Source organism: Streptomyces sp. NPDC020801, assembly GCF_044334385.1.
In the GTDB taxonomy this organism is placed as follows: Bacteria; Actinomycetota; Actinomycetes; order Streptomycetales; family Streptomycetaceae; genus Streptomyces.
The window spans coordinates 1-41,209 of record NZ_JBIRST010000040.1 but is presented as its reverse complement, the minus strand read 5'-3'; the positions used below and the strand labels follow the sequence as shown (position 1 = coordinate 41,209).

The window sequence follows — 41,209 nt, the reverse complement described above, 5'->3', positions numbered from 1 at the left end:
TCGGCCGGCTCCTTGGCCCAGGTCAGCCGACGTGCCTGCTCGGCCCAGAAGCCGAGCCTGTCAGCCTTGGCCTGTACGTACGCCTCCGCCGTGACGTTCGCGCCGGCGGCCAGCGCCGCCGGCGGGGCGAACCGCCGTTCCTCCTTCAGCAGGTTGGCCAGGCTCTCATTGCTCATGGTGACTCCCTCGTGCTCGTGGACGTGCTCGTGGACGTGCTCGTGGTCGGGCGGGGGCGGCGGACGGCGGAACGGCGGTGGTGGAGGGGTCAGGCCCCGAACGGCCACGTCGGCAGGGACCTGCCCCTCCACGTGGCGTTGGCCACCCCGGCGAACGAGCCGTACCAGGCGAGCAGCGCGGTGAGCAGGCCCGCCCAGCCGCCCGCGTGCCCCAGTGCCGCCCGCTGTCCCAGCTCTCCGGCCGTGAGCAGCACGAAGGTCAGCAGCAGCGCGGTGAACACGGCGAGGAGGACGCCGTTGATCCGGCAGGCGACGATCGTCATGTAGGCGGTGAACACCGTCCAGGCGAGCAGGAACAGACCGGTCGCCTGGTAGGCATGGGCGGCCGGCAGCTTCGGCGCGACGAACTGGACGTAGGCCGCGAAGGAGAGCCAGAAGGTGCCGTACGAGGTGAACGCCAGCGCGCCGAAGGTGTTGTTCTTGCGGAACTCCCACATCCCGGCAAGGAGTTGGGCGATGCCGCCGTACCACAGGGCGAGCGGCAGCACGACCGCCTCCAGCGACGTGTCCTTGATCAGACCGGCGTTGAAGACGGAGAGCACGAAGGTGGTGAGGGCGAACGCCGCCAGGCCCAGCGGGCCGGGGTCGGCGATCTGCGGGCGCGGGGCGACGGGCCCGGCCGGGGTCTGCTCGTCGGTGGCGCCGGAGGCGTCGGCGGCGGGCCGCTCGTCGGTGGCGGGCGTCTGGATGTCGGTCATGGTGCGATCCTCGGGTGGTGGGGTGCCTGCTCGGCTCGGGTCCTGGGACGGGGAGGAGCGCGGGTGCCACGGACGCGAAAGGCGCGGTCTGCCGGGTGCGGAGTGCGGGCTGCGAGATTCGGTGGCCGGTGGGCCGCGGGCCGGCCCGGGGTCGGGGCCGGATGTCCGCGGATGCCCGCGTACCAGGGTGCGGAAGGTCCGGCTGCCGCTCCCGGTCCGGGAGCGCGGCTGGGCGGCCGGGCTTCGCGCGGTGTTGCGCTCTGGCCGGTTACTGTGCGGCACCCGCGCCCCGGCCGGGAGCCCCCGTACGGAACCCGTCGGTCAGTGGTGCCCGTGGCGCGACGGACGGCCGCCCTCCGGCGACGAACGGTCGCCCTCCACCGCCGAACGGCCGGCCGCCAGCGCCTCCGGCAGGTGCAGCCGGGCCAGCATCACGGAGGCGTCCGCGGGCACCCGGCCGCGCGTGGCCAGGGAGACGCCCACCATGGTCAGGAACGCCGCAGGCACGCTCCAGGCCGCGGGCTCGGCGAGCAAGGCCCCGGCCCAGCCCTGTCCGCCCGCCCCCAGCAGCGTCCCCGCCAGCGCCGTTGCCGACAGCCCGCCGCCGACCAGCATCCCGGCGACGGCTCCGGGCGCGGTGAGCCCCCGCCACCAGATGCCCAGCACCAGCAGCGGGCAGAAGGTGGAGGCGGCCACCGAGAAGATCAGGCCGACCTCGTGCGCCACGGACACCCCGCTGCCCGACAGCAGCAGCGCTATCCAGCAGGGGGCGAGCACGGCGACGGCGGACGCCCGGCGGAAGCCCCGCACGTCCCCACCGAGGAGGTCCTGCGAGAGCACGGCGGCGACCGACAGGGCAAGCCCGGAACAGGTCGACAGGAAGGCGGCGAAGGCACCGGCGACGACGAGCGCCGTGAGCAGCTGCCCCACGGCGCCGGGCACCAGTCGGCCGGGCAGCAGCAGCACCACGGTGTCCACCCGGTTCCCCCGGGTCAGGCCAGGAGCGAAGAGCCGCCCGAGGCCGCCGTAGATCTCGGGCAGCAGGTAGAAGACGCCGAGCAGGCCGAGGACGCCGACCGTCGTCCGACGGGCGGCGCGGCCGTCGGGATTGGTGTAGAAGCGGGCGACGACATGCGGCATGCCCATCGCGCCGAGGAAGGTGGCCACCATCAGCGAGTACAGGCTGTAGAGCCCGCGCCCGCCGCCCTGGGCGCTCGCCGCCCAGGGCGACCCCGCGCCCGCCGCGGGCGCGGAGGCGGCGGGTGAGGCGGAGGCGGCGGCCGGGCTTCCGGAGGGGTGCCAGATCCCGCGCCAGACGAGCAGCAGGACGATCGCCGGAACGGCGAGCGCGGCGAGCTTCAGCCAGAACTGGAAGGCCTGGACGAGGGTGACGCTGCGCATGCCCCCGGCGACCACGCCGACCAGCACCACCGCCGTCACCAGGACGGCACCCGACCAGGCGGGCGCGCCGAGCGCGGCGTGCAGGGCCAGCCCCGCGCCCTGGAGTTGCGGCACCTGGTAGAGCCACCCGATGAGCACCACGAAGACGGTCGCCGTCCGCCGCACCGCCGGGGAGCCGAGGCGCGCCTCGGCGAAGTCGGAGACGGTGTAGGCACCGGACCGGCGCAGCGGCGCGGCCACCAGGACGAGCAGCACCAGGTAGCCCGCCGTGTACCCGATGCCGTACCAGAGCATCGTGCTGCCGTACGCCACCACCAGCCCCGCGATGCCCAGGTAGGAGGCGGCCGAGAGGTATTCGCCGCTGATGGCGGCGGCGTTGCGCAGTGGCGAGACCATACGGGAGGCGACGTAGAAGTCCGGCGTGGAGCGGGACCGCAGGCCGTAGCCGCCGACGGCCACCGTCGCGGCCACGACCAGCAGGACGGCGGTCAGGTTCTCCGGTGCGTTCATGACCGCTGGACGTGCTCGGCGAAGTCGCGTTCGTGACGCTCGGCCCGGCGCACATAGCAGGCTCCGGCCGCCACCAGCAGCAGGTGGACCGGGAGTCCGAGGAGCAGCCACGGCAGCCCGGTCCCCCACAGCCGCGCGTGGTCCAGCGCCGGTACGTACCCGAGCAGCAGCGGCAGGGCGGCGAGCGGCAGGAACACCGCGCCGCAGACCAGCAGTCCCAGCCGGAGCTGGGCGCGCATCAGTGCCTTCACATAGACCTCGCCGAGCGCGGTCTGCTCGTGTACGTCCCGTGCCACGGCGCCCCGCTGACCGGGCCGGGCGGCCCGGGTGCGGGGGTGGGTGACGGTCACGCGCCGCGCCGGCTCACCCATCGGCGGTCCTTCCGCCCCTCGGCGGGCCGGACGGGGGCAGCAGCAGGTCGCGCAGCTTACGGCTGCTGCGGCGGCTGACCGGCACAACGGCGCCGGCCACGCGCACCGACAGCCGTCCGGAGTCGGTCAGCAGCTCCTCGATGTGGTCGGTCGCGACGAGGTGGCGGCGGTGCACGCGCACGAATCCGGCGTCCTGCCACTCGTCCTCCAGGCTGGACAGGGGCACCCGCAGCAGATGGCTGCCCGAGTCCAGGTGCAGACGCACGTAGTCGCCGCACGCCTCCACATGCCGTACCTCGGAGCGCGGGACGAACCGCGTCACGCCGGACAGTTCGACGGCGATCAGCTCGTCGTGTGCGGGCGGCCCGGCGGACGCCGGGGGCTGTGCGGGGGCGGGTTCCCGGTCCGCGGGGGCCGTGTCCGCCCGCCGCTTCGCGATCCGCCGGACGGTTTCGGCGAGCCGCCCGGCGCGTACGGGCTTGAGCAGGTAGTCCACGGCCCGCACCTCGAAGGCGGGCACCGCGAAGTCGTCGTACGCGGTGACGAACACCACCGGTGGGGGCTCGGCGAACCGGGACAGGACCCGGGCCACCTCCAGTCCGTCCAGCCCCGGCATACGGATGTCGAGGAAGACCGCGTCCACGGGCCGGTTCCGGGCCAGTGCGCGATCCAGCGCCAGCAGCGCCGCGGCGCCGTCGGCCGCGGACTCCACGGGGCCGACGCCCGGATCCAGCCCGAGCAGGTAGACGAGCTCCTCCAGGGCGTGCGGCTCGTCGTCGGCCACCAGGATGCTCAGCATGCGCGAATGGGAGCATTCCTCGCACAGCGGGTCAATCCCCCGGAACATGTGGGGTTGGCCACATGCGTGAAGGGGCGGCGCTCAGTTGAGCGTATCGAGCCCGTCGCCCCGGCGGTCTCCGCCACCCGCCTCGGCCGCCACACCCGCACGGTACTTGGGCACCCGGATCCGCACCTTGGTACCCGCCCCCGGAGCGGTCTCGACCACCAGCCCGTACGCGTCCCCGTACACCTGCCGCAGCCTGGCGTCGACGTTTCCCAGGCCCACCCCGCCCGAACCGGCGGCACCCGATGTGCCGGCCCCGCCCGCGGCCAGGATGCGCCGCAGCTCGGCGGGGTCCATCCCCACCCCGTCGTCCTCCACGGTGATGTGCGCCTCGGCGCCCCCGTCCCACGCGAGCACGGTGATCAGCCCCGGCCCGGTCCTGCCCTCGAAGCCGTGCCGCACCGCGTTCTCGACCAGGGGCTGCACGCACAGGAACGGCACCGCCACCGGCAGCACCTCCGGTGCCGCCTGGACGTCGACCCGCAGCCGGTCGCCGAACCGTGCCTGCTCCAGCAGCAGATACTGGCCGATCGAGCGGAACTCCTCCGCCAGCGTGGTGAACTCGCCGTGGCGGCGGAAGGAGTAGCGCGTGAAGTCGGCGAAGTCCAGCAGCAGTTCGCGGGCCCGCTCCGGATCGGTGCGGACGAAGGAGGCGATCGCGGTCAGCGCGTTGCACGAGAAGTGCGGCGAGATCTGCGCGCGCAGCGCCCGCAGCTCCGCCTCCACCAGACGGGTCCGCGACCGGTGCAGCTCCGCGAGCTCGAGCTGGCCGGACATCCAGCGGGCCACCTCGCCGGCCGCCCGGACCAGCCCCGCCGACACACCGGGGGCGTATGCGAGCAGCGCCCCCTCGACCCGGTCCTCCACCACCAACGGCGCCACGACGGCCTCCCTGACCTCGCAGCGCACGTCGCCGCACCACACCCCGTCGGCCCTCAGCACGGCGGTCCTGCCGCCCGCGAGCACCTCCGCCGCGAGGCCCACGGCGTGCCCGCTGTGATGCTTCCCGGCCCCGTCCCAGGTGAGCACGCGTTCCGTGTCGGTGACGGCGAGCGCCGGGGCGCCCAGCAGCCGGCGCAGATGCCGCGCGGCCGCGCCGGCCGACGACTCGGTCAGCCCGCCGCGCAGCGCCGGTGCCGCGAGGGACGCACGGTGCAGCGCCTCGAACGTCGCCTGCCCCGCCCGCCCGTCGAAACCGGCATGCCGGCGCAGCCGTCCGCGCTGCCGGAATATGCCCGCCATGCCGGACACGGTAACCCCTCCCCCGTCCGGGCGCGGGGCGGACCGGTGGTCAACCGTCCGGGGATACGGGCGGGACCGGCGGGACCGGCGGGACGTCGCCCGGCTCGGCGGGACCGGCGGGACGTCGCCCGGCTCGGCGGGCAGCGGCTGCTCGGTCCAGATGGTCTTGCCCCTGTCGGCCTGTGGGGAAGGTCCAGGAGGCGACCTGGTCGTCGCGCAGGGCGCGGGTCCGGGCCAGGACGAGCACCACGTCGTCCTCGGCCCGGCCGGACAGCTGCGAGTAGATCACCGCGTCGCACGTCTCCCGGACGTGCGCGTGCGGCTGGGCCAGGATGCACCGCAGTCGCGCGACGCCTTCCTCCGGGCACCGGCCGACGAGCCCATCGGTGTAGAGGGCGATCAGGCTCCCCTCCGGCAGGTGTGTCTCCCCGGCCTCGAACGGCGGCCCGTCGCCGCCCAGCGGCGGCCCGTCGGGCGCGCCGGCCTGCTCCACGTGCCCGTCGGGGTGGGCGACGAGCGGAGCGGGATGCCCGGCCCGGGCCACGACGAGACGCCGGCTCACCGGGTCGTAGACCGCGCAGGCACAGGTGGCGGTCGTGGGCTGGACGTCCAGCGGGTCGTTGGCGGCGGCCGGCCGGCTCTCCTCGGCGAGCCGGACCATCAGGTCGTCCAGGTGCGCCAGCACCTCGTGGGGGGCCAGGTCCATGGCGGCCAGACTGTGTGTCGCGGCGCGGAGCCGGCCCATGGTGGCCACCGCACGCATGCCGTGGCCGGCCACCTCCCCGACCACCAGCGCGACGCGTGCGCCGGACAGCGGGATGACGTCGTACCAGGGGCCGCCGGCGTGCCCCGGCAGGTAGTGACCCGGAGGTCCGCGCCGCCCGCTCGGCTCCTGATGTCCTCACGGCCGGCCCCGCACCCGGCGGGCCAGTGCACTCACCTTCAGGGTGGCAGGCGGCCGCACCGCCCGCTCGGCGGCCGAGGACTCCACGCCGGGTGGCGGGGCGGCCGCCTGCCGGATGGTGGCGGCCGCCCCCCTACCGGGTCACCTGCTGTCGCTGGTGTCGGTGTCCCCGAGTGCCGCGCGGCCCGCTTCCAGGCGGGCGGCCGGCAGGCGGAAGGGCGAGCAGGAGACGTAGTCGAGGCCCACCCGGTGGAAGAAGTGGATGGAGTCCGGATCGCCGCCGTGTTCGCCGCAGACTCCGGTCTCCAGGCGGGAGTTGACCGCGCGGCCGGCCTCCACCGCCAGTTCGACCAGCCTGCCGACGCCCTCCTGGTCGATCGTCTCGAAGGGGGACACGCTGAAGACGCCCTTCTCCAGGTAGAGCGGGAAGAAGGAGGCCTCGGCGTCGTCCCGGGACAGGCCCCAGGTGGTCTGGGTCAGGTCGTTGGTGCCGAAGGAGAAGAAGTCGGCGACCTCGGCGATGCGTCCGGCGGTGAGCGCGGCGCGCGGGAGCTCGATCATCGTGCCGATCGGGCAGTCCAGGGCCGTGCCGGTCTCGGCGGCGACCTCCGCCAGGACGCGCTCCGCCTCGGTCCGGGCCAGACGCAGTTCCTCGACCGTGCCGACCAGGGGGATCATGATCTCGGCGCGCGGCCGGCCGCCGTCGCGCAGCCGCCGGACGACCGCTTCGGCGATGGCGCGCACCTGCATGGCCATCAGACCGGGCACGGCCAGCCCGAGCCGCACCCCGCGCAGGCCCAGCATCGGGTTCTGCTCGTGCATGCGCTCGACGGCGTCGAGCAGTTCGCGGTCGTGCGGGTCGGGGTGTGCGCTGCTCGCCAGGCGGACGGCCAGTTCGGTGCGGTCGGGCAGGAACTCGTGGAGCGGCGGGTCGATCAGCCGGATGGTCACCGGCAGCGCGTCCATCGCCTCCAGGATGCCGGTGAAGTCGGCGCGCTGCAGCGGCAGCAGGGCCGCCAGGGCGCGCTCGCGCGCGGTGTCGTCGCGGGCCAGGATCATCGCCTCGACCAGTTCGCGGCGTTCGCCGAGGAACATGTGCTCGGTACGGCACAGGCCGATGCCCTGGGCGCCGAGGGCGCGGGCGCGGACGGCGTCCTCGGGGGTGTCGGCGTTGGCGCGGACCTGAAGGCGGCGTACGGCGTCGGCGTGCGCGAGGGTGTCCAGCACGGCCGCGGTCAGCTCGCCGGTGGCCTCGCCGGTCTCCAGGGCGCGGCCCACGTCGGAGGCGGTGAGCGGCAGGGCGCCGAGGTGGACGGTGCCGGCGGTGCCGTCGACGGAGACCGTGTCGCCCTCGCGGACCACGACGCCGGTGTCGGTGGTGAACCGCCGCTCGGCGGGGTCCACGGTGAGGGACTCGGCGCCGCAGACGCAGACCTTGCCCATGCCGCGGGCGACGACGGCCGCGTGGCTGGTCTTGCCGCCGCGGCTGGTCAGCACGGCCTGGGCGGCGATCATGCCGGGCAGGTCGTCGGGGGTGGTCTCACGGCGGACCAGGACCACGTCCTCGCCGTTCGCGGCGCGGCGCTGCGCCGTCTTCGGGTCGAAGACGACGATGCCGACCGCGGCGCCGGGTGAGGCGGGCACGCCGTGGGCGAGCGGGGCGTCGGTGGGGCGGACGTCGAAGCGGGGGAACATCAGCCGGGTGAGCTCGGCGCCGTCCACGCGGGCCAGGGCTTCGTCGGCGGTGATCGCGTGCTCCTCACGCAGGTCGTGGGCGATGCGGAAGGCGGCCTGGGCGGTGCGCTTGCCGACCCGGGTCTGCAGGATCCACAGCCGGGCGCGCTCGACGGTGAACTCCACGTCGCACAGGTCCCGGTAGTGGGCTTCCAGGGTCCGCAGGTGGTCGCCGAGTTCGGCGTAGGAGCGGGGGTCGATCCGCTTCAGCTCGTCCAGCGGTACGGCGTCCCGGACGCCCGCGACGACGTCCTCGCCCTGCGCGTCGGGCAGGTAGTCGCCGTACACGCCGCGGGCGCCGGTGGCCGGGTCGCGGGTGAAGGCCACGCCGGTGCCGGAGTCGGGGCCGAGGTTGCCGAAGACCATGGCCTGGACGTTCACGGCGGTGCCGAGGTCCTCGGGGATGTGCTCGCGGTGGCGGTAGACACGGGCGCGTTCGCCGTTCCAGGAGTCGAAGACGGCGCGGATGGCGCGCTGCAGCTGCTCGGCCGGGTCCTGCGGGAAGTCCTCGCCGGTCTCGCGGCGGATGATCCCCTTGAACTCCTCGGTGAGCAGGGCGAGTTCACCGGCGTCCAGGTCCTGGTCGGTGGTCACGGACCGCTTGGCGCGGTGCGCGGCGATGGCGTCCTGGAACAGGTCGCCGTCGACCCCCATCACCGTGTGACCGAACATCTGCACGAGTCGCCGGTAGGAGTCCCAGGCGAACCGCTCCTGGCCGGAGGCCTTGGCCAGTCCGTGCACCGAGGCGTCGTTGAGGCCGATGTCGAGGATCGTCTCCATCATGCCGGGCATGGAGAACCGGGCACCGGAGCGGACGGAGACCAGCAGCGGGTCGTCGGCGGCGCCCAGGTCCCGGCCCATGGCCCGCTCCAGGTCCGCCAGCGCGCGGGCCGTCTCCACGGCCAGTTCCGGCGGCTCCTCGCGGGCGGCGAGGTACACCTTGCAGGCCTCGGTGGTGACCGTGAACCCGGGCGGGACGGGCAGTCCCAGCCGGGTCATCTCGGCCAGGCCCGCGCCCTTGCCGCCCAGCAGGCCTGCCATGTCCCGGCTTCCCTCGGCGAAGGGGTACACATACGTCGTCGGCGCGTTCATCTGTGCCGGGTCCTCTCACTCGTGGGGGACGACGGCCACGGGGCAGCCGACGTGGTGGATGGCGGCGTGGGTGACGGGACCGGTGCGCGGGCCGGCCGGACGTCCGGCGGGGCGGCGGCCGACGACGAGCAGGCTCGCCTGGGAGGCTGCCCGCACCAGCGCGGTGGTGGGCTTCTCCCGTACGACCGTCTCCACGACCTCGACGTCGGGGTACTTCTCCCGCCACACCTGGAGGACGGCGGACAGGAAGCCCTGCCACTCCTCGGCCCGCCACGGTGCGTCCACCAGCGCGATCTCGCCGGGACCCAGACCCAGCGCGGAGGGCTGCTGCCAGGCGTACACGGCGCGCAGCCGGGCGTGGCGCAGCCGGGCCTCCTCGAAGGCGAACTCGATCACCTCGTCGCACGGGACGGCGACGTCCAGGCCGAGCACCACGTCCCGGTAGCCGGTGCGGGTGGAGGCGGTGCCGTCGGCCGCCGGAAGGTGTTCGTCCGCGGCCTCCTCGCCGGCCCGCACCAGGACGACCGGGCAGTTGGCCCGGGCCACGGTGCCCAGGGCGACGGAGCCCACCAGGAAGCCGGTGAAGCCGCTCAGTCCGCGCGAGCCCAGCACCAGCAGGCCGGCCTGCTCGGCCGCCCTCAGCAGGGCCGTGGTGGCCGGTCCGAGGACCTGCTCCTCCTCCAGGCGCACACCGGGGCAGGCACCGTGGACCCGGTCCTCCGCCTGGCTGAGCACCTGCCGGGCCACGTACCGCTGGGCCGCGTCGGCCTGCGCGCCGTCGCTCGGGCGGGGGTGCCAGTTCCAGGCGTGGAACAGCCGCAGGTTCCGCCCGCGGCGCTCGGCCTCGCGGGCCGCCCACTCGGCGGCGGCCAGACTCTCCTCGGAACCATCGACTGCGGCGACGACGGGCGACAGCATGACGCGCACCTCCTGCGCTCGATCCACTACCGCAAGCGTCCCGCCACGCGGTGTGCACCGGCAGGGGCCGCCCGGGCTCGGTGCCGGGCCGTTCGGCCCCGTCTCCGGTCCGCCACGCGCGGTAGTCGGCCGGTGGACGTCCTCAGCCGACGCGTTCCCAGCCCTGGCGCGGCGACCTGGCGCCCAGCTGGGTGTCGCGGCTGCGGTAGACGATGTAGGGGCGGGTGAGGTAGCCGAGCGGTGCGGTGAGCACGTGGACCAGGCGGGTGAAGGGCCAGAACGCGAACAGCAGCAGTGCGCTGACGGCGTGCAGCTGGTACAGCAGCGGCGCGCCGCTCATCAGGTCCGGGTCCGGTTGCACGTAGAAGATCGAGCGGAACCAGGGGGAGATGGTCTCGCGGTAGTTGTAGCCGGCGCCGACGATGTTGGCGTCGATGGTCGCGGCCAGGCCGAGCACGATGGTCGCGGTGAGCGAGACGTACATGGCCTTGTCGTTGCGGGTGGTGGCGGAGAAGACCGGGCCGACGGTGCGGCGCCGGTAGACGAGGATGGCCAGTCCGCCCAGCGTGCACACGCCCGCGACGGTCCCGAGGCCGACGGCCACCACGTGGTAGGCGCTCTCCCCGATGCCGGCCGCCGCGGTCCAGCTCTCGGGCACGATCAGGCCCATGACGTGGCCGAGCAGCACGATCAGGATGCCGAAGTGGAAGAGCGGGCTGCCGATGCGCAGCAGCCGGTTCTCGTACAGCTCCGAGGAGCGGGTGGTCCAGCCGAACTTGTCGTAGCGGTAGCGCCAGATGTGCCCGAGGACGAAGACGGCCAGGGACAGGTAGGGCAGGACCACCCACAGCAGGATGCCGCCCGTGCCGGCCTGGGCCGCCGTGGTGACGGACTGCGCGGGTGCGGTCATCGCGGGCCTCCTGCGGGGTCGGGCATGTACTGCGGGGGCGTGTACGGGGCGAGCCCGACCTGTTCCTCGGGCGGCCCCTCGGCGGCGAGCCGGGCGACGGCCTGCTGCTCGTCGCCCTTGAGCGGGGGCAGCGTGGCCGAGACGGACCGAAGGACGGAGGCCCACGCCGAGTCCTCCGCACGCAGGGCCATGCGCAGCAGCTCCAGACCCGCGCGGTGCTCGGTGAGCAGGCGGTGCCCGGCGGCCGGGTCGGCGGCCGCGAATTCCAGTACGACGGCGAGGTGGTCGGGCAGTTCGTCGTCGGCCAGGCGCAGGCCGGCGGCGGCGTAGGCCTGCTTGAGGCGGAGCAGGGCGACGCCGCGCCTGCGGGTGTCGCCGTGCGCGTAGTAGGTGAGGTAGGGGCAGCAGCGCTTGCGGTGGTCGAAGGTGGTGACGTAGGCGGCGGCCAGCTCGCCGGCCGGGGTGCGCTCGGCATGGGCGGTGAACGCGAGCAGGGGCTCGCCGACCGGGCCGGGGAATGCGGGGGCGGCGCGGCGGGCCAGGGCCAGCCGCTCGGGGAGCTGCTCGTCCGGGTAGGCCAGCAGCAGGGACTGCAGCTGCCAGGCGTAGGGGTGCCAGGGCTCGGTGCGTGCCGTAGCGGGCCTGAGTTTGCGTCTCATCGTTTGGGCTCGGCCTCCCCGCCACTCTCGGTGCCGTTGTCGTCCTCGGGCGTCCGCGACGGGAACAGGCCGGGCGGTGAGCCCTTGCCGTCCCAGTTGAGGAGGTTGACGCGGGTGTCCTTGCCGACGGGAGCGGCCGGGGTGTCGGAGGTCTGCCGGTCGCGCAGGGCCTGGTAGCTCTCCACGGCGATCGGCGCGGCGCCGCCGGAGGTCTCGCCGAAGGGGCCGGAGCCTCCCATGCCGGGACCGCCCTCGTAGTCCAGGCTGCACTCGGTGGCCAGCTCCTCCAGGTGGTGTGCCTGTTCGGCGTGCGCGGGCGGGATGACGTACCGCTCGTCGTACTTGGCCAGCGCCAGCAGCCGGTACATGTCGTACATCTGCTCCTCGCCCATGCCGACCTGCGCCGGGATGGCGGCGTCCGGCTCACGGCCGAGGTTGATGTCGCGCATGTAGGACCGCATGGCGGCCAGCCGGCGCAGCACGGCGTCCACCGGCCCGGGGTCCCCGGCGGTGAACAGCTGGGCGAGGTAGTCGACGGGGATGCGCAGGGCGTCGACGGCGGCGAAGAGGTTGCGGTGGTCCTCGGCGTCCTCGCCGGTGTCGCGGACGGCGTCGACGACCGGGGAGAGCGGCGGGACGTACCAGACCATGGGCAGGGTGCGGTACTCCGGGTGCAGCGGCAGGGCCACCTTGTAGGTGTTGATCAGCGCGTGCACCGGGGAGCGCCGGGCGGCCTCGACCCAGTCCCGGGGGATGCCGGCCCGCTCGGCCTCGGCGGCGACCTGCGGGTCGTCGGGGTCGAGGAAGACGGCGCGCTGCGCCTCGTACAGGTCGGTGTCGTCGGGGGTGGAGGCGGCCTGAAGCACCTTGTCGGCGTCGTAGAGGACCAGGCCGATGTAGCGCAGCCGCCCGACGCAGGTCTCGGAGCAGACGGTGGGCAGGCCGACCTCGACGCGCGGGAAGCAGAAGGTGCACTTCTCGGCCTTGCCGGTGCGGTGGTTGAAGTACACCTTCTTGTACGGGCAGCCGGTCACGCACATCCGCCAGCCCCGGCAGCGGTCCTGGTCGACGAGGACGATGCCGTCCTCCTCCCGCTTGTAGATCGCGCCGGAGGGGCAGGAGGCCGCGCAGGACGGGTTGAGGCAGTGCTCGCAGATCCGGGGCAGGTAGAACATGAACGTCTGCTCGAACTCGAGCTTGATCTTCTCGGAGATCTCGCCGAGCAGCACGTCCTTCTCGCCGTGCCGGTCCGAGCCGCCGAGGTCGTCGTCCCAGTTCGCCGACCAGGAGATCTTCAGGTCCTTGCCGGTGAGCAGGGACTTGGGACGGGCGACGGGGGTGTGTTCCTGCAGCGGGGCGTTGGTGAGCGTCTCGTAGTCGTAGGTCCACGGTTCGTAGTAGTCGTGCAGCGACGGCAGCACCGGGTTGGAGAAGATGGTGATCAGCTTCTTGAACCGGCCGCCGGCCTTCAGCGCGAGCCGGCCGCGCTTGTTCAGCTCCCAGCCGCCGCGCCACCTGTCCTGGTCCTCGTAGCGGCGGGGGTAGCCCTGGCCGGGGCGGGTCTCCACGTTGTTGAACCACACGTACTCGACGCCGGTGCGGTTGGTCCACGCCTGTTTGCAGGTGACCGAGCAGGTGTGGCAGCCGATGCACTTGTCGAGGTTCATCACCATCGCCATCTGGGCCATGACGCGCATGTCAGTACGTCACCTCCTGGTCGCCGCGGCGGCGGATCACCGTCACCTCGTCGCGCTGGTTGCCGGTCGGGCCGAGGTAGTTGAAGGCGTAGGACAGCTGGGCGTAGCCGCCGATCAGGTGGCTCGGCTTGACCAGCAGCCGGGTGAGGGAGTTGTGGATGCCGCCGCGGCGGCCGGTGGTCTCGGTGCGGGGCACGTCGATCAGCCGGTCCTGTGCGTGGTACATGTACACGGTGCCCTCGGGCATCCGGTGCGAGACGACCGCGCGGGCGGCGACGACGCCGTTGCGGTTGACCGCCTCGATCCAGTCGTTGTCCCCCACGCCGATCTTCGCCGCGTCCTTCGTGCTCATCCAGATGGTGGGGCCGCCCCGGGACAGCGACAGCATGAACAGGTTGTCCTGGTACTCGGAGTGGATGGACCACTTGTTGTGCGGGGTGAGGTACCGCACGGTCACACCGAGTTCGCCCGTCTCGCCGAGCCGTGGTTCGCCGAACAGCGTGTGCATGTTCAACGGGGGCCGGTAGACGGGGAGTTGTTCGCCCAGCGCGGTCATCCAGTCGTGGTCGAGGTAGAAGTGCTGGCGGCCGGTGAGGGTGTGCCAGGGCTTGCCGCGTTCGACGTTGACGGTGAAGGGCGAGTAGCGGCGGCCGCCGGTCTCCGAGCCGGACCACTCCGGGCTGGTGATGACGGGCACGGGCGCCGCCTGGGTGTCGGCGAAGGTGATCCGCTTGCCCTCATGCTCGGCGGCCAGGTCGGCCAGTCGGGTGCCGGTGCGGGCCTCCAGCGCGTGGAAGCCCTGGGTGGCCAGGTGGCCGTTGGTGGTGCCGGACAGGGCGAGGATGGTCTCGCAGGCGTGCACGTCCCGGGCGAGCGCGGGCCGGCCGTCGCCCGCTCCCCCGCGCACCGTGCCGTTCTTGTGCCGCAGGTAGTCGAGTTCGCGTTCCACCTTGAAGGTGACGCCCTTCGTGGTCGCGCCCAGCGAGTCCAGCAGCGGGCCGAGGGCGGTCATCTTCTGCGCCACGGCCCCGTAGTCGCGCTCGACGGTGACCAGCTTGGGCATGGTGCGACCGGGCACGGGCTCGCACTCGCCCGCCTTCCAGTCCCGTACCCGGCCGTGCGGGTTGGCCAGTTCGTCCGGGGTGTCGTGCAGCAGCGGGGCGGCGACCACGTCCTGGCGTACGCCGAGATGGGTGGCGGCGAGCCGGCTGAACTCCCGGGCCAGGGTGTTGAAGGCGTCGAAGTCGGTGCGGGTCTGCCAGGGCGGGGCGATCGCCGGGTTGAAGGCGTGCACGTAGGGGTGCATGTCGGTGCTGGACAGGTCGTGTTTCTCGTACCAGGTGGCGGCCGGCAGCACCACGTCCGAGAAGACCGTCGTGCTGGTCATGCGGAAGTCCAGCGTCAGCAGCAGGTCCAGCTTGCCGACGGGGGCCTCCTCGCGCCACACCACGTCCCGGGGCCGGGCCCCGGGCGGCGCCTCGGTGGCGTTCACCGCGGAGTCGGTGCCCAGCAGATGCCTGAGGAAGTACTCGTTGCCCTTGGCCGAGGAGCCGAGCAGATTGGCCCGCCAGACGGTGAGCACACGGGGGAAGTTCCGGGGCGCGTCCGGGTCCTCGCCGGCGAACGCGAGCCGCCCGGCCTTCAGTTCCTCCACCACGTGCTCCCCGGCCGGGCGCCCGGCCGCCGCCGCCTCGTCGGCGAGGTCCAGCGGGTTGCGGTCGAAGGTCGGGTACGAGGGCATCCAGCCCATCCGGGCGGAGGCGGCGATCACGTCCGCGGTGGCCATCCCGGCGAACGGGCCGCCCGCTCCGGCCGCCGCGAGGGTGTCGGCGGAGAACGGGTCGTAGCGGAACTGGTCGCTGTGCAGATACCAGTACGCCGTCTGGATCATCTGCCGCGCCGGGCGGTTCCAGTCGGCGGCGGTCGCCAGCGCCGAGTAGCCGGTCAGCGGCCGGACCTTCTCCTGGCCGACGTAGTGCGCCCAGCCACCGCCGTTGACGCCCTGGCAGCCGGTCAGCGTGGTCAGGGTGAGGAAGGCGCGGTAGATGGTGTCGGAGTGGAACCAGTGGTTCGTGCCCGCCCCCATCACGATCATCGAACGGCCGTGGGACTCCTCGGCGTTGGCGGCGAACTCCCGCGCGATCCGGGCCGCCCGGGAGGCGTCCACCCCGGTGATCGCGGCCTGCCAGGCGGGGGTGTACGGCTCGTCGGCGTCGTCGTAGGAGGTGGGCCAGCGGCCGGGCAGGCCGGGGCGGGACACGCCGTACTGGGCGAGCAGCAGGTCGTAGACCGTGGTCACCAGGCGCCCCGCGATCCGCCGCACCGGGACGCCGCGCCGAAGCAGGCCCGCGCCGCCGTCGGGGGCGTCGAAGCGCGGCAGCTCGACCGGCACGGGCCTCTCGCCTCCGCCGTCGGCCGACAGCAGCGGGTCGATACCGCCGAGGTCCAGGTTCCACTTCCCGGCCCCGCCCTCCCCGAACCGGTCGCCGAGGGTGCCGTTCGGGACGACCGGAGTGCCGTCCGCGTCCAGCAGCACCGTACGGAACTCGGCGTGCTCCGCGCTCGCGTGCGTCCCGCCCAGGTCGGCGGCGGTCAGGAACTTCCCGGGCGCGTACGTGCCCGTCCCCGGCTCGCGCTCGTCGAGGGCGACGAGGAACGGCAGGTCGGTGAACCGCTTGACGTAGTCCTCGAAGTACGGGGTGCGGCGGTCGACGAAGAACTCCTTGAGCACCACGTGGCCCATGGCCATGGCGAGGGCCCCGTCGGTGCCGGGCTGGGCGGGCAGCCACTCGTCGGCGAACTTGACGTTGTCGGCGTAGTCCGGGGAGACCGCCACCACCTTCTGGCCGCGGTAGCGGGCCTCGGCCATCCAGTGCGCGTCCGGGGTCCGTGTCACCGGCAGGTTGGAGCCCCACATGATCAGGTAGCCGGCATCCCACCAGTCCCCGGACTCCGGTACGTCCGTCTGGTCGCCGAAGACCTGCGGGGAGGCGACCGGCAGGTCGGCGTACCAGTCGTAGAACGACAGCATCACGCCGCCGAGCAGCGAGTAGAAACGGGCCCCGGCGGCGTGCGAGACCATCGACATCGCCGGGATCGGCGAGAACCCGGCCAGCCGGTCGGGTCCGTACTCCTTGATCGTGTGCACATGCGCGGCGGCGACCATCTCCACCGCCTCGTCCCAGGTCGCCCGCACCAGGCCGCCCTTGCCGCGCGCGGCCTTGTAGCGGCGGGAGCGCTCGGGGTCGCTGACGATGTCGGCCCAGGCCGCGACCGGGTCGCCGAGCCGGGCCTTCGCCTCCCGGTACATCTGCAGCAGCACGCCGCGCACATACGGGTAGCGCACCCGGGTGGGCGAGTAGGTGTACCAGGAGAAGGCGGCGCCGCGCGGGCAGCCGCGCGGCTCGTACTCGGGGCGGTCGGGGCCCACCGAGGGATAGTCGGTCTGCTGGGCCTCCCAGGTGATGATGCCGTCCTTGACATACACCTTCCACGAGCAGGATCCGGTGCAGTTCACGCCGTGGGTGGAGCGGACCACCTTGTCGTGCGACCAGCGGTCCCGGTAGAAGTCGTCCGCCTGCCGTCCGCCCTTTCTGTGCAGGGTGCGCAGGTCCTCGGAGACCTCCGCCCGGGTGAAGTACCGGCGGGATCGCACCAGGGCGTCCGTCAGCTCATTGTCCAGTCCGGCCCGTCGTGCCGCCGTCCGCTCCGACACCGGATCCGTCTCCGTGGCCACCGCGCCGCTCCCTCCCGGGGGTCTCGCCCGCCGGTTGCCCGCTTCAGTCCGCCCGTCTCGGTCCGCTCGCCTCGATGGTTGAGCAAGCCACTACCTGACCTACCTCAAGCACCGCACTCCACACCAGCAAATCCGAAACTCAGTCTGCCGGACACCCGTACGTGCCGCCCGGCGGCGAACTGCGCCGGGCGGCACGGGAACGGACGGGACGTGACGGTCAGGGCGACGGCTGGGGTGCGCGCGGGGTCACTCGGGCGCGCGCCGCCTCGACGGCCTCCCACTGCTCGGTGCTCAGGAAGGCCAGCGCGGCGGGGAAGACGCCGTCCTGCTCCTTCAGGATGTGCTCGCGCAGCAGGGCCAGCATCTCCAGCAGCCGTCCGGGCCAGGCGGGGTCGGCCGGGACCGAGTCGCCCGCCTCTTCCAAGACCGCCTCGATCAGGCGGTGCTCCTCCTCCAGTGCGGCGATCTTCTCCGGGAAGTCGGAGACCAGGGCGGGGAACAGACCGTGCTCCTCCACCTCGGTGTGCGGGCCGAGTACGGCGGTGATCTCCCGGGCCAGCTCGGCCATGCGGGTGACATCGCCGTCCCGGTGGGCCTCCCGCACCAGGCCGATGAGGTTCACCACCGTCTCGTGCTCACGGGTCAGCTCGTCGATCGATGCCAGGCTCTGGCAGCCGCAGTACTCGCACATCGGGTGTTCTCTCCTCCTGATCGGCCTGATTCGCCTCGTCCGCCCGATCGGGCTTGTCCGCCCGCCGGGTCGGCCCGGATCGCCCGGTCGTCCTGGGCCGGGGGTCAGTGCGGCTGCGGCCGGGCGACGCGGCGGTGGCTGACGGCGCTGCGGACGCCGGTTCCGGTGAAGGTCAGTGCGGCGGCCGCGACCACGCCCAGCAGGAGCAGGCCGATCGCGTACGAGCCGTAGGCGCCGTACAGCGAGCCCATCACCAGGGGCGGCAGGAAGCCGCCCAGACCACCGGCCGCACCCACGATGCCGGTGACCGAGCCGACCTGGTTGGCCGGAGCCAGCAGGGCCACCAGGGCGAAGACGGCGCCGCTGCCCGCGCCGAGCGCGGCGGCCATGGCGAGGAACGCGATCGTTCCGGTCGGCGCCAGCGTCGGGGTCAGGGACTGCACGAGGGCACCGACGATCACCACGCCCAGCGCCACCGCGAGCACGCGCACCGGGCCGATACGGTCCGACAGCCAGCCGCCGACCGGCCGCATCGCCACGGCCAGCAGCACGAACCCGGCCATCCGGTTCGCGGCGTCCGCCTGCTCCAGGCCGTAGCCGGTCTTCAGGTAGGTGGGCAGGTAGACGGAGAAGGCGACGTAGCCGCCGAAGCAGACCGCATACAGCGCCGAGGCCTGCCAGGTGATGCCCAGCTTGCAGACAGCGGCCAGCCGGCGGCCCAGGGGCTCGGACGGCACCGTGCGTCCGGGTGCGTCCCGCAGCACCAGTGCGGCCACGACCGCGTAGACGGCGAGGCACGCCGCGGTGATCAGGAATGGGTTCGCCATGCCGTTGGCCTTGACCAGCTTCACCGTGGTCAGGGCGCTGATCGCGGTGCCGCCCATGCCCATGCCGAAGATGCCGATCGCGAAGCCGCGCCGCTGCGGCGGGAACCAGGCGTTGACGAAGGGCACCCCGACCGCGAACGCGGTGCCGCCGATGCCCAGGAAGAACCCGCCCAGCAGCAGCGCCGCCAGCGAGTCGTGCCCGGCCAGGCCCAGATAGAGCACCGGGACGATGGTCGCGGCCGACACCAGCGGGAACATCACGCGGCCGCCGAACCGGTCGGTCAGCGCCCCCACGGGTATGCGCCCCAGTGAGCCGACCACGACCGGCACCGCCACCAGCAGTGACTGCTGGAACGAGGACAGGTCCAGGCTGTCCTTGAACCGCGGGCCCAGCGGGCTGAGCAGCGCCCAGGCCCAGAAGTTCACGGCGAAGCCCACCGTGGCCAGCGCCAGCATCAGCCATGCCCGCCCGGACACGGGAGCGGCGTCCGTCGCCTGCATGTCCTTCTTGTTCTTCGACGGCTCCAGCATGCCGCCTGTCCCTTCGCTCTGTGGTACGGCAACGGGTTCCCACCCGAACCGCGGGCTTCTGATTCACCAACCAGCCCGATTGCCACTATCCGCACCCGGGTACTCCGCCGAGGAGGGGCCGACGGTCCCTGTGCCCGGCCCCACGGTCCCCCGCCGCCGGCCCGGCCGTCCCCGGTCCGATGGGCCAGGAGTCCCGGCGACGGGGCACGGACGCGCGCGGCGGGGCAGATGTGGGCCGACCGGCCCTAACGGCGGTGCGCGGTGCCCCGCGACGATGGGGGGATGTTGCAGAACGACAGCTTTCGCTCGATGGACCGGCAGGAGTGCCTGCGGCTGCTCGCCAAGGTGCCGGTCGGTCGTGTCGTGTACACCCGGCACGCCCTTCCCGCTGTACTTCCGGTGAACTTCGCCCTGGACACGGACTCGTCCGTGCTGCTGCGCACCTCGGCGGGATCGGACCTCGTGCGGGCCGTCGACGGATTCGTGGTCGCCTTCGAGGCGGACGAGTTCGATGCCGAGAGCCGGTCCGGCTGGAGCGTGGTCGTCACCGGACGGGCCACCCTGGTCACCGATCCCGCCGAGCACGAGCGCCTGATGCGGACCGGGCCCCGCTCCTGGATGCCCATCCAGGAGGACGTCTTTCTCCGCATCGAGTCGGCGATGGTCACGGGACGGGAACTGACGGATCTGCACGGCACCGGCTGAGCCCTCCGGGTGAGCCGTGAGCCCACCGGGTGAGCCGCCAAGTGGCCGGACGCCAAGTGGTGAGCCGGCAAGTGGTGAGCCGGCAAGTGGTGAACAGCCATGTGGTGTACAGCCATGTGGTGTACAGCCATGTGGTGAGCCGGCCGGGCCGTCGGGCCGACCGGCTCCTGTCCGGCCGGCTCCTGTCCGACGGGCCGCGACGGCCCGGGTGACTCACCCGGAGTTCCGCGTGTCCTCCTCCGCCTCCCTGTGCCAGGCGTCCCCGTCCGCGTCCTGCGTGTCTTGCTGTGAGTGCGAGAGGGGCGGGACGGGACGGGTCTCGGGGTGGGTCTGCGGCAGGGCGGTCGCGCGTGGGGTGCGGCCGCCGTCCGGGCCGTAGCCGAAGCGGATCAGCAGATGCGGGCAGCAGCGGTGCCGCGGTCCGGCCATCGCCGCCCGCAGGTCCGGCCACTCCATCCCCTGGTGCAGCATCGAGGTGCGCACCCCGTGCCGCGTGGCCACCAGCAGCGCGCGCTCCAGCGCCTGCCCGGCCCGCAGCCAGTCCACCCGCCGGTCCAGCGGGGTCCACAGCAGGGCCACCTGCGCGTGCCGTTCGAAGCGCAGGGCGGGCAGGCGCAGTCCGCGCAGCGGGCCGGTGAAGTCCCGCATCGGCATCCGCCCGGCCGGGTCCCTGGGGCCCAGCGAGGTGAGCGGAATCCCGTAGGGGACGTGCGCGTCCGGGACGGTGACCCAGGTCCGCGCCTCGGCCGCGCGGGCCGGATCGGCGGCGTTGCGCGCCTCGGCCAGCGCGGTCAGCCGCAGCAGGCGCCGGGTTCCGGCGATGTCGGGGACGTCCAGGTGCGCGCCCTCGACCCGCGCCGCCGTGACCATCTCCGCCACGATGTGGTCCGGCACCGGCCGGCCGGTGAACGGCATCCGGCTGGTGTGACGTCGTGCGACGGCCTCGTACAGGTCGCCGTCGGACGGCCACACCTCCGCCGCCGATCCCGCCAGCCGTACGGTGGCGAGCAGGTCGGGGTCGTCCGGGTCGGGCAGCAGCCGTACGACGGGGTCCCAGCCCAGGTGCGCGGCGGCCACCCGGAGGTTGAAGACGGCCGCACCCACGGACAGGTGCTGGGCGCGCAGGTACGGGTCGCTCAGCGGCAGTCGCCGTGCGCGGTCCGCGCGGACGTGGATCGAGCGGGTGTCCGCGTCCATGCCGAACCGCCACGGCTGGGTGTTGTGGATCGACGGCGCCGCCACGGCCGCGTACAGCAGGCTCTCCAGGGCAGCCGCGTCGACTTCGGGCGTCTGCATGACGGCTCCTTCCGGGGCTTTGTGGGCTCCCATTCGTCCGGTTCAACCCTCCGTCGCGGGCCCGGCGCGGGGCGAGGGCTCAGCGGTCCCTTCGCGGGGCCGCAGGTCCCGGGCCCGCGTCCGACCGGCCCGGTCGGGGATGCACCGTTCGGGGGGACCAGTCGGGTGGCCGACCGGTCTGGGGGCGACCGGTCTGGGGCGGACCAGTCGGGTGGCCCGGCCGGGTGGCCCACCGGCCGGGGGCGGACCGGTCGCACGGTGGCCGGGTCAGGTGGCGGGCAGGGCGGTGGCGAGCAGGACGACGCCGAGGGAGCCGGCCAGCGAGGCCACGGCCAGGGCCCGGGCGAGTTCGGCGCGGCCCTTGGAGTACGCCCAGCCGTGCGCGGCCGCCGCGAGCATCACCAGGACGAACAGGCCGAGCTTGGCGGCGAGGGTGCGTCCGTAGCCGGGTTCGGCGAGCGAGGCCCAGGTGACGCCCTTGTGCCGGGCGAGGGCCCAGCCGGTGCCCAGCTGCACCGGCAGGAACAGCGCCCCCGTCAGAATGCCGAACCGTCGCCCCACGTCTGCGGCGAAGCGCTCCCGGGTGTCCTCGGACAGCATCCGGCGGGACAGCGGGAGCACCACCAGCGACAGCGCCAGCTGGCCTCCGACCCAGAGCACGGCGCCGGTCACGTGCAGGAAGCGCACCAGCTGCCACAGGCCCACCCCACCCATCACTTCACCTCCACCATGCCGTGCGCCCCGGCCTCGGCACGGCGCATGTCGTGGTCGACGAACGAGTAGTGGCCGGCCTGCGGGAACACCGTCTCGACGAAGCCGCCCTGGGCCGGTGCCAGGTCCAGAGCCTGGGAACCGCCCGCGTCCTTCGGCCTGAGCAGGTAGGCGCCCTCCTTGTAGACGGTGTCGAAGACGGTGCCCACGACATGGAAGGAGACGCCGTCGCTCGGCCCGGCCGCGACCACCCAGAAGCGGACCCGCTGCCCGGCGCGCGCGGTCAGCGGCGCCTTGGCGTACTGGTCGGCGACGCCGTTGAACATCCAGGCGTCCGGGGTGTCCGCGCGCATCTTCGCGACCTGGGCGGCGCTGCCCGGTGTGCCCAGGTACAGCTCGGAGGAGACCAGCACGTACTCCTGGTCGGCCCTGGCCAGGCCGGGCGGATCGACGACGACCGCTCCGTACATGCCGTTTCCGATGTGCTGGAGCATGGGCATGGTGCTGCAGTGGTACAGCCACGCCCCGGCCCGGTCGGCGCGGAAGCGGTAGACCAGCCGCTGCCCGGGCTGGATGGTGCGCATCGGACCGTCCGGGGCGAGCGCGCCGGCGTGGAAGTCGATGCCGTGGCCCATCGTGGGGTCGTCGTTGACGAGGGTGACCTCGAAGAAGTCGCCGACCCTGCCGCGCAGGGTGGGTCCGGGGGCGGTGCCGCCGAAGGTCCACATCTGCTGCTTCACGCCCGGGGCCACCTCGACCGTGCGGTGGGAGACGTGCAGTTCGATCTTGTGCACCTTGGCGGCTGCCGCCGCGGGCAGGGCGGCGGAGCGCGGGTGCCAGCCGGCCGAGAAGCCGGCGGCGAGGTCGAGACCGGGGCTCGCCGTGGTGGTCGTGGAGTGGCCGGTGTGGCCCTGTGCGCCGCCCATGTCACCCATGTCACCCATGGCGCCCTGCATGTCACCCATGTCCCCCGTGCCGCCCGCGCCGGCCTGCGTGCCGCCCGGTGCGGTGCCGCTGACGACGATGTCCAGGGTCATGCCGGCGGCACGGTGGCCCGGCACCGTGCACCACGCCCTGCGGCCGGTGGTGACCGTGCCGAGGTCGAGGGTGCGGGACTGCCCGCCGGAGAGCAGCGAAGTGGCGGGGCCGTCCTCGACCTTGAGGTCGTGCCGCTGTGCGTCGCGGTTGGTGACCCGAAGGCGCAGGGCGGTGCCCCGGGCGACCTCGATCCGGCTCGGGACGATCCGCATGTCGCGCAGGGAGACGGCCACCGTACGGGTGGTGGTGGCGACGCCGCCTCCCGCCGGGCCCGCTGCATTGTCCGAAGTCCCGCCCGCGCTCCCGCTGTTCGCCACCAGCACCGCCAGTACGGTGACGACCGCACCCGCGGCCGTGCCGAGCAGCGCGGGCAGCGGGGACGGCGTGTCCGGCCGGTCGCGGCGGGCCAGTACGGCCACGACAGGGGCGAGGAACGCCACCACGGCCGTCGCGGCAAGCACGGTCCCCACCGTCGCGGCGGGGTCCGGCAGTGGCAGGGCGAGCAGGGCGACGGCCAGGTTGAGGGCGGCCAGCCGGGGCGCCCAGGCCCGCTCCAGCACCGCGCGGAGTCCGGCCCGCTCCTTCGGACCGCCGGACAGGACGATCGGCAGCAGATACGTCAGCGCGCCGACGAGGACCTGGGCGACGAAGCCCAGGAGGAGCAGCGGGACAAGGGTGTCGACGCCGTTCTGTGCGGCCGCCGGGGTGTGGGTGGCGAACAGGACGAGGTCGGCGGTCACCGCGATGGCCAGCCACGCGGCGGACGCGGCCAGCGTCCAGGCGGCCGCGGCCGAGACCGGCCTGCGGCCGCGCCGCACGGTGACCACGAACAGCCGCACGGCGAGTGCGACTCCGCCGGCGTAGGCGGCGAGCCCGGCCACCACCGCGGCGCGCCATACGGCCCCCGGCCCGGCCGCCAGGCCGGCCGCCGCGGCCGCCAGGCCGCCGCCGGTGAGCGCCAGCAGCCGGCGGGCCGCCCGCGTGGTGCTGTCGTGCATGCGGACGCCGAGGACGGTGGGCCAGAGCATGAGCAGAGTGCCCAGGACGGGCAGACCGATCCAGCCGAGCAGGGCGAGGTGGATGTGGGCCAGCCGCAGCCCGGAGTGCAGGCCCACGGGTGCGGTGCCGGTGCCGAGCAGCCCGCCGAGTACGGCGGCGGCGACCAGGGCCCCCGCGGCGGCCCGGTAGAAGTCGGCGATCGGGGCCAGCCGGCCGCCCAGCGCGCCCCGGCCCAGCCGTACCAGCACGACCAGGTGCGCGGTGACGGCGGTGATCAGGCCGGCGGCGGCCGTGCCGGTGAGCACGGGCAGGTCGGTCCACACGCCGAGGATCACCCCGGCCACGGCCAGGTTGACCCCGTACAGCCGCACCGCGCTCCACCGCCGGTCGGGCAGCCGGGCGTGCAGCATCGCCACCGCGAAGTGCTCGCTCCAGACGACGATCGCGCTGGTGGCCGCGCCCAGCAGGAAGAGGTGGATGGCCAGCCAGCGGGCGACCGGCAGGGTCCCTTGCGCGGTGGCCGCGAGCAGGGCGAGGCCCGCCCAGCCGGCGACCAGGATGTGCGCCCGCAGATGGCGTGCCCGCAGGGCGGACTGCTTGAAGCGGCTGGGACGGGCACCACCGCCGTCGCCCGGCTGGATGAGCGGGAGCTGTCTGCGTCCGTCCGTCCGGGGCCCGTCGTCGACTCCGCTCACGACTTTCCTCGCTGTAGTGCCCGCCGGTCGCCGTTTCCGTCGCCGTTTCCGTCGCCGTTTCCGCTGCCGTCGCCGTTTCCGTCGCCGCGCCGCGCCGCCGGCCCGGACAGCAGCTCGGCCAGTTCCCGCTGGTGCGGGAAGGACCCGGGGACGTAGCCGCACCAGGGTTCCTCGGCGTAGGGGTCGCCGGTCAGGCCGTAGGCGCGGGACCGGGAGCCGCCGCAGACCCGGCGGAACTCGCAGGAACCGCACCGGCCGCCCAGCCGGTCGGCGTCGCGCAGGCCGGTGAACAGCTCGGAGGTGCGGTAGATCTCGGTCAGCGGCCGTTCGCGCACGCTGCCCGCGCCGAGCGGCAGGAACCCGCTGGGGTGCACGGTCCCGATGTGCGAGACGAAGACGAAGCCGCGGCCGGCGTTGACGTCGAGGGGCGGCCGGCGGGCCCTGCGTCCGCCGTCGGCCAGACCCAGTTCGGCCGTCCGGTCGCGCAGCCGGCGGTAGAGCGGGCCCAGCCCGAGCACGCTCTCGTGGTCCTCGCCGCGGTCGGCGAGGATGCGCCGTTGCAGGGCGACGCGACGGAAGTGGTGGGCCTCGGTGGTCTTGGCGGGCACGGTCAGGCCGACGTCGTACACGAAGTTCAGGACGTCCTCGGTCTCCTGGGCCGTCAGTACGCCAAGTGCGGTGCCCCGTCCGGTCGGTACCAGCAGGAAGGCGCTCCACAGCATCGCGCCGTGGGCGTGCACCAGGCGCACGACGTCGGGCAGGTCGTGCAGGTTGTGGCGGGTGACGGTGGTGTTGATCTGCACCTTCATGCCCAGGGCGCGGGCGGCGTCCCAGGCGTCGAGCGTCCAGCGGTAGACGCCGGGCACGCCCCGGAAGCCGTCGTGCAGTTCGGGGGTCGAACCGTCCAGGCTGAGCGAGAGTCCGGCCGCACCCGCCTCGTGCACCTCGCGCAGCCGCTCGGGCGTGAGCGTCGGGGTGCCCGAGGGCGAGACGGCGACGCGGACGCCGGCCTCCTTGCCGTATGCGACGAGTTCGAGCAGGTCGGGCCGCTGGAACGGGTCGCCGCCGGTGATCACGAACAGCGGGGCCGGGTGCCCGAAGGCGGCGATCTGCCGCATCAGGTCCTTGGCCGCCTCCGTGTCCAGCTCCAGGGGGTCGCGGTCGGGAACCGCCTCGGCCCGGCAGTGCAGACAGGCCAGCGGGCAGGCCCGGGTGGACTCCCAGATCACGATGAACGGCCGGTCCGCCACGTCCTGGTGCTGCCGGCGGACCACGGTCCCGCCGGTGGCCGCCTGCCCACCACCGGACACCCGCGCGCGACGTGGCGCGGGCGCGCCCGCTGCCGCCCGCCCGGCACTGTCCGCCGGTCCGTGGCCGGGTGCCCGCCCGTCGCTCTCCGCCGGCCCGGGCTCGACTGCCTGCCCGGCACGCATCACCGGTGCGTCCACGGCCGCCCGCCCGGCAGGCGCCGCCGAGCCGTCCCGGGCGGACCGCCCGGCACGCGGCGCATGGCGGTCCGCGGCCGGAAGGCCGCCGCCGGACGCCGCCCCGTTCCGGGGCGGCCGGCCCGGGGTCACCGGTGGTCCGTACGGATGTGTCCGGCCGGCCGGGAGTCAGGGCAGACATGGCCGGCGGCCGGACGGGGACCGAATCGGAGGGCGGCACATGTCGTACGCCGTGTCTGCCCCGGCCTGGGACGGGGGATGGGGCCGGGCCGGCACTGGGTGCGGTGGTACATGCGCTGCCTCCGATTCGATCAGCGCCAGCTTGCACCGCGCGGGGCGGGTCTCCGGGCCGCCGAGAGGCCCTCGCTGCAGGGCCATTGGTCCCTGACCCGGTGGGCGGGCCGGGGCCTTTGGGCTGCGGGCGGGGGGCCTTCGGCCCAAGGATCACCAGGTGGGGGGACCTCTAGCGTTCCCTGCCATGGAGAACGACGAAAACGCACGGCAGCGGGAGCCGCGTGCCGGAGAGGGCTGGCCGCTTGCCGCCCGCCGGCTGCTCACCCGTAGCGAGGTCTCCGCCGACGGGCGCGCCGTCTTCGGCGAGAACGACGGCAAGTGGGAGGGCTTCTACCGGGACCGCTGGGCCCATGACAAGGTCGTGCGCTCCACGCACGGCGTGAACTGCACCGGGTCCTGCTCGTGGATGGTGTACGTCAAGGACGGCATCATCACCTGGGAGCACCAGGCCACCGACTACCCGTCGATCGGCGCGGACTGCCCCGAGTACGAGCCGCGCGGCTGCCCGCGCGGCGCCTCGTTCTCCTGGTACACCTACTCCCCCAGCCGGGTGCGCTACCCGTACGTGCGGGGTGCGTTGCTGAAGCTGTGGCGGGAGGCCCGGCGCCGGCTCGGGGATCCCGTGGCGGCATGGGCGGAGATCACCGGGGATCCGGCGAAGGCGCGGGCGTACAAGCGGGCCCGCGGCAAGGGCGGGCTGGTACGCGCGGACTGGGACGAGGTGGCCGAGCTGGTGGCCGCCGCCCATGTCCACACCATCAAGGCCCACGGCCCCGACCGGGTGGCGGGCTTCTCGCCGATCCCGGCGATGTCCATGGCGTCCTTCGCGGCCGGCTCCCGGTTCATGTCGCTGATAGGCGGCACGCTGCTGTCGTTCTACGACTGGTACGCCGACCTGCCGGTCGCCTCGCCGCAGGTGTTCGGCGACCAGACGGACGTCCCCGAGGCGGCCGACTGGTGGAACGCGGGCTACCTGGTGATGTGGGGTTCCAACATCCCCGTCACCCGGACCCCGGACGCGCACTTCCTGACCGAGACCCGCTACAACGGCACCAAGGTCGTCGCGGTCAGCCCCGACTACGCGGACAATGTGAAGTTCGCCGACGAGTGGCTGGCGCCGCACCCGGGCACCGACGGGGCGCTGGCGATGGCCATGGGGCATGTGATCCTCCGCGAGTTCCTCGTCGACCGCGAAGTGCCCTACTTCCGCGACTACCTGCGGACGTACACCGACGCACCGTTCCTGGTGACCCTGCGCGAGAGCGCGCACGGGCTCGTCCCCGGCGGCTTCCTGACCGCCGCCGACCTCGGCGGCGAGGCCGCGAAGAACGCAGAGCACGCGAAGAACGCAGAGCAAGCCGAGCACGCCGAGGACTCGGAGAACGCCGAGTTCAAGACGGTGCTGCTGGACCGGGCCACCGGCGAGCCGGTGGTCCCGGGCGGCTCGCTCGGCTTCCGGTGGGGGGAAGCCGGGCGAGGCCGCTGGAACCTCGACCTGGAGGGCGTGGAGCCCGAGTTGAGCCTGCTGGAGCGGGCCGACGAGACGGTCGAGGTCGCACTGCCCCGGTTCGACGAAGGGGCCACCGAGGGCGGCTCGGTGATGGTGCGCGGGGTGCCCGCCCGGCGGCTCGGCGGGCACCTCGTCACCACCGTCTTCGATCTCATGCTCGCCCAGTACGGTGTGGCCCGGCCCGGTCTGCCGGGCAGCTGGCCCGCCTCGTACGAGGACGCGAGCCAGCCGTACACGCCGGCCTGGCAGGAGACCATCACCTCCGTCCCGGCCGAGCAGGCGGCCCGGATCGCCCGGGAGTTCGCCCGCAACGCCGAGCGTACGAACGGCCGGTCGATGATCGCGATGGGCGCGGGCACCAACCACTGGTTCCACTCCGACACGATCTACCGGGCCTTTCTCGCACTGACCACGATGACCGGCTGCCAGGGCGTCAACGGCGGCGGCTGGGCGCACTACGTGGGGCAGGAGAAGGTCCGTCCGCTGACCGGCTTCCAGCACCTGGCGTTCGCCTTCGACTGGCAGCGGCCCACCCGGCACATGGCGGGCACCTCCTACTGGTATCTGAACACCGACCAGTGGCGCTACGAGGCCTTCGGCCCCGACGAGCTGGCCTCGCCGCTCGGCGCGGGCCGGTTCAAGGGCAAGGCGTTCGCGGACTGCCTGGCGCAGGCCGTGCGGCTGGGCTGGACGCCGGGCCACCCCGGCTTCAACCGCAACCCGCTGGACCTGGCCGACGAGGCGGCGGCCCAGGGCCGCGAAGTCGCCGAGCACATCGTGGACGAACTGAAGTCCGGGCGGCTGCGGTTCGCCGCCGAGGACCCGGACGACCCGGCCAACTTCCCCCGGGTGCTGACCGTGTGGCGGGCGAACCTGCTGGGCTCCTCCGGCAAGGGCAACGAGTACTTCCTGCGCCATCTGCTGGGCACGGACGCGGCGGTCCGCTCCGCCGAGACCCCGCCCGGGGAGCGTCCCGAGGAGGTGGTGTGGCACGAGGAGGCCCCCGAGGGCAAGCTCGACCTGCTGGTCTCCATGGACTTCCGGATGACCTCCACCGGCCTGCTCTCCGACGTGGTCCTGCCGGCCGCGACCTGGTACGAGAAGGACGACCTGTCCAGCACGGACATGCACCCCTTCGTGCACGCCTTCACCCCGGCCATCGCCCCGCCCTGGCAGGCCCGCACCGACTACGACACCTTCCTGACCATCGCCGACCGGTTCAGTGAGCTGGCCGCCGAACACCTGGGCACCCGCACCGACGTCCTGGCCGTTCCGCTGGCGCACGACACCCCGGACGAACTCGCCCAGCCGGGCGGGGTGGTCCGGGACTGGAAGACCGGCGAGTGCGAGCCGATTCCGGGCCGGACGATGCCGAAGCTGGTCGTGGTCGAGCGGGACTACGCGGCCGTGGCGCAGAAGATCCGGGCGGTCGGACCTCTCCTGGACACCCTGGGTACGACCACCAAGGGCATCACCGTCCACCCGGACCGGGAGATCGAGGAGCTGCGGCACCGCTGCGGAACCGTGCGGGACGGGATCGCCGCCGGGCGTCCCGCCCTGGCCACCGCCACCGACATGTGCGAGGCGATCCTCGCGCTGTCCGGCACCACCAACGGCCGCCTGGCGACCGAGGGTTTCCGGGAGCTGGAGCGGCAGACCGGCAGCGAGGGCCTGGTGGAGCTGGCCTCCGAACGCGAGGCCGAGCGGATCACGTTCGCCGACACCCGCACCCAGCCCCGCTCCGTGATGACCTCGTACGAGTGGTCGGGCTCGGAGACCGGCGGGCGCCGTTACTCCCCCTTCGTGATCAACGTCGAGCACAAGAAGCCCTGGCACACCCTCACCGGCCGCCAGCACTTCTTCGTCCAGCACGACTGGATGGCCGAGCTGGGTGAGCAACTGCCCGCGTACCGGCCGCCGTTGAACGCGATCCGGCACTACGGCGACGAGCATCTGAACGAGGACGGCCGGGCGGAGGTCACGGTCCGCTACCTGACCCCGCACTCCAAGTGGTCCATCCACTCGAACTACCAGGACAACAAGTACATGCTCGACCTGTCCCGCGGCGGCCCGGTGATCTGGATGTCCAACGCCGACGCCGAGAAGATCGGCGTCAGGGACAACGAGTGGATCGAGGCGTACAACCGCAACGGCGTCGTCGCCGCCCGCGCCGTGGTCACCCACCGGATGCCCGAGGGCACCGTGTACATGTACCACGCCCAGGACCGCAACGTGAACGTGCCGAAGACCGAGGTCAGCGGCAAGCGCGGCGGCATCCACAACTCGCTGACCCGGCTGCTGCTCAAGCCGACCCACCTGGCGGGCGGCTACGCCCAGTTCACCTACGCCTTCAACTACTACGGCCCGACCGGCAACCAGCGTGACGAGGTCACCGTCATCCGCCGCCGCAGCCAGCAAGTGGAGTACTGAGATGCGCGTGATGGCACAGATCGCGATGGTGATGAACCTCGACAAGTGCATCGGGTGTCACACCTGTTCGGTCACCTGCAAGCAGACCTGGACCAACCGCACCGGCGTGGAGTACGCCTGGTTCAACAACGTCGAGACCAAGCCGGGCGTCGGCTATCCGCGCCGCTACGAGGACCAGGACCAGTGGAAGGGCGGCTGGACGCTGGACCGAAAGGGACGGCTGGTGCTGCGCTCCGGCGGCCGGGTCAAGCGGCTGCTGTCGCTGTTCTCCAACCCGGACCTGCCGGCCATCGAGGACTACTACGAGCCGGTGACGTACGACTACGACAACCTGGTCAGCGCCCCGGCTGGCCCGGACATGCCGGTCGCCCGCCCCCGCTCGGTCCTCACCGGCAAGCCGACCTCCATCACCTGGGGCGCCAACTGGGAGGACGGCCTGGGCGGTGCGCCCGAGCACGCGGGCGGCGACCCGAACCTGAGCGGCGCGTGGGCCGAGAAGGTCAAGTTCGAGTTCGAGCAGACCTTCCTGTTCCATCTGCCCCGGCTGTGCGAGCACTGCCTCAACCCGGCCTGTGTGTCGGCCTGCCCGTCCGGCGCGATGTACAAGCGGGTGGAGGACGGCATCGTCCTGGTCGACCAGGACCGCTGCCGTGGCTGGCGGATGTGCGTGACGGCGTGCCCGTACAAGAAGGTGTACGTCAACCACGCCACCGGCAAGGCGGAGAAGTGCACGTTCTGCTTCCCGCGCATCGAGGCGGGGCAGCCCACGGTCTGCTCGGAGACGTGCGTGGGCCGGCTGCGCTACCTGGGGCTGCTGCTGTACGACGCCGACAAGGTGGGCGCAGCCGCGGCGACCCCGGACGAGCGGGACCTGCTGGACGCCCAGCGCGACGTCTTCCTCGACCCGTCCGACCCCGAGGTGATCGCGGCGGCCCGGGAGGCCGGCATCCCCGAGGACTGGCTGGACGCCGCACGCCGCTCCCCGGTGTACGCGCTGGTGTCGAAGTACAAGGTGGCGCTCCCCCTGCATCCGGAGTACCGCACACTGCCGATGGTCTGGTACGTGCCGCCGCTCTCCCCCGTCCTGGACGCGGTCACCGTCGCGGGCGGCAACCAGGACGACCCCGACCATGTGTTCGCCGCCGTCACCCGGCTGCGCATCCCGCTGGAGTACCTGGCGGAGCTGTTCACCGCCGGGGACACCGACGTGGTCGCGGGGGTGCTGATGAAGCTGACCGCGCTGCGCTCGTACATGCGGGAGCGGACCCTGGGCGAGGCAGGCGACGAGGCCGCGATCGAGGCCGTCGGGCTGACCGCCCGGGAGGCGGAGGACCTGCACCGGCTGCTGGCGGTGGCCAAGTACAAGGACCGGTACGTCGTCCCGGCCGCCCACAAGGAGGACGCGGCCGCACTGACCGCCATGGAGAACCGCTGCCCGGTGGAGAGCTCCGGTGAGCCCGCCGAGCGGAAGGTCATGCTCGGCATCCCCACCCTGCGCCGCCGCAACCCCGAAGCCCCCGCCGGAGGCCGCCCGTGAGCCCGCTGCCCGCCACCGTCCCCGCCATCGTGCGCACCCGGCTGCGGGCGGCCGTGCGCCGCCCGTCCCGGCTCACGCCCGAGGAGGTCCAGGACCGGGCCCTGCTGCTGCGGCTGCTGTCGCTGCTGCTGCAGTACCCGGACGCGGAGCTGGCCGCCGCGCGGCCCACCGTGGTCGCCGCCGTCCGGGCGCTGCCCCCGTCCCCGGCCGCCGCCGAACTGGCCGCCTTCACCGGCTGGTTCACCGACCAGGAGCCGGAGGCGCTCGAGCGGCACTACGTCGAGATGTTCGACCTGCGCCGCAAGAGCAGCCTCTACCTCACCTACTACCTGCACGGCGACACCCGCCGCCGGGGCATGGCCCTGCTCACCCTGGGCCGGCGCTACCGGGCCGCGGGCTGGGAGACCGGCGGCGGTGAACTGCCCGACCACCTGCCGGTGGTGCTGGAGTTCGCCGCGCTGTCCGGGCCGGGCCCCGGCGAGGCCCCGCTGCGCCAGCACCGGCGCGGACTGGAACTGATCCACCGGGCGCTGACCGACGCGGACTCGCCCTACCGCCACCTGCTGGCGGCGCTGCTCACCCTGATGCCGCCGGCCACCGAGGCCGACCTCGCGGCCGTGGCCGAACTGGCCGCGGAGGGACCGCCGAACGAGGACGTCGGCCTGGACCCGTACGCGGGCGGCAGCTTCGCCCCGCCGGGCACCTTCGCCCCGCCCGGCACCTTCGTCCCGCCCGACCAGGCCCCGCCCACCCTTGTGCCACCCTTCACGTCGTCTCCGGATGGTCCTCGATGAACGCTTCAGGAACCGACCTCCTGCTCTGGGTCGCCTTCCCCTACATCTGTCTGGCCGTGTTCGCCGTCGGGCACGTCTGGCGCTACCGGCAGGACCAGTTCGGCTGGACCTCGCGCACCAGCCAGTTGCTCGAGCACCGCTGGCTGCGCTGGGGCAGCCCGCTGTTCCACCTCGGGGCGTTCATGGTGATCGCCGGGCACGTGGTCGGGCTCGCGGTCCCGGCCTCCTGGACCGAGGCCGCCGGGATCAGCGAGCACACCTACCACACCACCGCCGTGTGGGCGGGCTCGGTCGCGGGCGTCGCCATGGTGACCGGGCTCGGCATGCTGTGCGCCCGGCGGCTGCTGACCCGGCGGATCCGGCTCGGCACCGACCGCAGCGACAAGGTCCTCTTCCCGCTGCTGTCCGCCACCGTGCTGCTCGGCATCTCCGCCACGGCAGCGCACAACGTGTTCGGCGGCGGCTACGACTACCGGGAGACCGTCTCGGTGTGGTTCCGCGGCGTCTTCACCCTCCAGCCGCAGCCGGAGGCGATCTCCGGCGCGCCGCTGCTCTTCCAGCTGCACGCGCTGAGCGCCTGTCTGCTCTTCGCGGCCTGGCCCTTCACCCGCCTGGTGCACGTGTGGAGCGTCCCGATCGGTTATCTGGCCCGCCCGTACCTGGTCTACCGGCGCCGGGCCTCCACCCCGCCACCGGTGGCCCACGGCGCCACGCCGTCCGTCCCGCGCGGGACGCACGAGCCGCGCGCCCGGCGCGCCGCGTGAGCGCGGTGCACACCGCACGGCCGGGGTGGCGCATGGGCCTGCTGCTGACGCTCACCGGCGCCGTCGGCTGGCTCGCCGCCTTCCAGCTCGCGGTCGAGGACTGGCGGGTGCTGAAGCACCCCGGCTACCAGCTGCCGTGCGACATCAGCCCGGTGGTGGGCTGCGGCAGCGCCATGGCGAGCGCGCAGGGCAGTCTGTTCGGCTTCCCCAACATGCTGCTGGGCCTCGGGGCGTTCGCGGTCGTCGGCGCCCTCGGCGTGGCCGTCCTGACCGGGGCCCGGCTGCACCGGCTGGTGTGGCTGGCGCTCAACGCGGGGGCTCTGGCCGGGGTGGTGTTCGTGCACTGGCTGATCCTGCAGTCGCTGTACGTGCTCAACCGCATCTGCCCGTACTGCGCCGTCGTCTGGGTCGTGACCATCGCGCTGTTCTGGTACGTCACCCTGCACAACCTCAAGCACCGCGTCATCCCGGCGCCGGCCGGCGGACGGCGCCTGCTCACCCTGGTGCTGGACACCCACTGGATTCTCCTGGCCGCCTGGTACGGGCTGATCGCCGTGCTCGCGCTGACCCGCTTCTGGCCGTACTGGAGCAGCCTGCTGTGACCGGACGGGTCGCCGGGTCGGTGGTCCCGGCAGCAGGGACGTTCGGCCCCATACAGGGACAAAGCAAGAAATTAGGCTGCCCTGAGCAAGGCTTGAGCGAGTGAGGTGACAACGCCGGCGGAAAGCGAGGCACGCGCATGGCGACCACCGGCCACGGAGGGTCCCTTCCCGGGCCCGCCCCGCTACCCGGCGAGGGCCTGGACGCCGGGCGGATGCCCGGTCACTGGCTGCTGGCCCGCCTGGGCAAACGGGTTCTGCGCCCGGGCGGCGTGGAGCTGACCGGGTGGATGCTGGACGCCCTGCGCATCGGCCCGGACGACCGGGTGGTGGAGCTGGCGGGCGGCCTCGGGGCCACCGCCCGGTTGGCGCTCGCCCGGGGCCCGGCCGGCTATACGGCGGTGGACCGCGACCCCGCGGCGGTGGCCGCGCTGAGTGCCCTCACCGCCCCCGGGCGCACCGGAATGCGTGCCGTGCGGGCGGACGCCGCGCACACCGGCCTGCCCGACGGCACGGCCACCGTCGTCTACGGCGAGGCGATGCTGTCCATGCAGCCCGAGCCCGCCAAGCGCCGCATCGTGGCGGAGGCACGCCGCCTTCTCGACGACTCCCGCGGCCGGTACGCCCTGCACGAACTGTGCCTGCTGCCCGACGGCCTGGACCCCGCGCTCGCCGAGCGGATCACCGCGGACCTCGCGGCCGCCATCCACGTCGGCGCCCGTCCCCTCACCCCGGCCGGATGGAGCGGACTGCTCGCCGCCGAGGGCCTGATCGTCACCGGCCGGCGGACCGCGCCGATGGCACTGCTCGAGCCCCGGCGGCTGGTCGCCGACGAGGGGCTCACACACACCCTGGGCATCGCCGGCCGGGCCCTGCGCCATCCGGCGGCCCTGCGCCGGGTGCTGCGCATGCGCCGGGTCTTCCGCCGCCACCGGGCCCACCTGGGTGCGATCGCCCTCGTCGCCCGGCCCACCGCCACCGCGTCCACCACACCCACCGCGTCCGCCGACCGAGGAGGCATTCCCATGCCCGCCACCGTGATCCACGACCTGGCCGCCGAGCTGCCCATCTCCGAGGACGGCACGCTCAGCCGTGTGCTGTACCGCGACGACCGGCTGCGCGTGGTCGGCTTCGCGTTCGCCGCCGGCCAGGAACTGACCGAGCACACCTCGGCGCTGCCCGTCGTCATCCAGGTGATCCAGGGCCGGCTCGACCTGGTCCTCGGCGAGGAGAAGACCGAGGCGCTGCCCGGGAGCTGGATCCATCTGCCGGCCAGACTGCCGCACACGGTACGCGCGACGGAGCCCACCCTCATGCTGCTGACCATGCTGCCCGCCCCGCGCCCCGACGCGGGCTGACCGCCGGTCGACCCGCCGGCCCGGCCCGACGACTGCTCCGACGAGTGTTCCGCCGGCCGATCCGCCGGCCGGCCCCGCGCCAACGGCATGAGAAGCCCCCTGGCGGCCGGACGGTGCCGCCGGGGGGCTTCGTACGGCCACGGGGAGGTGGCCGTCCTGGATCAGCCCTCCGCGTGGGCCAGCCACAGGTCGGGGCCGAAGACCTCGTAGCGGATCCGGCGGGCGGCCACGCCTGCCTTCAGCAGCTGGGTGCGCACGGTGCGCATGAAGGGCAGCGAGCCGCACAGGTAGACGTCGGCGTCGGCGGGCAGCGCCAGCGCGCTCACGTCCATCATGCCGTCGCGGGCGCCGGGTTCCCGGTCCGCGTCCTCCTCGTACCAGAAGTCCGCCCGGGCGTCGGCCAGTTCGCCCACCAGGCGGCGGGTGTCGGCGCGCAGGGCGTGCTCGGCCGGGCTGCGGTCGGCGTGCAGGACCCACACCTCGCGGCCGGAGCCGGTGGCGGCGAGGTGTTCGAGCATGCCGGCCATCGGGGTGCACCCGATGCCGGCGGACACCAGCAGCAGCGGCGCGTCGGAGTCGTCGAGGACCACGTCGCCGAACGGGGCCGACAGGGTGAGCTCGTCACCGGCGCGGACGGTGCGGTGCAGCTGGTTGGAGACCTCGCCCTCGGGCGCCTCGGCCACGCTCCCGACGCGCTTGACGGTGATACGGCGCACCTGGTCGCCGGGGGCACCGGAGAGGCTGTACTGGCGCAGCTGGTGGACGCCGTCGGGCATCAGGACGCGGACGCTGACGTACTGGCCGGCCCGGGCGGGCGGTACGGGCTCGCCGTCGGCCGGGCGCAGCAGGAAGGACACCACGTCGTCGGTCTCCTCCCGGCGTTCGACGACGGTCCACTGCCGCCAGGGGTGCCGCGGGTCCACGCCGGCCTCCTGGTAGAGGCGGGCCTCCCGGGCGATGAGCGCGCCGGCCATCAGCCAGTACACCTCGTCCCAGGCGCCGGCGACCTCGGGGGTGACCGCGTCGCCGAGGACGTCGGCGATGGCCCGGAACAGGTACTTGTGGACGATCGTGTACTGGTCCTCCGTGACGCCGAGGGCCGCGTGCTTGTGCGCGATCCGCGACAGCAGCGCGTCCGGGCGGGCGTCGGGGTCGGCCAGCAGCGCCTGGGCGAAGGCGGCGATGGAACCGGCCAGCGCCTTGCGTTGCTCACCGCTGGCCTGGTTGCCGCGGTTGAACAAGCCGTCCAGCAACTGGGGTTGGTCGGCGAACATCGTGCCGTAGAAGCGAGTCGTGATCTCGTCGAGGGCTCCGCCCACGGCGGGCAGGGTGGCGCGGACGACGGCGGCGGACTCGGGCGAAAGCATGGGTCTCCTCAGGCAGTACGGGCGTTGGGGCGTGCGGCTCACGCATCGCAGCTGCAATTCGTTTATCAGCTGATCAGCCTGCCGCGGGGGTCGTTCCGCCCGATCCAGGCCGAACGGCTGGGCAGATCAGGTCGGTCGGGCCCGGCGGTACGGACGAACCGGGGCCGTACGGCCCTACCCGCCGGCCCGACCGTCCCGACGGCTCCGGGAGCTCCGGCTTTGCTCCCGCCGCCGCACCCTCTTCGCTGCCCGGAGCCCGACGTGCGACGTGCGGCATACGGCGCACGACGTGCGGCATACGTGCGACGCGGGAGGTACGGCGTACGGCGCCCGACGCACGCCATACGGTGCCCGACGTACGGCCTACGGCGCCCGACGTACGGCTACGCCTCCCGCACCCGCTGGGCGATGTCCAGGACTTCGTCGACGGGGCGGCGGGGCGTGGCGGGCCCGCTCGGGCCGTAGCCGAGGCGCAGCACCATCTGGACGTGGCCCTTGCCCGTCACCGGATCGCGGGCCAGCAGGCGCAGGTCCGGGCTCTCCAGCGCGTGGGAGGTCAGGGAGGTGGCGAGGCCGGCCGAGGTGGCCTCCAGCAGGACGCGTTCCAGCGCCTGTCCGGCCAGCAGCCAGTCGGCCCGTGTGTCCCCATGGGTGCTCAGCAGGGCCAGGTGGGGATGCTCTTCGAAGGAGGTGCTGCCGCGATCGGCCACCGGGCGGCGCCCGGCGAAGTCGCGCAACGGCGCCCTGCCGTCGCGCCGGCGCGGTCCGAACGCGTACTCCGGGACGCCGTCGACGGCGGCGTCCGCCTCCGGGCCGATCCGGGTCCAGCGGGTCAGGTCCTCGGTGGCGGCCGGGTCGAGGGCGTCACGGCTCTCCGCGTCCTGGACCAGCTCCAGTACGGCCTCGATGTGCCAGGGCCCGGGGAAGAGCAGCTCGGCGCCCTCCCGGGCCGCCGCCGCCCCGAGCGCCGCGCGGACCTCTTCGGGTACGTCCCGCTCCTCGAAGGGGTACCGGCTGGTGTGCCGCCGGGCGATCGCCGGGTGCAGCCGGCGCAGGTCGGCCGCGTCGTCCCCCGGCGCGCCGTCCGGGGGGCGCGCGGCGGGTGCCGCGAGGCGCACGGCGGCGAGCAGCAGCGGGTCCGACGGATCGGGCAGCAGCCGTACGTCCGTGCCGAGGCCCGCGTGGGCGGCGGCGACGCGCAGGTTGAACAGCGCCGCGCCGCATCCGATGTGCAGGGCCCGGTGGCCGGGATCGGTGCGGCGCATGGCCCGCTGAAGATCGGCGCGCAACTCAAGGGTGTACGCGTCGGTCAGGAAGCGGAATCTCCACGGCTGCGCGTTGTGCATGGAAGGGGCGGCCGTGGCCGCGGCGACCAGCGCGGTCACCGTCCTGACGTCGAGCTGTGGTTCGGGCATCGCAGCCTCCTCGGGCCGGCAGCCGTACCGGATACCAAAACTCCGCTTCTCTCCCGGTCCCAGTCAACTCCGCGACGGCCTGCCCGTACAGGAGCCGACCGGCCCAGAGTCAAGGTCCCGGTGGGCCCGTTCCCGTTACCCCCGCGTCACCCCCGCGTCCCTACCGGTCCGCCATCGGCACCCGCCACTCCAGCACGGTGCCGCCGGTGGACGGGCTGGTCCACTTCAGGTCGCCGCCCAGCTTGCGGGCCCGCTCGGCCATGTTGCGCAGGCCGCTGCGGCGGCCCTCGGCCGGGATGCCGACGCCGTTGTCGGTGACGGTGAGGCGGACCGTCCTGCCGTCCGTCTCCAGCACCACCTCGGCGCGGTCGGCGTGCGCGTGCCGGGCGATGTTGGTCAGGGACTCGGACAGGACCGCGACCACATGGTCGGCGATGTCCCTGGGCACGTCGGTGTCCAGCAGCCCCTCCATGCGCAGGCTCGGGGCGAAGCCCAGGACCCGCCCCGCCTCGCCGGCCACCCGCACGGCTCGTGCCCGCAGGCCGGGGGCGGCCTCGTCGCCGTGCGTGCGCAGGCCGAAGATCGTCGACCGGATGATCTTGATGGTCTCGTCGAGGTCGTCCACGGCCCGCAGGACGCGCTCCTTGGCGCCCGCGTGGTCGATGAAGCGGCCGGCGCTCTGCAGGGTCATGCCGGTGGCGAACAGCCGCTGGATGGCCAGGTCGTGCAGGTCCCGGGCGATCCGGTCGCGATCCTCCAGCAGGGCGATCTGCTCGGCGTCCTGACGGCGCTCGGCGAGCTCCATGGCGACGGCGGCCTGCGCGGCGAAACCCCGCAGCGGGTCGGTCTCCTTCTCGGTGAACGGGGCCCGGCCCGTCTCCCGGACCAGCAGCACCACGCCCCGTACGCCCTCGCCGGTGCCGATGGGCACGGCCACCGCCGGGCCGAGGTCGGCGAACCGCGGCGGGCCCGCCACCGACACCCGCTCGTCGCGGGAGACGTCCAGACTGGTGACGGGAGCGGCGGAGGAGAAGGCGCGGCCGATCAGGCTGTCGTCCACGGGCAGGACCAGTCCGCGGTGCGCGTCCGCCTCCCGGCCGATGGCCAGATCCACGGAGAGCGCGTCGGTGCCCGGCATCGGGACCGCGACCACGGCGAGGGCCGCGCCCGTGATCTCCCGCGCGCGTTCGGCGATCAGCGCGAGCACGTCGTTGGGCTCGCTGCCGGACATCAGGCTGCGGGTGATCTCCGCGCTCGCCTGGAGCCAGCGCTCGCGCAGCCGGGACTCCTCGTAGAGCCGGGCGTTGTCGATCGCCACACCCGCCGCCACGGCCAGGGTCGACAGAACCGACTCGTCCTCCTCGTCGAACTCCAGACCGCCCCGCTTCTCGGTCAGGTACAGATTGCCGAACACCTGGTCCCGCACCCGGATCGGCACGCCCAGGAACGTGCTCATCGGCGGATGGTTGGGCGGGAAACCGTACGACGCCGCGTGCTCGGACAGCTTCGCCAGCCGCAGCGGCTCCGGGTTGCGGATCAGCTCACCCAGGATCCCGTGCCCCTCGGGGTAGGGCCCTATCCGGGCGATGTCCTCCTCACCCACCCCGAAGGTGTGGAACGCGGACAACAGCCGGCCGTCGGGACCGATCACGCCCAGCGCCGCGTACTCCGCGTCCACCAGGGTCGCCGCCGCGTCCACGATGCTGTGCAGCGCCTGTTCCAGTTCCAGCTCCCGGCCGACCGAGAGCACCGCCTCCAGCAGACTGTGCACCCGGTCCCGGGTGCCACGGGCCGCGTCGACGCGGGCCTGGAGTTCCCCCAGCAGCTCGTCCAGCCGCAGCTGCGGCAGCCGCACGCGGGCATCCCCCGACTCCTCGGAGCTTCCCACCGCTGATCCTCCAGGTCCCTTCCGACACACCGACAGCAGACCGCACACGTCATGTGCCACGGTAACGGTCCGGCTCAGGGGACGATACGTGACCAGGCTCGACGGCCGGGGACCCCCGGTCCCACCCGCGGGGCCGGGTGGCCCTGGGCCGCGGCCGCCGCCCGCAGCAGTCTGAAGATCGAGGAATCGATCCGAGGAGTGGAGCACATGACTGCCAGGGACACCGGCACCCACGACGTCACCACCACCGCCGCCGTGCAGGTGCGGGCCGAGGGCGAGGTGGACGCGGACGCGCTCGCCTACATCCAGGAGAAGGTCGGCGCGGCGCTCGACCGCCCGGGGCTGCCGCCCGTCAGCGGCGAGGTGCGGATCGCCCGGGCGGCGGCCCACCACGCCGAGCACCCGTGGACCGCGGCGGCCGAGATCCGGGTGGGCGGCGACCTCGTGGTCGTCCACGCGCGCGAGGCGAGCGCGCACGAGCTCGCCGACCGGCTGCAGGACCGGCTCCGCGCCCGGACGGAACGGGCCGCACACCGCGGGGACGCGGCCCGCAGGTCGGCCACGCCGCCGCCGTGGCGCGGCGGCCCGGAGCGCTAGGAGCAGCGTGCCGTGACATCGCACACCGTCGGCGAGGTGATGACCAGCGAGGTCGTCCAGGCACGCCGGACGACACCGTTCAAGGAGGTGGTCCGGCTGCTGGACCACCACCGGATCAGTGGGCTGCCGGTCGTCGACCACGACGACAAGGTGCTCGGCGTGATCTCCGGAACCGATCTCGTGCGCGAACAGGCGGCCCGGGCCGGCGGAGGCCGCCCGGGCCGGGCCGTCACGGCGGAGGACCTCATGACGACGCCCGCGGTCACCATCCACCCTGAGCAACCGGTCCCGGACGCGGCCCGCATGATGGAGCGTCATGGGATCGAACGGCTGCCCGTGGTGGACGAGGAGGACCGTCTCATCGGCATCGCCACCCGGCGCGATCTGCTACGGGTCTTCCTGCGCACGGACGACGACATCCGCCGCGAGGTGCGGGACGAGGTCGTGGTCCGCGAACTGGGGCTGCCGCCAGAGGCGGTCGACGTCGGCGTCCGGGACGGCGTCGTCACCCTGCGAGGCACCGTCGAACTGCGCACCGACGTCGCGCAGGCCCTCCAGTCGGCATGGCGGATCGAGGGCGTCATCGGCGTCGTCAACCTCCTGAGCCATCGCACCGACGACTGCGCACCGCCCACCGGCCTTCCCAGCTGAGCGACGGCCCGGTGGCGCGTCCTTCGGGCCCGCCGGGAGCACCCTCGAGCCCGCCGGGAGCAGGGGGGCGGGGGGGGGGGGGGGCGCGCGGGCGGGGGGGGGGGGGGGGGGGGGC

At 73.6% G+C, this 41,209-nt stretch carries 30 protein-coding genes; 9 read left to right on the top strand and 21 right to left on the bottom strand.

Features of this window, described 5'->3' with window-relative positions:
* Positions 1 to 265: 265 nt before the first annotated feature.
* The 14 genes from ACH4UM_RS40040 to ACH4UM_RS39975 form a co-directional block, all read right to left on the bottom strand.
* Entirely contained in the window at positions 266 to 934 is a 669-nt protein-coding gene (locus ACH4UM_RS40040; protein ID WP_398191060.1) for an acetate uptake transporter, read from the bottom strand.
* 321 nt (positions 935 to 1,255) lie between these two features.
* Positions 1,256 to 2,845: a cation acetate symporter gene (locus ACH4UM_RS40035; protein WP_398191057.1), complete on the bottom strand. Its 1,590-nt coding sequence runs from the start codon at positions 2,843 to 2,845 to the stop codon at positions 1,256 to 1,258.
* Entirely contained in the window at positions 2,842 to 3,216 is a 375-nt protein-coding gene (locus ACH4UM_RS40030; protein ID WP_398191055.1) for a hypothetical protein, read from the bottom strand. The genes ACH4UM_RS40035 and ACH4UM_RS40030 overlap by 4 nt, the downstream gene beginning before the upstream one ends.
* Positions 3,209 to 4,015 (bottom strand): LytR/AlgR family response regulator transcription factor, encoded by an 807-nt coding sequence (locus ACH4UM_RS40025; RefSeq protein ID WP_398191052.1) that lies wholly within the window; start codon positions 4,013 to 4,015, stop codon positions 3,209 to 3,211. The genes ACH4UM_RS40030 and ACH4UM_RS40025 overlap by 8 nt, the downstream gene beginning before the upstream one ends.
* Positions 4,016 to 4,096: 81 nt before the next feature.
* Positions 4,097 to 5,302 carry a sensor histidine kinase gene (locus tag ACH4UM_RS40020; protein WP_398191050.1) on the bottom strand — a complete coding sequence of 402 codons (1,206 nt, stop codon included), beginning with the start codon at positions 5,300 to 5,302 and terminating at the stop codon, positions 4,097 to 4,099.
* Between the two features lie 49 nt (positions 5,303 to 5,351).
* On the bottom strand, positions 5,352 to 6,116 hold the full coding sequence (locus ACH4UM_RS40015; protein WP_398191065.1) for a PP2C family protein-serine/threonine phosphatase: 765 nt from the start codon (positions 6,114 to 6,116) through the stop codon (positions 5,352 to 5,354).
* Positions 6,117 to 6,347: 231 nt separating this feature from the next.
* Positions 6,348 to 9,032, bottom strand: a complete 2,685-nt coding sequence (gene ppdK, locus ACH4UM_RS40010) for a pyruvate, phosphate dikinase (RefSeq protein ID WP_398191047.1) — start codon at positions 9,030 to 9,032, stop codon at positions 6,348 to 6,350.
* 15 nt (positions 9,033 to 9,047) lie between these two features.
* Complete coding sequence (locus ACH4UM_RS40005) at positions 9,048 to 9,950, bottom strand: universal stress protein (RefSeq protein ID WP_398191062.1); 903 nt, start codon at positions 9,948 to 9,950, stop codon at positions 9,048 to 9,050.
* A gap of 142 nt (positions 9,951 to 10,092) precedes the next feature.
* The gene (gene narI / locus ACH4UM_RS40000; protein ID WP_398191044.1) at positions 10,093 to 10,860 is read right to left on the bottom strand and encodes a respiratory nitrate reductase subunit gamma; all 768 of its coding nucleotides are present in this window, start codon (positions 10,858 to 10,860) and stop codon (positions 10,093 to 10,095) included.
* A complete protein-coding gene (gene narJ / locus ACH4UM_RS39995) occupies positions 10,857 to 11,519 on the bottom strand; it encodes a nitrate reductase molybdenum cofactor assembly chaperone (protein ID WP_398191041.1) in 663 nt (220 codons plus the stop codon). The genes narI (ACH4UM_RS40000) and narJ (ACH4UM_RS39995) overlap by 4 nt, the downstream gene beginning before the upstream one ends.
* Entirely contained in the window at positions 11,516 to 13,216 is a 1,701-nt protein-coding gene (narH, locus tag ACH4UM_RS39990) for a nitrate reductase subunit beta (RefSeq protein ID WP_398191038.1), read from the bottom strand. Before narH (ACH4UM_RS39990) ends, narJ (ACH4UM_RS39995) begins: the two co-directional genes overlap by 4 nt.
* Before the next feature lies 1 nt (position 13,217).
* The gene (locus ACH4UM_RS39985) at positions 13,218 to 16,952 is read right to left on the bottom strand and encodes a nitrate reductase subunit alpha (protein ID WP_398191035.1); all 3,735 of its coding nucleotides are present in this window, start codon (positions 16,950 to 16,952) and stop codon (positions 13,218 to 13,220) included.
* Positions 16,953 to 17,169: 217 nt separating this feature from the next.
* The gene (locus tag ACH4UM_RS39980) at positions 17,170 to 17,643 is read right to left on the bottom strand and encodes a hemerythrin domain-containing protein (RefSeq protein WP_398191033.1); all 474 of its coding nucleotides are present in this window, start codon (positions 17,641 to 17,643) and stop codon (positions 17,170 to 17,172) included.
* A 104-nt stretch (positions 17,644 to 17,747) separates the two neighbouring features.
* A complete protein-coding gene (locus ACH4UM_RS39975) occupies positions 17,748 to 19,001 on the bottom strand; it encodes an MFS transporter (RefSeq protein ID WP_398191031.1) in 1,254 nt (417 codons plus the stop codon).
* 282 nt (positions 19,002 to 19,283) lie between these two features.
* Between ACH4UM_RS39975 and ACH4UM_RS39970 the strand changes: the two genes are divergently transcribed.
* Positions 19,284 to 19,706: a pyridoxamine 5'-phosphate oxidase family protein gene (locus ACH4UM_RS39970; RefSeq protein ID WP_398191029.1), complete on the top strand. Its 423-nt coding sequence runs from the start codon at positions 19,284 to 19,286 to the stop codon at positions 19,704 to 19,706.
* A 213-nt stretch (positions 19,707 to 19,919) separates the two neighbouring features.
* Here ACH4UM_RS39970 and ACH4UM_RS39965 read toward each other — a convergent pair whose 3' ends face one another.
* The 4 genes from ACH4UM_RS39965 to ACH4UM_RS39950 form a co-directional block, all read right to left on the bottom strand.
* Complete coding sequence (locus tag ACH4UM_RS39965) at positions 19,920 to 21,002, bottom strand: Acg family FMN-binding oxidoreductase (protein ID WP_398191026.1); 1,083 nt, start codon at positions 21,000 to 21,002, stop codon at positions 19,920 to 19,922.
* A gap of 267 nt (positions 21,003 to 21,269) precedes the next feature.
* Positions 21,270 to 21,716, bottom strand: coding sequence for a hypothetical protein (locus ACH4UM_RS39960; RefSeq protein WP_398191023.1), 447 nt, complete (start codon positions 21,714 to 21,716; stop codon positions 21,270 to 21,272).
* Positions 21,716 to 24,445 carry a multicopper oxidase domain-containing protein gene (locus ACH4UM_RS39955; protein ID WP_398191020.1) on the bottom strand — a complete coding sequence of 910 codons (2,730 nt, stop codon included), beginning with the start codon at positions 24,443 to 24,445 and terminating at the stop codon, positions 21,716 to 21,718. Before ACH4UM_RS39955 ends, ACH4UM_RS39960 begins: the two co-directional genes overlap by 1 nt.
* On the bottom strand, positions 24,442 to 25,893 hold the full coding sequence (locus ACH4UM_RS39950) for a TIGR04053 family radical SAM/SPASM domain-containing protein (protein WP_398191018.1): 1,452 nt from the start codon (positions 25,891 to 25,893) through the stop codon (positions 24,442 to 24,444). The genes ACH4UM_RS39955 and ACH4UM_RS39950 overlap by 4 nt, the downstream gene beginning before the upstream one ends.
* A gap of 475 nt (positions 25,894 to 26,368) precedes the next feature.
* Here ACH4UM_RS39950 and ACH4UM_RS39945 point away from each other — a divergent pair, with 475 nt between their 5' ends.
* The 6 genes from ACH4UM_RS39945 to ACH4UM_RS39920 all read left to right on the top strand — a co-directional run bounded on the left by ACH4UM_RS39945 (position 26,369) and on the right by ACH4UM_RS39920 (position 35,176).
* Positions 26,369 to 30,124, top strand: coding sequence for a nitrate reductase subunit alpha (locus ACH4UM_RS39945; protein ID WP_398191015.1), 3,756 nt, complete (start codon positions 26,369 to 26,371; stop codon positions 30,122 to 30,124).
* A 1-nt stretch (position 30,125) separates the two neighbouring features.
* Positions 30,126 to 31,661 carry a nitrate reductase subunit beta gene (gene narH / locus ACH4UM_RS39940; protein ID WP_398191012.1) on the top strand — a complete coding sequence of 512 codons (1,536 nt, stop codon included), beginning with the start codon at positions 30,126 to 30,128 and terminating at the stop codon, positions 31,659 to 31,661.
* A complete protein-coding gene (gene narJ / locus ACH4UM_RS39935) occupies positions 31,658 to 32,455 on the top strand; it encodes a nitrate reductase molybdenum cofactor assembly chaperone (protein WP_398191009.1) in 798 nt (265 codons plus the stop codon). Before narH (ACH4UM_RS39940) ends, narJ (ACH4UM_RS39935) begins: the two co-directional genes overlap by 4 nt.
* Positions 32,452 to 33,219, top strand: coding sequence for a respiratory nitrate reductase subunit gamma (gene narI, locus ACH4UM_RS39930; RefSeq protein ID WP_398191006.1), 768 nt, complete (start codon positions 32,452 to 32,454; stop codon positions 33,217 to 33,219). The genes narJ (ACH4UM_RS39935) and narI (ACH4UM_RS39930) overlap by 4 nt, the downstream gene beginning before the upstream one ends.
* Positions 33,216 to 33,821: a vitamin K epoxide reductase family protein gene (locus ACH4UM_RS39925; protein ID WP_398191003.1), complete on the top strand. Its 606-nt coding sequence runs from the start codon at positions 33,216 to 33,218 to the stop codon at positions 33,819 to 33,821. Before narI (ACH4UM_RS39930) ends, ACH4UM_RS39925 begins: the two co-directional genes overlap by 4 nt.
* Before the next feature lie 137 nt (positions 33,822 to 33,958).
* Positions 33,959 to 35,176: a methyltransferase domain-containing protein gene (locus ACH4UM_RS39920; RefSeq protein ID WP_398191001.1), complete on the top strand. Its 1,218-nt coding sequence runs from the start codon at positions 33,959 to 33,961 to the stop codon at positions 35,174 to 35,176.
* Between the two features lie 161 nt (positions 35,177 to 35,337).
* Here the strand turns inward: ACH4UM_RS39920 and ACH4UM_RS39915 are convergent, their stop codons facing one another.
* From ACH4UM_RS39915 to ACH4UM_RS39905, 3 genes are all read right to left on the bottom strand, one after another.
* Entirely contained in the window at positions 35,338 to 36,543 is a 1,206-nt protein-coding gene (locus tag ACH4UM_RS39915; protein ID WP_398190998.1) for a globin domain-containing protein, read from the bottom strand.
* Positions 36,544 to 36,926: 383 nt separating this feature from the next.
* Positions 36,927 to 37,958: an Acg family FMN-binding oxidoreductase gene (locus ACH4UM_RS39910; RefSeq protein WP_398190995.1), complete on the bottom strand. Its 1,032-nt coding sequence runs from the start codon at positions 37,956 to 37,958 to the stop codon at positions 36,927 to 36,929.
* 160 nt (positions 37,959 to 38,118) lie between these two features.
* Complete coding sequence (locus tag ACH4UM_RS39905; RefSeq protein WP_398190992.1) at positions 38,119 to 39,846, bottom strand: GAF domain-containing protein; 1,728 nt, start codon at positions 39,844 to 39,846, stop codon at positions 38,119 to 38,121.
* Between the two features lie 207 nt (positions 39,847 to 40,053).
* Here ACH4UM_RS39905 and ACH4UM_RS39900 point away from each other — a divergent pair, with 207 nt between their 5' ends.
* Together ACH4UM_RS39900 and ACH4UM_RS39895 are read left to right on the top strand one after the other, a co-directional pair.
* A complete protein-coding gene (locus tag ACH4UM_RS39900; RefSeq protein ID WP_398190989.1) occupies positions 40,054 to 40,443 on the top strand; it encodes a hypothetical protein in 390 nt (129 codons plus the stop codon).
* A 12-nt stretch (positions 40,444 to 40,455) separates the two neighbouring features.
* The gene (locus tag ACH4UM_RS39895) at positions 40,456 to 41,094 is read left to right on the top strand and encodes a CBS domain-containing protein (protein ID WP_398190986.1); all 639 of its coding nucleotides are present in this window, start codon (positions 40,456 to 40,458) and stop codon (positions 41,092 to 41,094) included.
* The last annotated feature ends 115 nt before the right edge of the window (positions 41,095 to 41,209 follow it).

What these genes read in the sequence shown, in the direction of transcription:
- ACH4UM_RS40040 (WP_398191060.1), bottom strand. Translation starts at nt 934, where the DNA reads ATGACCGACATCCAGACGCCCGCCACCGACGAGCGGCCCGCCGCCGAC.
- ACH4UM_RS40035 (WP_398191057.1), bottom strand. Translation starts at nt 2,845, where the DNA reads ATGAACGCACCGGAGAACCTGACCGCCGTCCTGCTGGTCGTGGCCGCG.
- ACH4UM_RS40030 (WP_398191055.1), bottom strand. Translation starts at nt 3,216, where the DNA reads ATGGGTGAGCCGGCGCGGCGCGTGACCGTCACCCACCCCCGCACCCGG.
- ACH4UM_RS40025 (WP_398191052.1), bottom strand. Translation starts at nt 4,015, where the DNA reads ATGCTGAGCATCCTGGTGGCCGACGACGAGCCGCACGCCCTGGAGGAG.
- ACH4UM_RS40020 (WP_398191050.1), bottom strand. Translation starts at nt 5,302, where the DNA reads ATGGCGGGCATATTCCGGCAGCGCGGACGGCTGCGCCGGCATGCCGGT.
- ppdK (WP_398191047.1), bottom strand. Translation starts at nt 9,032, where the DNA reads ATGAACGCGCCGACGACGTATGTGTACCCCTTCGCCGAGGGAAGCCGG.
- ACH4UM_RS40005 (WP_398191062.1), bottom strand. Translation starts at nt 9,950, where the DNA reads ATGCTGTCGCCCGTCGTCGCCGCAGTCGATGGTTCCGAGGAGAGTCTG.
- narI (WP_398191044.1), bottom strand. Translation starts at nt 10,860, where the DNA reads ATGACCGCACCCGCGCAGTCCGTCACCACGGCGGCCCAGGCCGGCACG.
- narJ (WP_398191041.1), bottom strand. Translation starts at nt 11,519, where the DNA reads ATGAGACGCAAACTCAGGCCCGCTACGGCACGCACCGAGCCCTGGCAC.
- narH (WP_398191038.1), bottom strand. Translation starts at nt 13,216, where the DNA reads ATGCGCGTCATGGCCCAGATGGCGATGGTGATGAACCTCGACAAGTGC.
- ACH4UM_RS39980 (WP_398191033.1), bottom strand. Translation starts at nt 17,643, where the DNA reads ATGTGCGAGTACTGCGGCTGCCAGAGCCTGGCATCGATCGACGAGCTG.
- ACH4UM_RS39975 (WP_398191031.1), bottom strand. Translation starts at nt 19,001, where the DNA reads ATGCTGGAGCCGTCGAAGAACAAGAAGGACATGCAGGCGACGGACGCC.
- ACH4UM_RS39970 (WP_398191029.1), top strand. Translation starts at nt 19,284, where the DNA reads ATGTTGCAGAACGACAGCTTTCGCTCGATGGACCGGCAGGAGTGCCTG.
- ACH4UM_RS39965 (WP_398191026.1), bottom strand. Translation starts at nt 21,002, where the DNA reads ATGCAGACGCCCGAAGTCGACGCGGCTGCCCTGGAGAGCCTGCTGTAC.
- ACH4UM_RS39960 (WP_398191023.1), bottom strand. Translation starts at nt 21,716, where the DNA reads ATGGGTGGGGTGGGCCTGTGGCAGCTGGTGCGCTTCCTGCACGTGACC.
- ACH4UM_RS39945 (WP_398191015.1), top strand. Translation starts at nt 26,369, where the DNA reads ATGGAGAACGACGAAAACGCACGGCAGCGGGAGCCGCGTGCCGGAGAG.
- narH (WP_398191012.1), top strand. Translation starts at nt 30,126, where the DNA reads ATGCGCGTGATGGCACAGATCGCGATGGTGATGAACCTCGACAAGTGC.
- narI (WP_398191006.1), top strand. Translation starts at nt 32,452, where the DNA reads ATGAACGCTTCAGGAACCGACCTCCTGCTCTGGGTCGCCTTCCCCTAC.
- ACH4UM_RS39920 (WP_398191001.1), top strand. Translation starts at nt 33,959, where the DNA reads ATGGCGACCACCGGCCACGGAGGGTCCCTTCCCGGGCCCGCCCCGCTA.
- ACH4UM_RS39915 (WP_398190998.1), bottom strand. Translation starts at nt 36,543, where the DNA reads ATGCTTTCGCCCGAGTCCGCCGCCGTCGTCCGCGCCACCCTGCCCGCC.
- ACH4UM_RS39910 (WP_398190995.1), bottom strand. Translation starts at nt 37,958, where the DNA reads ATGCCCGAACCACAGCTCGACGTCAGGACGGTGACCGCGCTGGTCGCC.
- ACH4UM_RS39900 (WP_398190989.1), top strand. Translation starts at nt 40,054, where the DNA reads ATGACTGCCAGGGACACCGGCACCCACGACGTCACCACCACCGCCGCC.